Here is a 56,171-nt window from a genome sequence, read left to right on the forward strand (position 1 = left end):
CGCGACGCGGTAGTCGATGAGTACGTTTCTGGCACGGCCGCCCGATCAGCGACCCCTTGGCCGGGCCCCCCCCCCCGGGGGGGGGGCCCCCCCCCCCCCCCCGGGGCCCCCCCCCCCCCCGCGGCCCTTCCCCGCTCCTCGTCGTCTTCATCCCCGGGGGACCTCATGGACCTGAACGGACCCATAGCCCAGCGCTTTCCGCTCATCTACCGATTCCGACCCGCGTGCCTGCCTTTGCCCCGGCGGGTGCACGGTTTGGCCGAACTCGCCGACGCCGCAGCCGCAAAGGCTGACCAGGGCCTCGCCTCGGCCGTCTACAACCAGGCCGCCCTCATCGCCTCCGACCTAGGGCTGCCCGACCTCGCGCGGAAGATGTGCCACCAGCACGCCGCTGCCTATCTCCGCGCCACCCCCCTGCCCGGCATGAGCACGATCCGAGCACTCGAACCCGTGGTGAACCTGGCACGTCTCCAGATCCGCGCGGGCGCCGCCGACGACGGGCGCCAGCGTCTGCTGCACCTCTTCGACGCCGTCACCAACGGCACCAGCGCTCAGTACGAGGGAGTCCACGTCCCGGCCGACCTCACCCTCACCGACACCGACCGCCACGAGGTGCGCACCTGGCTGTGGAAGGTAGTCCTGGCCGACGGCACCCGCACCCTGACCACGGCCGGTCGCTGGGCGGAAGCTCTGGCCCACATCGAGGAACACCGGGGCATCGGGCAGCGCATGCTGGACGGCCGCCAAGTCGCCGTCCTGGCCGCCCTCAGCCACACCCCCACCGACGCCGCCGCGCTCATCACCATGACCACACCCGGAGAACGCTGGGAGAACGCCGTCACCGGCTGCCTCGACGTTATGTGCAAAGAGGCCCTTCGCGGCCCGGCCGTACCCCTCCTCGACACGCTGGTCGAGGACTACGTCGAGCACCAACCTGACCAGGGCATGACCGTCTTCGACACGCGCCTCGGCCTGACGATCCTGGACCTGCTGGAGCCGCACCAGGAAGATGCAGCGCACCGGATGATTGCGGAGCTCCACCGCAGGGCCGCCGCGGCGACCGACGGCTACGCCGCCCGTGAATGTCTGGCTGACCACCGGTTCACCAGTCTCGCCGAGCCGCGCCAGGTCGAGGCGGCCCAACGGCTTGTCCGTGCATGCGCGCTGGGGAGCGGCAGCCTCCCCGAGCCCTGGCTCGCAAGGATGACAGAGGCGCTGCGGGGCAGCGACGAGGTGATCCGTGCCAGCGTCGGGCGATCCCACCCTCAGCAGGAAGGGACTGGTGCACAGGTTTGAGGCGTAGCGCTTGGGCAGCCAGAGCAGCCCTTCCTGCACGGCGTCGAGCACCAGGGGAGCCAGGGGCGCGTGGCAACGCTCATCGTCGGTGGAGGGCTCTCTGAGCGCCGAACTGAACAGGCAGGGGAGAGGCCAGACACAGCACGTCCCGCGAGTTGGCTCGCCCATCACCTCAACCTCTCTACGCTGGAGCACCATGAGGAAGGTCGCCATCGTCGGCTGCGGAGGCAGTGGCAAGTCCCACGTGGCCCGCGAGCTGGGCAGGGTCCTCGACGCCCCGGTGACGCACCTCGACGCCGCGTTCTACGACGACGAGTGGAACGCGTTGCCCAGGAACAAGTTCACCGACGTGCAGCGCGAGCTGGTCTCGCAGCCGCGGTGGGTGATCGACGGCAACTACAACTCGACGCTGCAGGTAAGGCTCGAAGCCTGCGACACGGTGGTCCTTATGGACGTGTCGACCGTGGCGGCCCTGTACGGGATCTTCTCCCGGCAGCTCCGGCACGGGGCCGGGCACAAGGGCAACGGAGTGCACAACCGCATCCACTGGGGCGTGATCAAGTACGTCGCCACGTACCGGCGCAAGATGCGACCCCGCGTGATGGCGAAGATCGAGGAGTTCGGCGCCGGCGCTGACGTGGTGTTGCTGGCCAACCGGCGCCAAACGCGCCGCTGGATGCGGAAGGTGGCCGTCGAGCAGTCCTGACCGGCTCGCGCCCCTGTCTGGGGGCGCGGGATGAACGAGCCCAATCCGGTTGTCGCGGACGATGGCATAGCGGTGGGGACTCCAGAAGATTTGGCGCGAGCCAGCATCCTGCTCGCCCCGAGGCAGAAACATGACTTCCGAGCGCACGGCGAGCAGACGGTCTGCTGAGGGCTTGGCGAGCGGCTACACCAGGACTGGGAGCGACGCGAGCCCGCGAACGAGACGGGTGTGCCGCCACGCCAGTCGATCAGACGGAACGGCAAGTCGAACCTCGGGGAACCGCGTCAGGATCATCCGAAGGGCGATCTCAGCCTCGGCCTTGGCGAGAGGAGCGCCGACGCAGCGGTGGATGCCGTGGCCGAAGCTGAGATGGGCAGCGGTGTCTCGCTCCAGGTCGAGAATGTCCGGCGCGGGGAACCGTTTCGGGTCCCGGTTGGCTGCTCCGAGAGCGACCAGCACCGGTACACCGGCCGGGATGTCCGTGCCGCCGAGCCTGACCGCTTCGGTGGTGAAGCGGAATGTGGCTGTACTGACAGGGGACTCGAACCGAAGCAGCTCGTCGAGCACAGCAGGGACATCGTCTGGATTCTCCCGAAGACGATGCAGCTGTGCCGGGTGCTGAAGCAGGGCCAGGACGGCGTTGCCGAGGAAGTTGGTGGTGGTCTCGTGTCCGGCTACGAGCAGCAGCACCGCGAGAGAGACCAGTTCTTCCTCGCTCAGGTGATCGTCTCCGTCGCGAGCCGAGATGAGCCGGTCAAGCAAAGAGGTACCGGGGGACAGGCGCTTGGCGGCGATAAGGCTGGTCATGTAATCGGCCATCGAATGCGAGGCCGCGTCGACGACGTCAGGTCTTCCCGCCGCGAACAGTTCTGCTGACCACCGCTGGATGTCGGACCGGTCTCCCTCCGGTACTCCGAGTAGCTCGCAGATCACCAGGACCGGTAGGGGGACCGCGAGGCCGGCCACGAAGTCGAACTGCTCGCCGACGGGCCACTGATCCAGCAGCTCCTCGGTGACCTGGGCAATGAAGGGACGGAGCTTCGTGACGGCTCCGGTCGTGAACGCCTTGGTTACCAGCTTGCGCAGCCGGGTGTGCTGCGGTGGGTCGCTGGCGAGCATGGTGTGAGCCACAGCAGGGTGTAGCCGACGCTGTGTGCCCTTACCGGCGAAGAATGCGGCTGTGTCCTTCGACAGCCGAGCGTCGCCGAGGGCTTTCCGGGCTTCCGCGTAGCCGGTGACGAGGTAACTGGTACGCCCGCCGGAGCCCGCGGGCACGGGCTGTACCGGACACGTGGACCGCATAGCCGCGTACGTGGGGTAGGGGTCCTGGGTGAAGCGGGGGTCCTGCGTCGGGTCGGTCATGCTCTCAGGCTCCAACCAGTTCTGGTCGGCCATCGTCTCTGACACGCCCGACACGGTTGACGTAAGCGTCAGCTACCAGAAGGAGCCACTCCGTGGCTGCCCGCAGATCCTTCCGGGAGGCGGCACCCGCGGCTGGCGGGGCGACGTCGTCGGCGACGCGGCCTGTCTTCAAGCCGGCCAGCGCCGCCTTCACGACAGCCGCCTCGACTGCCGCAGCACGTTCCTCTGTCCCAGTGCCGAAAGCGTCCTGGGCCGCCTCCTGTACTGCACGGGGTCGGAACGCCCGAAGGGCGAGGCTGCCGTCGCTGATCTCTATGACCCGCCGCTGGAGCAGGAAGTCCGAGTCATTCGAAGAGTCCTGGGCATCGTCTGCGGCGGTCAGGACGATCTCGGGCATCGCAGCTGAGAGGTCCTGCCAGAGGGAGCCAAGCGCCTCGAAAGACTGCGCCTCCCATCGGCGGCGGCGGGCCTGGCTGAGCGGATAGACCACAGCGGGCAAGGTGAGGCCGAGGCAGATCAGAAGGACGGCGAGTGCCGGCGAGGTCACGCTGAAGACGCATGGCATGGTCACGAGCGACGAGCATTCCGGGTGGTCGGGTATGAGGTGGAGACCCAGATCGACGAGCCGCGTTAGCTTGTACGCCGTGTAGACGAGCGCGAATCCGCAGCCAACCGCTGCCAACCGGAGTCCGATTCGTACGCTGCTGCGGCGCGTTGACTTCGACTGGCGCACGGCTTGCACCAAGAAGTCGACGACGGCGAAGCTCAGGTAGGAGATGTACAGGAGCAGGTAGAGCGCGTACGCCTGCGGAGAGCGGTGGGCCATCTGCTCGTAGGCGAACAGGATGGTCATGCCGAAGCCCGACCCGGCGAGGAGAAAGAGGCGCAGTCGGATCCGACGCTGGGCCTCGGCGGGCTCGAGGTTGAGCTGGAAAGAGACGGCCAGGACTGCCGTGGCAGCTGCCACCGAGGCGCAGTTGCTCAGCAACCGGGCGACGTGCGGTACTACCGCCTCGGCAGCGTCCTCGAACAGCGGCGCGTAGGAGGCGAAGGCCAAGGCGAACGACGCGAGGAGCGCACCCATGGCCCACGTGCCGGTCGGACGTGGCGTGCCTCGCCCGAGCACCCAGTAGCCGGAAGCCGCAGCGAGCAAGCATGCCGTGCCGAGGAAGACGGTGTTCATCGTGAGCGGGACCGCCCCTTCCTGATGGGTTGGGCAAAGAGTGCGTCCCAGCTGTCCGGCCCCTTCTTCGGCCGCAGAGAGGGAGATTCACGCTCGCGGTAGATGCGCTGGCGGATAACCGTCGCCATCATCTCCGCTTCCCGTTCGTCGGCCGTCGAGTAGCTCGTACGCCCGGACATGCGCGTCACCAGCGTGGGGTTCACACCGAGGATGCGGGCCATGTCCGTGTCGACCTCCAGACTCCCCGGGTGGTCGTAGTACACGTGGCACAGCTCGTGGGTCAGGATGTGTCTCTGGTGGTGGATAGACGTACCTTCCTCGTAGTAAAGGAGGTCGACCGTCGGGGTCTCGATCCTTATCCCACATGGCGCGTCGACTGCGCCGAGCGTATTCAGCGGCGCCATGACGATCGGCTTGCCGCGGAGATCTGCTATCGCGTCACGCAAATCACGCGTGCTGAAGCGGTGTGGCAGGGACAGTAGATCAACCTGCTCCTCACATGATGTGCGAAGTCGGCTCTCGTCGATTTCTGGCAAAGGCACGCAAGTCCCCCTCCTCGGTTTCGGCGGTGCGCCAACTCGCTAGTGAGTAACAGCGATGAGGATGCCAAGCGGAAGGCGGAACTCACACTTCCGGGAACCGAGAGTTCCGGTTACGAAGGGTGATCGTGAGGAGCGCTGGAGCTGTGGATGGCGAGTTTCCCGAGCGTGGTCCGAGCGAGCTTGTGCTCGCTATCTCGGGGTGGAGGGTGCGACGTCCCGAGTAATTGAAGGATCGACTACCCGTTATGTCTGACTACGCTGAATGACTGACTCATGATCATTCGGCAGGCATTTCATGCAGGTTGTGGTGTACGTCACTCAATAGCGGCCCCTAGTCTCGCGTTATGGATTCTCGGGGCGGGCGGGGTGAAGGTGGTGAACCCGTCGGCGAGTCCCTGCCTGAGCTGTTACGGGCGTGGCGTAGACGGGCGAATCCTCGACGAATCCCGGGCTTGGTGTCTACAGGGCGCCGAGGTGACGGGCTCACGCAGCGTGACGTGGCCCGCCTGACGGGAGTCAGTGAGCGTTGGTATCGCGAGCTGGAGCGCGGCAATGAAGCCCAGTACTCGTCCGAATTCCTCGATCGGATCTCATCGGTGCTCGGGCTGAGCCCCGCTGAGCGTCGCGCGCTGTACTTGAGAGCCGTCGGCCGCCCTCCAGCGCTTGCTCTCGTGCCGGAGGCGGACAGGGCTGCGGAAGTGGACGAGTTTCTACTCCAGCGGTTTTTGGACGGTCAGACTCCCAATCCGGCCTTCGCGACGGACCTCGCGTGGAACGTGATCGGCTATAACGGTCCGCTGGTGGATTGGTTCCCATGGGTCACTTACCGGGCCAATCAGATGAGATGGGCACTTCTGGACCCGGAGGCCCGCGAGCAACTCGTGAACTGGGAGCAGGACTGGGCGCGCCCATTTCTTGGGCAGATTCGATATGAGCGCGCGCATCACCCGGAGAACAAGGCGCTGCGGCAACTGGAGCGCGACATTCTCATGGAATCTCCGGCCGCACGGGAGATGTGGGAGCTTCGCGAGATGGTCGAGCATTCCCACGGTGACTTCCGCCGGCTCAGGCTTCCGTACCACCAGGGGCGGGAGGTCGCGATCCGCATCGTCGCATTGCGGCCGATGCGTAGTGATCACCTTCGGGTGGTCGTGCTGATGGAAGTCGACGAAGGCGGCGTCGGCTCCTGAGTGCCAGGAGGGGGCATGCTCCGGAATGAAACCCAGATGTCCTCACTCGTCGTCGAGCAGCCCTGATTCGTCCGCCTCGTCCGGCATGCCCTCAAGTCGACGGGCTTGGTCGATCACGGTGTTCAGCATGTTCAGGCTGGACGCGCTTAGTCCGTTAGCGCGCAACGCGACCCGGCGCACCCCCTGGTCGAGCATGGCGGCAACCACCTGGATCTCCGCGCGCTGCCGCTCGGCCTCCGCCTCGTCGAAGAAGTAGCCCGCACTCACCCCGAAGAACCCGGCCAGAGCCCGGATGGTCTGCATCTTCGGGTTCGTGTTGGTCCCGGTTCGAAGTTGCTGGATGGCGCTTGCGGAGATGGTCACGCCTGATGTGTCGCGGATGCCCTGGGACACCTCCGCGTACGTGTACGGGCTGCGCCCCTTCGGGTGCACCTCCCGGAACAAGTAGTCGAGCAGCTCCGCAAAGGTGCGCTCGTTCCTCTCGGTCATCTCCAGCCCTTCGTCATGCCCACCATCGTATCCACTTCAGTGGTGATCATGACCAGGGCGCTATGTGTATCGACATTGCAGTTGACGGAAGTGCGCAACTGCGGTGTACGTTGACGCTTGGAGTCGTCCAGTGCAGTGTTCCGTGCCTGGTCAGGGCATGTGGAGAGGCTGGACTTGTGTCAGGGCTCGCCATATGGTCCTGCTCCGCGCAAGGGAAACCGGTCGGGTGAGCCAGGAGGGGTGATGTACGCACACGGGCCATGGGCCCGCAGGGGCGAAGGAGACCGGCGCCCGGGAGCTACCAACTCCCGAGGCGTCGGGCCGACAACCCCGAGGGGCATCGATTCACATCTCGCGGGCGGCGGGGCTTTTGCACGAGAACCGCCGCACCGCGTTCCTACGAACAACGGAGTATCACATGCTCGCCACGCCGAGCGTCAACCCGGCCTGCCCGGATACCCAACGACAGCACCGTCTCGCTGCTCAGCTCGCAGAGATGATCCCGGGCGCGACCACGATCCGAGTCAGCCTCACCGACCCGAGCCGGGCATGGCCACACCCGAGTGCCGCTATCCGGGACGAGGGCGGGAAGGCCCTCGAGGTGAGTCGGACGACGGCGACGGTCGCCGCCCGCTGGATCCTGCGGGTCTGGCCGGAGGTGGACTGGACCCGGCCGCACACCTTCGACATCCAGCGCGCCGCCCTCACAAGCAGCGACCTGGTCGCTGCTGGTCGGAGCCGCTGACATGGCCCGGATACGCACCATCAAGCCGGAGGCGTTCTTCTCCGAGTCGCTCGCCGAAGTGAGCGTCGAGGCCGAGCGGACCTTCTTCGGCCTCCTCACCCAGGCCGACGACCACGGACGGCACCGCGACAACGCCGCGATCGTCGCTGGGCTCCTGTGGCCCCTGCGCGCCGAGCACACCTCGGTCCACGTCGAGGACGATCTCCACCAGCTCGCGAGCGCCGGCCTGATCTGCCGGTACACCGGCTGCGATGGCCGCCGCTACCTCCACATCGTGACCTGGTCCGAGCACCAGAAGATCGACAAACCGAGTCAGTCCCGCCTGTCCTCGTGCCCGCAGCACCAGGCTGCCGGCCGGTGCGGCCCCTGCAAGGGCAACTGCACAAAGCAGACCGAGGGATCGCCCACCACTCCCGGAGGACTCGCCGAGACTTCGCCGAACGCTCTCCGATCCCTCGATCTGCCCGCCCAGGCCACCTCGACGTCTTCCGGGTACGTGATCGTGTCTCCGGCCGACCGGCAGGCAGCCACCGATCATTTGGTCGACGTCCCTGGCCGCTCCGGAGCGGAAACCCCAGGTCAGGAGGCACTCCCCGAGGACTCCTCGAACCTTCCCCGAAGCCTGCCCGAAGGGTCGGCGCCTGGATCTAGGATCTTGGATCCTGGATCTTCTCTCCCTACGGGGCGCACAGCGCCCGCAGTCGGCATCTCCGCCAAGGACCTCGTCGGGGAGTACGTCGCCGGGTGCGACCAGCGCCCCCCGAACGACGTGATCGGGCACCTCGGACGGATCATCAAGAAGCTCCTGGACGAGGGCATCGCACCGACGCACATCCGAGCCGGGCTGGCGAATTTCACAGCCAACCCCAAGCACCCGAGCGTACTGACCAGCATGGTCAACGAGGCGATGAACGCTCGCCCCGGCGGTTTGGCGCGGCCGGGAATCCGGCCTAACGTGCCCGCCCACCAGGCGTGGACCAACCCGGCCAACGCTTCCGCCGCCTACGCCGAGGAGCTGTGATGCACACCCGTCGCCGCGAACCGCAGCTCCTCGGCAACGAAGGCACCCTGGAGCGCATGGCCCGGATCCTGGCCGCCCGCAACATCGACCCGTCCGACGCCGCCGCGCTCCCGGACGACCACGAGCCGTTCTCCCCGCTCGACGCCCTCCTAGCCGGGATGCCCCCGCGCTACCAGTCGGCGGTCGCCGACCACCTGATGGTCCTGGACTGGGTCCGTAAGGTCACCGAGGCGGCCGTCGCCCCCAGCCGGGGAGCCCGGCGGCAGGTCACCACCGGGCCCAGCCTCCTGATGGCCGGAGTCGTCGGCGCGGGCAAGACACACCAGGCGTACGGCGCGGTCCGAGCGCTCGTGGAGAGCGGGGTCGGCGTGCGCTGGCGCGCGACCACCGCCGCCGATCTCTACGCCGATCTCCGCCCCCGGCCCGGGGTCGACAGCGAGCGGGAGCTGGCGGCCGTCAGCCGGTGCCCGCTGCTGATCATTGACGACCTCGGCGCGGCCAAGGCCAGCGAGTGGGTCGAGGAAGTGACGTACCGGCTGATCAACCGGCGGTACAACTACGAACTCCCCACGCTGATCACGACCAACCTGGCGATCAAGGACCTGCGCTCGTACCTCGGCGATCGCGTCGCCAGCAGGCTCGCGCAGATGACCGCCCGAGTCGAGTTCGAGGCCGTCGACCGCAGACGCCACAGCGCCGCCGCCTGACTCCCCACAGGCCACCCCGCCGGACCGCGCCCCCGCAGCGCCGTCCGAGGGGGCCTACCGCCAGCGCACCTCTCCGCCGACGCCCCTGCGCGCGGAGAGCGATCGGAGCACCCCGCATGACCAGCACGATGAACGGCCCCGCCCACCACCGTCAGCTCGGCGACCAGACCTGGCAGGCCGATGCCATCTGCCAGAGCACCGAGTACAACCCGGTGGACCCCGAAGTCTTCTTCCCCGAACCCGACGAGACCGCCAAGATTGCCACGGCCAAGGCCCTGTGCGGCCAGTGCCCGGTCCGCCGCACCTGCCTGGACTCCGCTCTCGAAGGGGGTGACACCGACGGGATCCGTGGCGGCCTGACGGAAGAGGAACGCGGGCCGCTGCACGACAAGCTCGCCAGCCGCCTCGACTACAGCCGCGTCAACGCCACCATCGCCGGGCGCGACGTGCACCTCACACATACGGAGCGCCGCGCGGTCGAGTATGCGGCCTACCGCCACGGGGTGAGCGAGCAGCGCCTGGCCTGGCTTCTGAAGGTCACCGAGGAGCACGCCAAGAAGCGATACCGCGAGATCCGCCGGGCCGAGCGCAACCGAACCCTGAACCAGCCCAAGACGAACACCCCACCCACCGAGACCAGCGGCGAGCGCCTGATCCGCGACGACTTCGGGACGGCGGCATGAACATCGCGAGCGCGCCGAAGACGGCGCACATATCCGGGTGGGACCGCGCGGCTGTCGTGGCCCTCGGGGGCGCGGGATGCGCCCTGTCGTACGACGCCCTGCAGCAGATGGCCGTCGCCATCCACATCCGAGGCTTCCTCACCTACCTGTTCCCCCTGGTGATCGACGGCTTCATCGCCTACGGCATCCGAGCCCTCCTGGTCCTGCGGGACGCACCGCTGCGCGCCCGGCTCTACGTCTGGGCCCTCTTCGGCACGGCCACCGCCGCCAGCATCTGGGCGAACGCGCTCCACGCGGTCCGCATCAACCAGGACACGGTCGCCGGCACCGGCCTCCGGCTCGGCGACGCGGTGGTCGCGGTGCTCTCCACCGTCGCCCCGCTGGCCTTGGCCGGAGCGGTCCACCTCTACATCCTCATCGCCCGGGGCCCGGTCACGGACGCTGACCGACAGAACCTCGGTGAGCCCGGTCACCTCGGTCAGACTGACCGGGGCGAAGCCATCGAGGTCACCCGGACCGACCGGGCCGGTCAGCAGCGGTCAGCGGTCGGTCAGGTCGAGCCCGGTCAGTCGGTCACCGCTCTGACCGACCGGCTGCCGCTGTCCCCGACCAACGAGGACACCGCCACCCGGTCAGTGACCGGAGACTCGACCCCGGCGGCCAGCGGCCAGTCGGTCACCGACCACCCCAACCGGAGCCACGGTGCCCCTGACCTGCCGGGACAGGCGGACAAGGGGCGGACGGGTGCTGACCGCCCCGACGGCGCTGCCCCGGTCGGTGACGGCCAGAGCAGCCCGGCGACGGTCAGTGCCCCGCCGGTCACCTCGCCGCCGGTCACTGACCGGGCTGCTCAGCCGACTGGTGACCGGCGTCCTGACCCGGACACCGAGGAGCTGCTGAAGATCGCCCGGTCGGCGGTCAGGGCCGAGGACAAACTCACCCGCAAGGTGGTTGCCCAGGCGATCCGAGGTCAACAGATCCCGCTGTCCAGCGACACCCTGACCGCCCTGATGGCCCAGCTGCGCGAGCAGCACCGCCAGCCGGTCACCTCCTCCCGGCCCTGACCGAACCTCCACGGAGTGGGTGACCGAGTCGGTCACCCGCTCCGCACGTCTCCGAGACATCCCGCCACAGCAGAAGCGGAGAGCACCCGATGCGCACTCACCCGGCCACGCCCGCCGAAGTCGACTCCTGGCTGACCGTCCTGCACCAGCACGGACACTTCCACCGCGCCCAGTCCGGCCCCGACACCACCTGGATCGTGCAACGCGAGCAGCACGACCGGCCCTGGACCCTGCACCACCTCGTCCTGGCCATGGACTGGATCGAGGAACTCGTCCGCGAAATCCAGCAGCAGGACCCGGAGACGAGCCGATGAACACCAACGACCCGGTGGCCACTTCCGCTGGACAGCAGCGTGACCCCACCACGGCTCCTGGCGGAGCAAGCTATCGCGTACGACGGTCCTACGGCCCGACGTACGCACTTGCCCCCGCCCAGGAGGGCGGGGGAAGCCCGGCTGGTCCCCGAGCGAGGGCGCACGGGGACCAGCCGGGCAACCGGCACCAGGGGGCGCCGGTCACCGGGGGAGAAGCCGACCGCGACGACCACCGCGAGCAGCCGAGCCCGAGCACGCCCGCCTACCCCGACCGCAAACCGCGCCGCCGCACCCGCAACCCCAGCGAGCGCACCCGCAAGACGACCACCCGCCTCTCCGACACCGAGAAGACCGAGATCGCCGAGGCCGCCACCAAGCGCGGCGTCACCGTCGCCCGCTTCCTCGCCGTCTCCGGCCTGAGCGCCGCCCGCGGATGCGCCGCCGTGCACAGCAACGACCAGCTCGACACCGCCATCGATGAACTCGCCGCTCTGCGCACCGCGCTGGCCCGCATCGGCAACAACATCAACCAGATCGCTTTCGTCCTCAACAGCGGTGGCCAGCCGCGCGCCGGTGAACTCGAACACGCGCTGAGCGCGCTGACCGGACTTCTCGCCCGCGTTGATGACGCGGCGAACGACCTGGTGACCCGGCGGCTGTGATGGTTCCCGACATCGGACGCGGCTCCCGGACCCACGGCCTGCTCGTCTACTTGTACGGCCCCGGACGGCGCGAGGAGCACACCGACGCACACCTCGTCGGCTCCTGGGACGGCTTCGCCCCCGACCCCGGCCGCGACACCGGCCTCGACTCCGACCCGAAGGTCACCCTCGCCCGGCTCACCGCCGCCCTGGACCTGCGGGTCAAGCAGGCCGGCGACCGCGCACCCGCCAAGCACGTCTGGCACTGCTCGGTCCGCACCGCCCCCGGGGACCGGCGGCTGGACGACGAAGAGTGGAACGCGGTCGCCCAGCGCATCGTCCACGCCACCCGCATCGCCCCGGACGGTGATCCCGACGGCTGCCGGTGGATCGCCGTCCGCCACGCGGAAGACCACATCCACATCGTCGCCACCCTCGTACGCGGCGACCTGCGCAACCCGCGTCTGAACTACGACTTCAACAAGGCCCAGGCTGAATGCCGCCGCATCGAGAAGGAGATGGGCCTGCGGCGCCTGAACGCGGGCGACGGAACCGCAGCGAAGAATCCCAGCAGCGCCGAGAAGTTCAAGGCCGAGCGAACCGGCCGCCCGGAGACCTCGCGCGAGACGCTCCGCGAGGCCGTTCGTCGAGCCGTGGCGGGAGCGGATTCGGAAGAGGAGTTCTTCACGCGGCTCCGAGAAGCGGGGGTACGGGTGAAGCTGCGGCACGCACCGTCCGGTGACGCGTTTGGCTACAACGTGGCCCTGCCCGGCGACCGCAACCGCGACGGAGCCCCGGTCTGGTACCCCGGCTCCAAACTGGCCCCCGACCTCTCCCTTCCGAAGATCCGCCTTCGTCTCACCGACGGGGCCGTCGAGCCGAGCGCTCCCGCGGTCGGCGCTGACCGGACTAACTGGTCACCGCCCGCCCGTCAACGACGCAACGCCACCGTCATCGCAGAGCGCTCAGCCACGCTCCTGGAACGCGACGAGGATGGCGAGGCCGCCCCCCAGCTCGTCGGCGTCGGAGAACTCCTTGACGCAGTGGCCCAGACCTCACCGGCCACCACCCGCACCGAGCTGGCCGCCGCAGCTCGCGCCTTCGAACGGGCGACCCGCAGTCATGTCCGCGCCGAACGCGCCGACACCCGAGCCCTCCGCTCAGCCGCCCGAGGCATTGTCCAGGCCGGCGGAGCGCTCGGCCGAGGCGAGGACGGCGGCACCACCGCCATGCTCGTCTCCACCCTCGTCCTCGTCACCCTCGCCGCCGCCCGCTGGCACTCCGCCCGCGGACACGCCCAGCAGGCCCACGCCTCCCGACAAGCCGCCGCGCACCTACGCACCGCCTACCGCCAGGCCGCCGCCACCCCGATGCGCATGCTGCACGACCAAGGCCGCGCCCTTCCTGACGCCCAGCGCCTCATGCACGAGGCCACCCTTCGCGCCGTCCTGCCCGAGAACGTCGTACGGGCGGGAGGCACGGAAGCGAGGACCGACGCCTTGGTCGCCACTCTCGCCCAGGCCGAGCGGGCAGGCCATGACTCCGAAGCCCTCCTGCGCCAGGCCATCGACATGCGCGAACTCGACAGCGCCGATGACGTGAACGACGTCCTGGTCTGGCGTCTGCGGCGCATCGCCCAGCTCCCGGCACACCCGGGTGACGGTGCCCGTCGTCCGCAGGCCGCCACCCGCCAGGCCACTACGCCGAGCAGCCGCACCAGTGAACGAAACGCGACGGCAGCCGTACCGCTCGGAACTGCTCAAGACCCCAACCGCCGCTCGCCACGTCGCTGACCACGTCGAACCGGACGGAGACCACCGGCCGAGCGGACGCTGCGAAATGTATGGACAGCCGGTTCCACCGGCTGTTACGGATGAAGACAGGACCGACAACCGGGAGATGACGCTCGTGCTCAGAACCACCACCCGCACCACGGAGCCGGCACCCGTCCTGCCCGTCGTCCCCACTGGTACCGACCCCCTGCTGCAGCTCCAGGCCGAGACGCGGTCGGCCGACGGCCCCGGGGCAATTCGCTGCGTCGGCCACTCACGCGAACTCGCTCTCGGCGGCATGCCCGTGATGTGCTCTGCCTGCCGTGCCCGACGCGACTGGCTGCTCATCAACCACGGGCGCAACGTCTGGGTCCGCTGCCGGTGCGGCAACCAGTGGCTCGAGCCCGAGATCAGGCGCGCCGACTTCGATGCCCTGGTCGGCGGCCCGCACGGGACGACCTACCCGAGTGTCGAGGCGGGCTTGACCGCGCTCGGGTTCGACGGCGTATTCGCCGGCATCTACCTGGAGTAGGCGAGTACCAGACGGAACGCCGAGGGCGTCACCGGTGATGGGGGCTCTTTGCAATCGGGCCTAGCCGCCTTTGCGAGTGTGGCGCCATGACTTCAGCGGTCCACAGACCTTGACTATTGCTCCGACCGCCCACATAGCGCACAGGCCACGGCAGTCTCCACGCAGGTCTTCCCGGCGCGGAAGTCACTGCCAACGAACATCTCCGGAGAGCCCGGCACGCAGTCATAGAACGTGCTCATGAACGCGTGCGCCTGCTGCTCGGCGCTCTTGGCCGTGGCCTTGTCGGGCAGAGCGTCGGAGAAATGGGCCTGGATCAGCGTGTGTTGCCAGCGATTGGCATCCCCGATGTGCCGGGTGAGGCGTTCCCACGGAGCGCTGCTGTACCCGATCTTGATGCGGGGTGTGTGTCCTGCGATCTCCAGGACGTAGAGCCGATGTTCACGGTACCCGTGCTCGCGAAGGAAGTCCTTGGCGGTGGCGCGGGCGCGGTCCTGGATGCGCAGGGCGAGAACGGGTAGCGGCCCGCTACCGACCTCCTGCATGAGCCGTCGGGCCAGGCTGCGGGGCTTCTTGATGATGACGCTCCGCTGCGACGGTGGGGGAGGAGGGATCGGTGCCAGCATGCAGGGATTTTCGCCCAACAACCTTGCGCGGTGGGCGGGTTTGCCGGAACTGCATGCAAACGAACCCACTCGTCACCTGTAGACGCCCGCCTTAGTCGTCGTTCGGCAGGTACCACCCGTGCTCGCGATGCCTTGGCTCTGGTGGGTTCGGGTTCTCGCGGGCATAGGCCTCGTTTGCACGGCGAGTCATCTCTGCGTCGTAGCGGTGCAGCTCGTCGTACAGTCTATTCGCTTCGTTGATATCGCCAGCGGATACGTAACGCTCTCGCAGGGCGCGCCCTCGTCTGCGAGTTCCGCATCGGACAGCAGGCGGAGGCTACCGAGGCCACGCGCGATGGAGTTGAAGATGCCCATGCGTTGATGTTGTCACGCTGGGGCTACCGCTGCGCTGTTGTCCGCCAACACCGCCTCGAAGGTGCGCGAAAATGCCCGGCTAGCCAGCTGCTGAGATCACCCCGTTGAAAGGTCCCATCCGCAGCGCTTGACTGTTTCTCCGCGAGCACCAGGGCTGGATCTGGATCGGCGATGGCGTAACCGCGCTGGGCTCGTATGGGGTGGTGGCCACTTTCCAGTCCGACGACAACTTTGGGCGCATCCTCGCCGTGTACGGCGGGATCTGTGTGGCCGGGTCGATCACCTGGGTGGCATGGTCGCCGATGGCTACCGGCCTGACGCGGGGACGTGATCGGCGCCCAGGTGTGCCTCGCGGGGATGGCCGTGATCATGTACGCGACGCGTAGCCTCTGGTGGTCGGCCACGGTGTTCTCCCTTCGGCAGGTCGAGCGGACGCAACGAACGGGTGGACGCACGACGAGGCCGCCCTTGTCTGAGCGGCGTAGGGCGGCCTTCGGCGGTACTCGGTCAGACTCCGGAGAGCCGGTTGGAGAGGTCGAGGGCGTCGGTCGCGAAAGAGAGGGCGGCGCACAGGCCGGTCACCTCGTACAGGGTCGGACGGACCAGGCGCGGCCAGTCGTCCGGGGAGGCGGGCCAGGAACCGAGGAGCACCTCGGCAGTGGTCAGCCCCAGGTACGTCGTGACGTCCCAGCCGCTGCGCGATGCGGGCTCCCAGCGCAGTCGAATGCGCCCGAGGGGGAGTTCGGAAGTCTCGGCGAGCCAGGTGATGTCGAGGGGACCGTCGGGGCGGGTGGAGATGCGCTGGAGAAGCGCGCTGTGCACGCCGGTCGGCATGGGGAGCGCCGCGACAGTGTGCAGTGCGAGGCGGGATGCGGGGTGCGAGAGTGACGAGATGGAAGCCTCCGTGGTGGTAGGGAAGCGATCAGGCCCAGGTGAGGGCGTCGCGCGCTCCCACCGGGAGGTAGTTCTCCTGGCCGTCGTCGGCGATGTACGCCGTGCCGTCGCGGACGACGACCTCGGCCCCCACGAAGTGAGCGAAGGGGAAGTCGGGGTTGACGGCGAGACGGACCGGCAGGTTGGGGTCGAGTTCCTGGAACTGGCGGAGCAGGTGGCCGACGGTCAGGTACTGGGGCAAGGGATTCTCCGTGAACGGCGGACGTTGAGGGGCTGGTCGACCCGACGGGGAGTCGTCGAGCCGTCGGTGGATGTATGAGCGGAGCCTGATCAGCAGTCAGCACGAGGAGTGGGTGACGAGGGCGGCAAGGAATCCGGCGACGGCCTCGGAAGGGGCGTGGACACCGAACTCCTGGACCCATACCTCGCCGTCGGCGGGCAGCACCTGGACGCGCCAGACGATCTCGCGCGCCCAGGCGGAGGGGTCTTCGGGTAGCCAGCCGACGTAGACGCCGCCTTCCGGGCTAGTCATGTGAATGTTGGCCTCCGGGGTCTCGGCGATCGTCCAGCCGAGAGCGTCCAAGAGGTCGAGCACCGGAGCGGCGCAGTGGTCGGAGGAGAGCCAGTGACGGTCTTCCACGGCGGGGCGGACGACGGCGGGCAGGAGGGTGGCAGAGGCGTTCACGGTTGGACGATCCCTTCGTTGACCTGCGGTTTTCCCGACACCCGTACGTTGGCATGCAGCATGCCGAAGTGCGTAGTCGTTTCCCGGGGATGCCGTCTGCCGTGGGCGAACTGGCAACCACCAGCGAGCGGTCGGCGGGACGGGAATGGACCTGCGACCGCAGTTGTCGTACCTGGGTTGCGGTGAGGGACCGCACGTTGGTGAAGGGGGAGCAGGGGATGGCCGAGGCGAGCAGACACTGGGACGGCGCCGGACTGGAACGAAAGATCCGCGCCGCCGGACGGCCCTGGACCGTGGGCGACATCGCGATGGTCGCCGATGGCCAGTGGGGAGTCGGCGCACAGCCCGACCAGTGGCCGGATGAGGAGATGGTGGAGCGCCGGGTTGCCGAAGGCCGGCGAGTGGAGCTGACGGTGGAGGAGCTGGCCCGCGCGGTGGGCCCCCGGGCCGAAGAGGGCCACCGCGACGAGAATCGGAGCTAAGCCTTCAACGCCGGGGCCCCGTTGTGGGCGCTGACGGCCCTACGACCGCCGCCGGAGAGGACGGTTCGGGCGCGGCCCCGGGGCGTGCCGCGTCTGCCCGGAGCGGGCGACAGCAGCCTGAGCCAGCCGAACCGCCGGTGCCTCAACCTCGGGTGCGGCGGCCTCCCGAGCCTCCACCACGCGCCGGATCGCCTGGAGGTACGCACGGCTCTCCGCGTGGGCGACGCGGAGGCTGACCGCCGTTTCGGTGATCCGGTCGAGTTCGTAGAAGTCAGGCACGTACCCATGCAGGGACAGGGCGTAAAGACGGTTCTGGTGAACGGTTACCGCGCTGTCCGTGATGGCCAGGGCCGCGCGGGTGTGCATGGCGCAGCGCAGGAGCGGGTCCTCGCTGGGCGGCGGACCCCTAGGACCTCAAGAGCTTCGATGGGCTGGCCCCAGGCGTTCTCGATCATGGCCGTGGCCTGGTCGAGCATGGTGGTGGTGGGCATGGTGGAACTCCTGTTGGGCGGGGACGGTCGCGAGTGGAGTGCGGCCTGGGGCGGGAGTCAGCGTCCGCGCCGGGGCGTCGGCGAGCTGGCCGGCAGCCGGGCAGAGGTCGCGGGCGCGGGGTGTCCCGTCCGTTTCTGCGCCGCCCCCGTGGAGCGGCTCTGCGCGGCCATCACCCGGAGGTCGGCTGCTGTGCGTGGTGCCCGCGCGGCACGGTGTACGGCCTGGGTGACCGCGGTGCGGCGTACGTCCAGCGGAGTCGGAGCGCGCAAAACCTGAGCCTCGGCGATCGGCGTGGCCGAAGCGACAGGGGTCATCGTGACAAGGTGTTGCATCCGCCGGTCGACTTGGTGGCGTTCACGGACCACCGGGGTCGACTTCGCCATCACAGCGGCGGTTGCGGCGATCAAGTGGGACGGGGTGCGGGCCGTGAACGTCGCTTCGGCACGAGTGCCCCAGCCCGGCGGGCCAGCCCACAGCTCGACGGTCGTGCGGTCGGAGCCGTAGCCGCGCCGATCGATGAGGATGCCCGCTTGGTCGTCAGGAGCGATGATCTCGACGGTGCCGAGTTCAGCAGCTCCGTCAAGGTTCCAGCCGGCATCGGTCAGCGGCCGGACGGTGTCCCTCCAGGGGACGGTTGGTCCTGTCAAGAAGCGGCCGGGGGTGTCGGAGGCGATGGCTTCGTCGTAGTCCTGGACCAGTGCGGCGGTGAGGCCGGCGACCATCTCGGCCGGGGTGACGTGGTTGCACGTTGCCGTCCAGCGAGGCGCCGAGAAGGCGTCCTCGGCTGCGCTGATCTTCCACAGTTCGAAGTCGTCGCCGAACCAGCCGATCCGAATCCGTTGGTCGGGAGAGGTCACGAGGAGCTGGCAGGGGCCCTCATCGAGGTGCTGATGGGGCCAGTGGGCGACGGGCGCGAAGCCAGCCTCACCGGTCCCGTTGGAACCAGCCAGATACATGGGGCTGACCAGTACCTCTTGGTACCGGGTCGGGTCATCAGGGGCGTACATGGTCGAGTCTCCGGAAGCGAAGGAGGAGAACGGATCCGCGTATGCAGCGGCGGGAGCCGCCGGAGCGCACGCGGATGCCGTAGTGGCGGCGAGTGGCCTCTCGTTCTCACCCCCGTCACCGGCCCCGGCCCGGTACCGACTGAGCGGTCACGGCCGCTGGCACCCGCGGTTCCGGCTGAGGCGCGTGGCTGAACATGACGTTCGACGCGGCGGCGCTCCGTCGTAGGGCCGCCGCGGTCCGGGCGCTGTCGGCTCCCGCCCCCAGCGGAATGCTGACGTGGGTGCGCGTGGCTGCCGCTGCCGGAAGCGGTGCCGCTGTTCCACCTCGCAGCGCGAAGGGCTGGCTCCAGTGCTCGACACTCGCGTAGACGGCCCCCAACGCCTGGCCGGCATCGGTGAGCACGTACAGGTCTCCGTGCCGGGAGCCCGTCCGCGTGACCAGGCCATCGGCCTGAAGCCTGACAAGTCGCTGCCGTGCGAGGCCGTTGTCCAGACCGGCCGCCTCGGCGATGTGAACGAACCGCATCTGGCCGTCAGCCGAATCGAGGGCCTGAATCACGGCAGTTGAGTGCCGAAGATGCAGGCGGCGCAGCGCGTCCTCGACACGCTCGGCTTCGGCTATCGGTTCTTGTGTCAGGTGGGTGCGGGACCAGTCCGAGACCGTGCGGAGGACGGGGGCCAGAGACGTGCCGAGCGCGCTGAGCCGGTACGGCGCACCCCGCCGGTCGTCATCGCGGATCACCAATCCGTCAGCGTGCATCGTGGCCAGCCGTTTGCCGACGAACTGCTCACCGACGAAGGGGAGCTGCGCAGCAACGTCGCGGACGCGCACGGGGCCGTTCACCTGGGCCAGGGTCATCGCGGTCCAGGTGGTCCACTTGGGCCCGATCCGGGCGAGAGCCTCCTCGACCCGCTGGGCGTCGATGGAAGCGATGGAGAAGGTGGGAGGCAGGCCGGGGGTAGCCATGGTGGGGTCCTTATCGGGATGAGGTCAGCGTGAGCGGGGGTCGCGAGGGAGGCCCTGGCGACAGGCACGGCGGCCGGGTCGGAGAGCGCGCCTGACGTGGTCCGCGTGGTGGTGCGGCCGAGGGCGGCGGACACCCGGGAGGTCGTCGCGCGACCATCACGCAGGGCGGCTTCCCCCTGCGCAGTGAGCGAGAGGAGCTGGCCGGGCCGGTACACGTTCTCGGTGATGTCCTGATGCAGTAGCCCGTCGGCGACCAGCCGCTGCACGGTCTGCGGGAAGACCGCCGAGTCCTGCCACTGGGCCTTCTCCCGCGAGATGTACGGGTCCTCGCCGATCGCGTTGCGGCGAAAGCGAACACCTCCGGCCGCAACCGCTTCGAGGGCTACCAGCCCGCGCTCCCCGGCGACGGCCCAGTCGTCGTCCCGGTGGGTCCTCGTCTTCTGGCCCTGCCCGTGGCTCTTGTTGCTCGCGTGTTGAGCAGGCTCGGGCGAGGAAAGAAGCCGGCGGTAGGCGGACAGGGACTCGACGAGCTGGCTGTATGCCCGGTCCTGCTGGGCCAGGCCGTCTCCGAGGTCCGGGAGAGCTGTGCGCAGCAGCGCGTATGAGACCTGGGCTCGGCCGACTTCACCCCGACCAGTGCCTTCGAGCAGCCGCTGAGCGCGCTGGACCGCGTCGAGCACGCTCTCGTGTCGCTCGTCCAGCGCCGCTGCGGCTTCGATGACGCGTGTAGCGGCCTGGTGCAGCGGCTCCTCCGGACCATGTGCGAGGGCGTGCACGCTGACATCCCCGACACCGAGCACTTCGACGACGAGATAAGGCCCAGGGTGTGTGTCTGCGTCGTACGGGTTCACTCCGTCGTCTCCATCCGGGCGAGCAGGGAGCGGACCAGAGCGGGCAGGCTCCCGGGATCGTTGTCGAGCCGAGGGCGGTCGCTCACTTCGCTGAGGAGATCGGCGTCATCGAGCAGGCCGCTGGAGATCTCCATGCAGGCGTCGGTGATCCGGGCGGCGGCGAGCAGCGACTGGGAGAGAACCTCGACGTAGTCGTCCGGCGCGAGGCCGGCGGCCTCGGCTGCGTTGCGGACCGCCTCCAACTCAAGTGCGTTGGAGACGAAGTCGAACTCGTCGTCCCGCTCCGTACCACCGGGCGCGGCGACGATCGGGGCGCGTGGCTCCGTGGGTATGCCCACGCGGGTACAGATTTCATCGACCGAGGAGGTCAGCTCGGCGAACGACTCGGTGAGCCACCCCAGCGCGGAGGCGTAGGAGGCCAGAGCGAACAGGCCCGCCGAACCAGCAGGGCGTGGCTCGATGGCCACGAAGCCCTCGAACCGGTCGTTCAGCTCGGTGATCACGCGGGGCCCAGCGGCCAGCGGACCCAAGACGGGATGCAGGTAAGAGCGGGCGGCGGCCATCGGGTACTCGGCGGCAGGGATGCCGCCGACGTTCTGAGCGGCCTCGGTGAGGAGATCCGCCAGCTCCGAACGGGTGCGCGCAGTACGGTCGTTGGTCATCGCTGGGCAACCTTTCGAGAAGCAGTGGCCGAGGGCGGCGCTGGTGACGGGGCAGCCGCGCGGCCCGTTGTCGGCCGTTCGGTGGTGAGCGTTGAGCGAGACCGTGCGGCCTGCACGCGGGCCTCCGTGGCGGAGTCCGGGCCGACCCCTTGCTGGGGCTCGGTCCGTAGGTGGGCCGCGCGGTAGACCGCGTAGTCCTTCCGGCTGCCAGCCGCCACGAGGTAGATCTCGCGCTTGTGGGTCGAGGTCGGTGGGGCCTGGCGGAACTGGATGACCAGCCGGTAAGAGACCTCCGGGTCGACGTACACCTTGTGGAAGCCGGCGAGGCGGCCCTTCAACGGCAAGCAGTCGTCGCTTCCGTGGACCAGGTTCTGCAGCTCCAGCAAGGCCAAATCCCGTATCTCAGGGGGGAGTTGCCGCAGGTCGGTGATGGCGTCAGGGTGCGCGGCGAAGGCGAAGCGGGCGCGGCTCACAGCAGCCTCCCCTGGACCGCGCGCTGGACCGGTACCGCCGCTGACGCGCGGGGCGCGTCGAGCCCGGTCTGCGGTGTCGGAGAGGTGCCGGCGGACCGGGAAAGGGCGATGCGGGCCCGGACGACAGCACCGTTGTGGTCGCTGTACTCCGGAGGCTCGGGCAGCGGTTCACTGCGCTCGTCCAGCCAGGTCTGGGCGACGCCGACGTCGGGGCAGGCGCCTTCGCGCATCGTGTACGTGCCGGCACCGTGGTTCCACTCCTCGTGGAAGAGGCGAACCGGTGCCTGGGTGGCCTGGGAGTCGTTGACGAGTGTCCACGCCTCGCTGGGGTTGTCGTCAGAGGTGTAGGTGTCGAGGACCTCGCAGCGGGTGCCCGACTTCTGGATCTGCTGTTCCACCTGGAGGGTGAGGTCGTCGGCGGGCTCGATGTAGTCGCCACCGTGCAGTGCGATCCGTTCGAGCGGGCAGCCGCGTTCTGCCAGCCAGTTCTGGGCGAAGGACGCCGTGGCGTGGTGACTCGTCTCGAACGTGAACGTGGACTGCCGCAGATCCCGAGCGACCGCGATCGCAACGAGCTGTGGCTCGCCGGGTATCCCCCAGGTGACCGATCGGTCGTGGGCGAGGACGAAGCTGTGCGAACCGTTGGGCGTGGTGTGGTGCTGGGACAGCACCGTCAAGTCGCCAGCCCAGAGAGCCTCCATCGCCTCCTCGGAGTCTTCGTCGACCGGCGATAGATCGGCGAGGCCGAAGTCGAGAATGTTGTTCACGCCGCCACCCCCGCCTGCTCGGGCGCCGGGGTGGCCAGCACCCGGTGATTGGGGCGAGTCGCGCTGGTCGTGCAGGCCGCGAACGGTCCGTCGGGCGCACGCAGGTGCGCCAGGGTTTGGTCCAGGTGGTCGCGGTGCCACGTCGAGGGGCCGGACAGGCCGGCCTCCGTGTCGGTGAACTGCTGCCAGGCGAGCCAGAGTGCGTGGAGCCGGGCGACGGCCTCGGGGTGTTCGTGCCAGCGCGCGCACCAGGGACGGCTCGTGCTGATCTCCCGGCCGTACACCGGCAGGAAGAGGTAGTTCACCCAGTCGCTGAGGGTAGCGAGTTCGACGGCGTACTCCTTGCCGCCCAGGGCGAGGATGAACACCGAGGCGGGGCCGTCGGGCTTCTTCCCGTCAGCCGCCTCGGCTTCCGGAGCGCCGTCCGGCGGCTGGATGGCGCCGGATTTGGGCTCGGAGCCGAGGCGGTCGAGGATGACGCCGTGCTGCCTGACCTCGGCCATGGTCTTGGCGAGGGTGCTGGCGAGGTCGTCGAGGTCTGCGTCGGGGACGCGGTACGGCTCGGGGCCGGGGGAGGTCGGGCTGGTGTCGGCCATGGGGGTGTGCTCCATCTGTGAGACGGCGACATGCCCGAGAGGATCCGGAGAATCAGCGGTTTGGTCCGGCCGGAAAATCGCGGTAGTGGAGCGCTATCGGTCGGCGCAGCGGGGAAAGGGTGGTGCCAGCAACCGCAACGCGTGCGAAGCCTGTTGTGGGACGACGCCGTTGCCGAGCCCGGTGAGCTGCGCCGGCCGTCCGAGCCCCGGAGTCGCGGTGACCCAGCCGGCGTCGAGGCCCTGCATCCACTCCACGAAGTCCGCGCGGAGCCGACCGGCGCCGTCCGTGGGGGCCGGGGCCGGGCGGGTGAGGCTCTCCCATCGGGTGATGGCGGATCCGTACGCTCCCCATCGCCGGTCCGCGTCCCCGCCTCCGGCGTCTCCTCCGCCCAGAGGGGCAGGACCACCGCCGACAAGGGAGGCCGCCATCCCTTCCCCGCGCGGCGGCCCTGGGTGCCCGTGTCGCTGGCCCTCGGCGTCGGCAACAACGACGCAGCCGCGCTGGGCAGGGTCATGTCGCCATTGCCGTGCCGCTGGTTCGGCGAGCCCTTGATTCCGTCCGACGCCTTCGGGGTCGGCAGCAGCAGCCACTCGACCTCGTCGGCCAGGTTCGGGCCGTGCCCCCCGCTCTTCCGCTTCGATGGATGCTGGCTGCCGCCGTTCTTCCCGATGTTGCTGGTCGGCGTCTTCAGCAGGGTGCCCGGCGGGCCATGCGGCGAGGAAGGTCCGCTCGCGGCGGTGCGGGGCCCCGACGTCGGAGGCGCGAAGCACGAGCCACTTCGCGTCGTACCCGAGGTCGGCCAGGGATCCGAGTACGGCACCGAGTGCCCGCAGAGCAGGCTGACCTGCGGTGTCTCCCAGACACCACGGGCAGGGTTCCACGTCGCCAGGGGAACCGGCGGGGGAGGTGAGGAGGCCGCGCACATTCTCGATCACAACCAGGCAGGGTCGGAGGGCTGCGACCGCACGGGCGACGTGCAGCCAGAGCCCGGAGCGGGTCTGGGCGTTGAGTCCGGCCCGGCGGCCGGCGACCGAGACGTCTTTGACAGGGGAAGCCGGCCGTCAGGACGCACACCCGGGGGACGGTGGACCAGTCGACGGCGGTGATATCGCCCAGGTTCGGGACGCCGGGCCAGTGGCGGGCCAGGATGCGTGAAGCGTTCGGGTCGACCTCGGCATGCCAGGCGAGCGTGCCACCGAGCGCGGACTGCACACCCAGGTCGAGGCCGCCGTACCCCGAGCAGAGAGACCCGATCAACGGGGTGGCGAGGCTCGGGGCCGTGACGCGTAGGTCCGGCGCGGCTGCGGAGATGGGATAGATCAAGACGAGTTCCAGGGGCAGAAGAGGCTGGTGGGGAGGGGGTCTCACGGGTGGCCGCGCGAGGGTGGTCGGGCCGTCGACAGCGTGGGGAGATGGCTGGCCGGGGCTGAGGGGGCAGCGCCTGGGCGGGGCGTGCTGCGGGCGCGGGCGGCCTTCACTCGGTCGGGCGGCGGCTCGGCCGCCGACGGAGCGGATGCCGTGGTCTTCGGAGCCGGACTGCTGTTCGCGGTGGCCCAGCGGGCACGTACCTCGTCGAGCGGACCGAGTTCGTGCAGGGCGTGGTTGATCAGCCGGCCGGGCCCCAGAACCTCGTCCTGGGCCAGGGCCCGGATGGCTCGCGCGGAGGAGGCGGCGGTGCGGGTGACGGAGGAGCGCATCACCCGCTGTCCGAACCAGTCAGCGCTTCCGGGGACCATGCCTTCGCAGACGGCGGTCAGCTGCTCGCTCGACACTGTGCCGTCGGCCAGCAGGCCGCGTCGCTGGGCCTCCCAGAGCAGGGTGATCCGGTCGATGGGTTCGCCCCGGTGGTGCAGCGCGCCCAGGCACCGGTAGAGCTGCCCGTGGGTCGGGTCGGCGAAGTCTCCCGGCCGCAGCCAGGCCACCACCTCGCCCATGGCCCCCGGCTGTTCGGCGAGGACGGCCAGGAGGAACCGCTCGTCCTCGGCGACTTGGCCACTCTGCGCCGGAGGCGGGATGTCCGTGGCGGCAGCGCGCCCAGCGGTGGGTGGGACCGGTCGAGGATCGGTTCCCCAGCGTCGTGCAAGGTCGGTGAGTACGCCGGTCAGGACGTCCGCCGTGCGCAAGGCTCCCTCGACCTCGCCCTGGACGGCGTCGGCCCGAGCCGCCTGGTGGAGACGGATCGCGTGCTGGGCGACGGTGCGGTGAATCGCCCCCTCCAGCACCATGCGGCCGTACACCGGGGCGTGCTCGGTTCGGGGACACGCCTGGATCAGGGTGTGGGCGTACGCCGCGGTCAGCCCGCGCACGTGCTGTCCGGCCTCCTCGACCGCGTCGGTCACCCACGACAGCGGCAACGGACCATCGGCCGAGAGCGCGGGATGCCCGTCGTTGCGCAGCTTGCGGAGGGCGGCGAACAGCGCCTGGTGGACGGGCCGATAGAAGTGGTCCGCAGCGAGCCACTCCAGGTGCGTGAGCTGCTCGGGGTCGAGGAGTGCGGCACCGAGGACCGCCTGCTCGGCACTCATCAGCGGGTTCACCGCCGGCCTCCGGGATCAACGCAGGACGCCTCGTCCTGCCGGACGAGGAGGTTGGCGACTGCCTGGTCGGCAGCGGCCATCGACAGCGCGAAGTCGTCCAGGACGGCGGTGAAGGCCGGATCGGAGGCGGGAACCGAGCCTGCCTCGCCGTCAAGCCACCACCGGCCACCGCGCAGGACGACCGGAGCGTGGGCCAACCGCCCCTGCTGTGGTGTGGGCGCGCTCATGCCGACAGTCCAAGATCGTCCTGGCCGATGCTCTTCGCGAGGGCACGCTCGGTGATGGCCTTCGTGGCGCGAGCGGAAGCCGGGCCGACCACCTTGGCGGAGGGCTCCTTGTACCAGGGCTTGAGGTTGAGCATGGCGACCCGGATGCCGGTGGCCAGCAGCAGAACCTTGCCCTTGGGTAGGGCGCGGATGGCGTCCGGCGGAAGGATCCGCTCCGTGCGCATGCTCACCGAGGTGGACTTGCCGCCCTCGCTGGTCGATACCGAGGTGGTCTGGACGTCGTGGTCGCCGACCTGACGGCTGAGCCGGTCGGCGAAGTCGGCGTCGTCGATGCCAGATCCGATGATCTTGATGGTGGCTGCGGAGTACAGGGCGTCCATACCGGCCTCGCCCCAGCACCGCTGGCCCTGACGGTAGGACTGCAGGATCGTCATCGGGATGACGCCTCGGCTGCCCAGGTGGCTGTAGAGATCAGGGAGGTCCGAGATGCGGCAGACGTTCGCCGCCTCGTCGAGGACGCACAGGGCGGGCGGGTCGAGTCGCCCGCCGGAGCGCTCGGCCACGATCACGGCCGCGCGCATCACGGCGTCGGCCGCTGCCGCGATGATCGCCGACGCGCTGCCGCCGCCGTCCTTGCTCAGCAGGTACAAGGTGTCGCGGGACGTGGCGAAGGCGAACGGCTGGAACTCGGGGAGGTCGTCGTTGGGGGTGACCCAGGCGGCGACGTCCGGATCGAGCAGGCAGCTCGCGTACTGCCTCGCGGTCTCATAGATGCCGTCGCGCGTTTCGGTCGCGCCGGAGACGGTGCCCTGGAGCTGGGCGGCGACGGCATGGTGGCCGGCATCGGTGAGCAGGTCCACCGGGGTGCGGTCGGCCGGCATCGCGAGCCAGGCCAGGACGTCGGTGATCGGCCGCCGGTGGGACGCGGCGGCGAGGAAGAGGGCGCCGAGGGTGTTGCTCGCGGCGGTGGACCAGAAGTCGGAGCCGCTGGACTCGTCCACGCTCGCGGTCACGAGGTGCCCCGCCAACCTCTTAGCCCCGGCGAGATCGCGGGCGTCAGCGAGGATGTCCCACCACATCTCGCGCGGGTGGTGGGCGATCTGCTGCGGATCGAGGGTCCAGATCGTGCCGACCTCGGCACGGGCGTCCACCGTGGTGGTGAAGGCGTCGTTCGCGGCTTTGTTACTGGTGAGCAGGACCGGGCCCGGTGCCGAGAGGATCGCGGGGATCGCCAGCCCGGACGTCTTGCCGGAACGCGGGGCCATGATCGCGACGATCACGTCCTCCCAGGACGCGCGGACCTCCGCACGACCGGGATCGAGGGTGCCGAGCAGGATGCCGCGGTCAGCGGGCAGGACCTCTTTTACTCTCCCGGCCGCCCAGGCTCGGGCGCAGGCTCTTCGCCTTGGCGACGATCTCCTTGTCCAGCAGCGGCGCCAGGTCCGCCTTGCGGGCGAGGCCGGACTTGAACCCGGCACGCCAGCGCATCCACAGCACGGCAGCGGTGACGACCAGGGCAACGGTGAACAGGGCGGGGACGACGCGGGCGCCGACCATCAGCATGCTGGTGCTCAAGGCCGGCCACAGCACCTCCGGGTGTAGCAGCGCTCCCGTGACGCGGAAGGGGGCCCATGTCCCGCTCCCGACGAAGGTGTTGGTGAGATTTCCGGTCAGCCAGGCCAGGGAGCCGAAGGCCATGGCGGCGCCGAGGATGCCGAACAGGAGGTAGAGGAGCGCGTCCGACCCGGTGGTGGTCGAGGGCGCGCTGGTGCGCGAGGAAGGCACGGCGGTTCCTTGGGTGTGCGAGCGGGCAGGGACGGGGCGCGCTCGGCTCTCGTGCAGATCATGGGGATACTCCTGGACGTCTGAGGCGGAACGTTTCAGCGGGATCGGCCTGCAGAACGAGGCGCGGGCGGAGGTGCTGCGGTGGCCGGCGGACTGCCGGTCGACGGCGATGTTCCGGCGCGCGGCGACGAGGCGCGGGCCGCCCGCTGCCGGTCTGAATCGACGCTCCGGGCAGCGGACGGCACAGGAACAGCCTCGGCACCGAGGACATCGTCGAGCAACTCCCGGCTGCGCAAGACGTTGACCATCTGGTGGTGCCGAGGATCCGTGCGCTCTGCGGGACAGGCAGCGAGACCGTCCTCGGCGACTTCCAACTGCTCACGGACGTCCTGGAGCATCCCGTACGCGGCTGCTAGTCGCGTCCACGTCTCGAAAGTCGGATGGTGATGCGGGTCGTCGAAGTCGAGACGGGCGCGAGTCCAGTCGGCGGCAGAGGCGACGAGTTCGGTCAGCTCGGGCAGAGCCCCGACCAGTGCGCCGTTGACCTCCTCGATGATGCCCGCCACCTCATCGGGCGAGGCATCCTCGTGGAGGCGGGAAATCATCCCGCGGACCGAGTAGGGATCGGCGGAAGCGCTGGGCAGGTGCCTGACCTGCAGCGGCTTGTCGGAGCCCGGTGCCGCGCTGGAATGGGCGAGCCGGATGTTGTGCTGCATGGCCGCACCGACGGCCTCGCCGATGCTGGAGTAGTACTCGGGCAAGTCTGCCTCTTCGGGTGAGTGGTCCTTGACGGGGGAGTCGAGCGGGGGCGCGCGACGTACTGGAGGCCGACGGCGGAGAGAGCGGCCGGGGTTACCGTCGGGGGGTTGAGGCGCGCGATGGGTGACCCGTCGCAGAGCAAGGCGCCGGCGCGGAACTGAACGCCGAGGAGACCTTGGCCTGGTTCGCCGCAGGAGAAGTGGCCAGAGCGGCACCACGGTGATAACGGACGGTCCGTGCTGCGGCGTAGCTCGTCGAAGCGGCGCCGACGCGGCGTAGCTCGGCCTCGGAATCGACGAGTTCGGCCTGGGCCGAGCTGACGAACTCCGAGGCGAAGCCGAACCGGTCGGCGAGCGCATACGCGTCGTCGTCCAGGTCGTTGACCTGTTCTCCCGCTGCTTCCAGCGCCTCCCGGACACGCTCCAGCGCACCGTGCTCGGGGTGAAGGAGGTGGTCAACTGCCCGCTGAAGGCTGGCTCCGTCTTCGGCCGCACGGATCTGGTCCGTGATGCTGAGGAGTTCAGCTCCGGCGGCGTAGGGCCCCAGCGCATGCACCGGAGGGCTCATCCGGGCCGTGTCGAGAGACGGCGGAAGGGTGACGTCATAGCGAGCGGCTCGAAGCATCTCGGCCGCATGGCTGGCGATGGCGACCTGGTCGGCGAGCGGAGTGGTGGTGGGCAGGCGATGGCGTCGGCCGTGCCAGTCGTCGATCTGCTTGAAACCAGCGTGACGGAGGAGCTGCGCGGAGAGGTCATCAGTAGCGCCCTTGGCAACGACGCTACCGCTGAACTCGGACGTGATGGTGATCGAGGTAGGCACGGAAGTCTCCTGGGCAGAGAGAGCGAAGGGTTCGTTGGAGGTGGGCCAGTGGGCAGAGCGTCCGGCAAATCCGGGGTTTGGTCCGGCCGAGAATCGCTGGTAGAGGCCGCACGGTGGCGGTCAGCCGGGTGCCCCGCCGCAGCAGGACACCCGGGCGGTCAGAAGAAGGGATTCTCTGTCGGCCGGTCGGCCCCGGTGGCGGCTCGGAGCAGTTCGGTTAGGTCTTCGGGCTCTGACAACCTCTGGTCTATCCACCACCCCGGCGCGGGTCACCGTACGAGCGCTCTCCTTGATCTCCGCCCACTCCGCTTCGCTGGTCGTTTGCACTTTCCTGTTGAATCAGCTTGTTGAAGTTGACCAAGAGGGTTTCTACGCGGTTGAGTTGGAGAGTGCTTCTGGGTCCCCCGAGACGTGGAACGTCTCGGGGCACCCAGGTCTTTGTTGGAGGGATGGGGTCCCGATTCCCGCTCATGAGCCAACCGCACTGGGCAGGTGAAAGGGTCTTGGCAGAGCAGCCTCCGCGGAGCTTGAGGATGTTGCCTCGGTGCTCCCCGGTTACCGGGGCAACAGCCAGGCCAGGATGGCCACCACCACCCCCACAACGGCGGCGACCGTAGCCGTGTACATCCAGCCGGAACGTGGCGCAGGAGCGGACGCGGGCATCGGGGGCGTGCTGGTCTGCGGTGGAGTGTGCCGGTTGACCAGCGCCACGATGACGAAGCCCGAGAACATCAGCGCGGCCAGCCCCCCGATCACACCGAGCGTCACGAGCGGGACGGTCTCAGAGGCGGCCTCGGAAGCCGCGACGATCCATGTGTTCATGCCGACCAGCGTCCCGACGCCCAAGTAAGCGATGTATCGGGAGAGTCAATTACTACCCGTGCAACGCTTATCTCATGAGCAGAGGCCACGGGCGCGTACAACGACAGCTTCTTGAGTCCCTTCGCGCCTTGAACAGCAAGCGCCCCGACGCATGGGTTCAGATGCGGGACCTTGCCGGAGGAGACGCTGCCACCCGATCCGACATGGAGAAAACTCGCCGTGCTCTCCTCGCCCTGGAACGAGAAGACCTGGTCCAGATAGGGCACATCGAGTGGCGGAACTCGGAGGTGATCGTCGCCCGGCTCAACGGGCCGGACAAGGAGATGCCCCTGGGCCCGCCGGAGAACCGGCCCCTCGTCGAGATCGAGGGAGGACTCGCCGCCCTCGCCGAGATCTACAACGACGCCCTCCATGAAGCAGGCTCGCTCGCCTACCTGAAGGTCCACTGGCACCCGGAACCAGTCCTCAAGGTCCCCATTCTCTCTCTGGAGGGACACCGCCGAACCGTCGTCGACTACGACCCCAGGACACGCCTGGCCATCAGGGCCGCCCAACTGGAAGACTGGCTCACCGCCCAACGCCGCGAAAGGCAACGGGGAAAGGCCGAAGCCGCCACTGCCCGACAGGCTCTCCACGCCGCAGGCGAGCGGGTGGAGGACGCGTTCCTGACCGCGCTTCTACGGTTCATCGAGGCCCCCCACGACACCGAGGACCGCGAGCGTCGCGGTCACCAGGTGATGACTCTCCTGAGGCTTATCAACCTCAGCAACTCGGCGAACAGCGACACCTCGCCCGATCCTGGCTGACCGGTCGCCTGCACAGACCAAAGGCCCAAACCGCTCCGCTAGCTGGTTCTCCATTCGGCCGGCGGCGCCGACATTCAGTCTGGCTTCGAGCGGGCCCGGCCGGGCCTCCACACTCTCGGCTGATGTGTTCGAGGAGCCGCCTAGGCATGGTCGGCCAATGCCTGGCTTGCTTCGGTGACGAACCGGTCCCGGATCTCGGCGAGCACGGACTCCATGCGCTGCGCAGTCCGTCCGGGAGCGACGGCTTCACGGGTGGCGCGTTCCAGCGCAAACCTGTGTGTAATGTCGAGGAACGAGCACTCCATCAGGGTGCTTCTTGCCTGCTCTGCGAGACGTTCTCGGTCGTCCGAAGCAGATCCGCGAGCGCGGAAGAACGCTGTGAGAGCAGAGTTGGCTGCTTGAGCGGCGGCCACGTGCTCAGAGGATGCTGTGCGGTTTCTCGTCGGCAGCATCAGGGCCCTTCGCGCCTTGTTGAAACCGTCCCGTCCGCTGCGGGTGTAGACGATGTTCTGGGCCGCTTCGTTGATCTCGCGGGCTATCTCCACGATGTTTGCCGGACCTGCCAGCTCCAGCAGCGCGAAGTGCCGCAGCAGTTCATTCATTTGCTGGCGAGTGGGAGGCAGGTGGTCATCGTGCCGCGTGCCGCCGGGCGTACGACGGATCTCGTCAACGGCAAGGAGGTAGGCGGCCCATATCTCCCGGCGGACATCCCACTGCCGGTGCGCGCGGGCCTCGCGGGACTGGGCCTGGATGCCGTCGAGGGCTGCCTGATAGACGGCCTCGGCGTTTCGTCGTCCAGCTTCGGCGGTGGCATCTGCGGTTGCCTGTGCCGCCTTGACCTGTCGCCATCCGATGACCATGGAGGCGGGTATCGCGAGGAGGGCTGCTGTGCCCGCGACGAGGGCGGCGATGTCGCTGGGGCTCACGGGGTGGTCCCTTCGGTGTCAAGTCGGCTGGCGGTGCCGTGCATGGTTCCTTCTCCTGGATCGGTAACGCTAAGCGGTGTCTGAACCTCCAGCCGTTCCTGGTTCTGACCGACATCTCCAGGCACCTCAGGCTGAAAGGTTGCCAGCACTGGCCGACACTCCTTCGTCGTTTTCACATATGCAGCCACCTACCACCCAGGCAGCAGATCTCAACACGCTGACGTGACAGGGAGACCTTCGGTGACCAGTGCGGTGTAGGCGTTGGTCAGGATCGGGTGACGACAGCGCACCCCCAGGGAACGGCCCTCTCGGTCCCCTCCAGGGGAGGCATCCGGTACTGCTCGGACCAGGCTTTGGACGCGGTCTGCTCCTCGGCGCGCTTCGCCTTGAGTCAGGCAGCCTTGTCCTGCTCGTCGCCTTCGTTCGAGGCACGCCAGCAGTCGGTGCACTCCTGCCTGGCGAGCCATTCGGCGAAGCCGGCGCGGCGGCCGGCCGGGCGGTCGGACAAGTCGCGGTCGGCATCGTGACCGCAGGTGTGGTCGATAGGCCAGATCGTCGTCACGGCCATGGAAGGGCCTCCTATTGGATCAGCGATCGCGGGAGTACGCGATGCGCGGGTCAACCGGTCGGACCGCCGCTGTAGTGACGGCGGAGGCGGGGACCGGCGCCCTGCCCGGGATACCGGCACGGGCCGGGCTGGCGGCGAGCGCGGCGGCGCTCAACGGAGACGCGCGAGCGGGACCACGGCCTCGCTCACGGCCGGCGGCCGGAGTGGCAGCAGAGCGGGGCCGGGCCGTCACCTCTTGAGCGAGGCGGGGCTGCACTGCGACTTGGAGCCCCGAACGGTGCAGGGCCACCGTGGCGTCGGCGACTTTCCCCAGCGCCTCGACGCGATCGGTGGTCGCGGGGAGCGTGTAGATTTCCAGGCGCGAGTTGTGCTGCCAGCCGTCCTCCACCAGCGCGAGCCCGCTGAGGCCGGAGACACGGTCGTCGAGGGCTGCGACGATGCCGAGCTGCGGGTGATCGGCGAAGGCGACGTCTGGTTCGCCAAGCGGGCCGCGGTCGCGTGCCTGTGCCGTGTCGGGCACCAGTGCCGGGTCAAGTGCGGCGTCGACATCGACCTGGTAGCCGGCCTTGCACAGCAGCTCGATGGCCCGGCTCGTACGGCCGTGTCCGTCACGGTTCTGGTCGGCCAGCGCGTACAACGTCGGCTGGTCGGGGACGGGATGGAAGTCGAATCCCCTGAGCATCCAGGTGCTGGCCGCGAGGTTCTTCGGGTTCGCGGCGACGATGCCGTGGACGGGGTGGTGGCCGAAGGCCAGGTCGGGCAGCACGTCGTAGTGGCTGGGCATGGCAGATCCATCCGAGGCGGGTGCGGATACAGGTGCGGGCGGCGGACGGATCAGTTCTGGGGGTGCGGTGCACGGAGGACTCCTGAGGCGCGGTGGTCAGAGCCGGGGAGCGGATGAGGGACGAGCCGACGACGGCGCGGCCCGCGCGGAAGACTCCGTCGGCGGACCAGTCGGGAGCACGCGCTGGCCGATCGACGGTGAAGGGGCGAGAGCGACACTCACCCGGGAGGGAGTGGAGCCGGGCGGGAGCACGGTGGCGGCGCGCTCCTTGCCAGATCGTTCCTGCTCCTGGCGAGGCGGTACGCCAAGCTGGTCCAGGCGGGCGTCGACGGCGGCGAGGAGATCCGGCACGCTGCCTCCGTAGCGCGCATGCGGGCCGTCCGGCTCGGAGTCGTAAACCACCTCGTAGACGGCAGGCTCGACGGACCGGTGGCGGATGACCATCCAGCTTTCCGGCGACTCGGGGTGCTCGGAGGACGGCTCCTGCGGGGGCGAGATGATCAGCGAACCTCCGTCAGGAAGCTCGGCGTGGACGATGTAGTCGCTGAGGCCGTACTCGACGGTGCACTCCAGGCCGCGCTGCCCGAGCGCGGAACAGAGGGCGGCCTGAAGGCGACGCGGATCGGACGCGGCGGTCGGGGGCGGGGTTTTGTGGTGCATGGAGTTCTCCGTTGCGAACGCCCCGCCGCACGGCGATAGCCGCCGGGGCGTGGAGCTTGAAGGAGTGCGGGGTCTATGAGGATCCGGTGATCGGGCAGTTTGGCGCTGCCGTGACTGCGTGCTAGGGATCACCGCGAGCGACCGGGAGCCGGCGGATGCGATGCCGGCGGGACCTGGGGCGAAGCAGGTGACACGGCAGGGGTGTTGTGCGTCGAGCGGGTCAGGGCGACGCGAGCCCGCTCGGTCTGCGCCGGCCGTTCGGTGTCCGCTCGGTGAGCTAGGTATTCGCCGACGCTCACCAACGCCGGTCCCTTAGAACTGAGTTCGTGTGAGTAGTGCCAGCCTTCGGTGTTGCGGTGCTCCTCGGCACGCTCCTTGTAGAGGTGGAGCACGCTCGGCTGCGAACCGTCCATAAGGGCCATGACGCCGTCCCATTCGTGTCGCAGCTCCTGCGCCCGGAGCAGGATGGTGTCGATCCCGCGTATCCGACGGAGGTCGTCACTGATCGGCCCCTCGACGTAGTCGGGGCCGTCGGCGGCGGCGCGGACCCCGGCCAGCACCTCGGGTCCGTGGTCGAGGAACACCTCGGCGTGCTTCCACGCTTCGGCGTCCCGCTTGACCTTGCCGTCCCCGTAGACCTTGTCGTCCAGCGGCCAGCCGTCCGCGTCGCAGAGCGAGTCCGAAACCGCGTCCCAGGCGTCGCACGCCTCGTTGATCCCGGCGGCGGCCGAGGCCAGTGCCGGGAGGTGTCGTCGCCACGCCAAAGGGTCGGTGGCCTGCGACAGCTGGTTGTCACCGGAGGAAGGAGTGGAAGAAGCAGACATGATCGATTCCCGTTGCTGTGCTGGTCGTTGGGCTAGGCGGCCATGCGGGCGTCTGTGTCGAACAGCTCCCGCTCGGCCGGGTGGAGGATGTGCTGGGTGATGAACGAGCGGCCTGCGACCTTCCACAGACCTCGGCCCTTGGTCAGGGCGGACACCGCCTGGGTCTCGACGCCGGTCAGGCCGAGCAGAGAGGCAGCGGCGGCGAGCTGGTCGGGCTCCTGTCGGTAGATGATGCGCGTGCTGCAGTCCGCGAGGAGCCCCTCGGCAAGGACTCGGCCGCGTGAACCGGCGTCGCCCGCCGAGAGCAAGTCACTGAGCCGGTGGATCACCATGAGGTTCGCGATGCCCAGCCCTCGGGAGAGCTTCCACTGGCTCTGCATCCGCTCCAGCAACCCGACGTGCCGCATCAGCCGCCACGCCTCGTCGTAGATCACCCAGCGCCGACCACCATCGGGATCACTGAGGGCTGACTCCATCCACGCGCTCGCGCACGTCATCGCGAGCACCAGTGCCGTGTCGTCACCGGAGCCGCCGAGACGGGAGAGATCGATGGACAGCATCGGTGTGGTCGGGTCGAACGACACGGTGCTCGGCGCGTCGAACATGCCGCTCAAGTCGCCGTGCACGAGCCGTCGCAAGGCATGGGCGAGGTCCTGGGCGGCTGAACCTAGGTGCTCCGCCTGGTGGCCGAGGGCCTGGTCGAGGCGTTCGGGGGAGCCGAGTACGTGCGCGATCTCGCCGAGCAGCGGCACCGTGCCCCGGGCGGCGGCGTCGGCGACGACCAGATCCAGGGCCAGGTCGAGGGCCGTGTGCTCCATCGGCAGCAGGTCGCGCTTCAGCACGGTGCGGGCGAGGCTGGCCAGCAGCAGCAGACGGCGCTTGCGAACCTCCGTGAACCAGTCCTCCTCGCTCACGGAGGCGGGACGGGCCGGGGCGTCCAGCGGGTTCAACCGGCCGGGGAGCCCCGGGCCCAGGGCGATGCTGTAGCCGCCGAGGGCCTGCGAGACGCCGGTCCACTCCCCCTTGGGATCGCAGGGGATGTAGATCCGGTAGCCGTGGGCGATCGACCGGGTGGCGATCGACTTCGCCAGCGCCGACTTGCCCATGCCGATGATCCCGGCCAGGACCGCGTTGGGGTTGGTGAAGCCCTCCACCCTGCCGCTGTTGTAGAGCGAGAACGGGTCGAAGCAGAAGGCCGCCTCCGCGTGCACATCGCGGCCGATGAACACCCCTTCGGCGCCCAGGCCGCCCTCGGCCACGAACGGGTACGCGCCGCTGGCTGTGGCGGTGGTCATCCGGTGGGCGGGCAGGGCGAGCTTGCCGCCGCGGGCGGAGGTCGGACCGGGGCGACCGGCGGGCGGGTAGGTGGGCCGCAGATCCGGGTCGAGGGTTTGCTCGGCGCGGTGCTTGGGCGGGTTTCCGGCGAGGCGTGCCTGGCGGCGGGCTTCGGTGAAACCGGCTCGGGCGGCTCGCTGTTCGGCGCGTGTCGTCTTACGGGGCACGAACAGGGGGGAGGCGCTGGCGCGGGTACGGGGCATGAGCGTTTCTCCAGGTGAGGGGTGGGTCAGCGGCGGACGAGGCCGGTGAACGGTGCGTGCAGGTCGGCCGGGGTGGTGCGTCGCCGGACGAGATGAGCGGTGCGCTGGTGGCGCTGGCAGATGGTCAGTTCCGGTGCTCCCTCCGGAAGGCCGGCCTGGCACGCTTCCGGTGCGGGGATCTCGCCGGAGTCCGGCCGGGGCGCCGCGTGGTAGGCGGCGTGGAGGTGCTCGGCGGCCTGCCAGATGCGGGTGCGGGCGGTACGGAGCTGGTCGCCCTCGATCGCGACGAGTTGCCCGGTGCGACCGGTGTGGGCGTCGAGCAGCCCGTACAGCGAAACGAGGTGGGCGTGCAGGGCGTCCAGCTCGGCCCGGGTGGTGACCAGCGGGCCGCCCGGGATGTTGAGCGCCCGGTGGAAGTCGAGCGCGGCGGTGGCGAAGGGCACGAAGTCCTGCGCGGTCGGGCTGGCGGTGCGGGACATGAGGGTGCTCTTTCGAAGGGAAGGGTCAGGCAGCGAGCGCGAGCGGCAGGGCGGCGGCGGTGAACGCCTCGGCCTGCTGCCAGGTCAGCGGCCGGAGATCGAGCTGGGCGCCGACAGCGGCGGTCTCCACGACGGCGCAGGCGGTGCGCAGCTCGTCCTCGGTGTCGGCCGAGACGGTCAGCAGACCGGTCAGGGCGACGTCGGCGTGCCCGGCGATGAGCTGGCGTTCGCGGGACTTGATGTCCTGGTACTCGATCGAGTCCGCCTCGGAGTCGACCTGGCCGCGCCGGGCCCGTTCGGCGGCGTCGGCGATCACGCTGGACTTTTTGCGCTGCACGTCGCGCAGGGCGGCGTCGAGGTTCTTCGGCTCGTAGGAGAGCGACAGCGTGCGCCGCACCCCGCCGGTGAACAGGAGCTGGTGCAGGAAGCCGGCGCTGGTCTCGGTGCGCGGCCAGTTCTCCACCCAGTAGGTGGCGTGCACGGCGGAGTCGGTGGCGATGTGGTCCGCCTTTTCGACGACCACGACGGGTCCGGCGGCGGCGGGCTCGGCCTCGGGGCGACCGGCCGTGGACCAGCGGTCGAGTGTCGCCAGCGCCTTCGGGTCGTAGGAGGTGCGCACCACGGCGGCGATCTCGCGGGCGGTGAGCCAGCCCGTCGGGGTGAGACCGGCGGTCCGCGCCGCCTGGTCGAACGTGGAGGTGAGCTGGGCGAGGACGCTGAAGGCACCGGTGAGACCGCCGCCGGCCTGGTTGATCAGCCGACGGGCCGCCTTGGTGTCCAGGGACATCGCGACGTACGCCTCGTGCGGGGCGGCTGCGGGACCGGCGCTCTGGATCAGCTCGTTGTAGATCGCGCCGGCCATCGGGGTGTCGGGGCGGCCGTGCTCTTCCCAGTAGCGGCGCAGCGCGTCGCCGGAGTCGGGGATGGTGCGCTCGATCACCTGGATGCGGGCGATCTGCCCGGTACGGGCGAGAGCTGCCAGCGCGCGTCCCCAGCCGCCGACGTTGGCCTGCTGGGTGCCGGGGTCGAGCAGGGCGTAGGCGCGGGAGGAGACCTTGACCACCGCGGTCAGCGTCCCGGTGTGCGGGTTGTGGACGGCGCCGTACTTGCCGTCGGGAGCAGTGGTCACGCGCAGGCTGGCAGCGGTGCCGGGAAGGTGGAGCAGTCCCTCGCGGGTCGGCCGGCGGGAGGGCCGGGTGAGCCAGACGAGCTGGCCTCGCATCCGGCGCAGCGCGTACCGGACGACGATCGGGGCCCAGTCCGCCAGAGCACGGCCTCGGTGGCGGACGAAGACGAGCAGGGCGATCACGGCCCACAGCGGGATGAGCTGGAGGGCGCCGACCACACCGCGGGCGAGGATCACGGCGAGAAGGAGAAGGCCGGTGAGCCCGGCGACGACCAACTGCGGGACGGACAGGCCGAGCAGGACGCCGCGCCTGCTGCGGTGCGGGAACTTCACGGTGGGCGTGGAGGACTGGTGCTTGCCGGACATGGTGGTTCCAGACGGTGGGAGCGGGCGGAGGACGGGGCGCGCGGCGCTCTTCTGGACGTCATGGCGAAACCTTCCTGCTGGTGGGAGGCGGGGGCGGGCCGTGGAGTGCGGCCCGCCCCCGGGGATGTGGGTCAGGAACCCGACGGCGGCTGGGTGGGATACACCCAGTTCGTCGGCGTCGCGGAGCCGGTGGCCGACGGACCGGACCCGGACGCCGGAGTGCCCGAGGCCGAAGGTCCGGGGTCGGCCGGCGGCATGGAGGTCATGTCGCCGCCCGGAGCCGATGCGGCTGCGAGGTGACCGGAGCCGCCCGCAACGCCTTGGGCAGCCGATTCGGACCCTTCCGGTTCGTCCTCACCAGGACGTGTGATCAGCGGCGGGATCCCGGGGCGCTGGATCAGAGCCCGGCCCTTGTCGCCGCTCGCGTCCGGGTCTTCGCCGTACCGGAAGCGGGACTGCTGCTTGGGCGGCCCGGCGTCGATGCCCTCCTTGCTGAGGTTGCCGCCGGAGGGGTTGATGCCGGAGGCGACGCCATCGGTCCCCGCGCCGGGGACCTGGTTCGGACCCTGCGGAGCGGGGGCGCCGGTACCGGCCCGCAGCGCGAGGCTGCCTGCAGTCTTCGCGGCTCCTGCGGCGACCGCCATGCCGGCGACACCGGTGCGGTGCATGTCGTCGTGGCCGCCGCCGTCGCTGGCCCAGTGGACGAACTTGTACGTCGCGTAGGGGCAGAGCAACACCAGGACCATCACGACGATGCCGGCCATCGCGTCGGACAGGGCCGCCATTCCGTCGCTGGCGTCGGTCTTGCCCATGGCGGAGACGCCGATCAGGAAGACCACGGTCATCAACAGCTTGGAGACGATCAGGGTGCCGGTGGCCTCGATCCAGCCGCGCCGCCACCGTTTGGCGACTTCCCAGCCGCCGCCCGCCCCGGCGAACACCGCGAGCGCGACCATGATCAGGACGCCGACCTTGCGGGCCACCATCACGCCCCAGTAGAGGAAGGCACCGATCGCGCACCCGAAGGCCACCAGCGCGGGCACACCCCAGCCGAGGCCGTACATGGCCCCCATCTGATCAACCTTGATCACACGACGGATCGCGTCGTCGATCGAGGTGTTGGCGGCTTTGAAGAGGCCGTCGGACAGTGCGTCCACCACGGTGATGGCGACGGTCGTGAAGGCGATGGCGGAGAAGCTGAAGAGGACTCCGGTCATAGTGCCGAACGCCGCCTTGGCGAGGGCACGTTCGTCTCGGCGCCAGGCCGCGGTCATGAGCTGGATGCAGAAGATGCCGACGGTCAGGGCGAGGCCGATGGGCAGCAGCAGCTCGTAGTTGTCGCGGAACCACCCGGCGTTGAGGTCGATGGCCGTCGTCTTGTTGACGGCCTTGGCGGCAAGGTCGGCCGCGCTGGACGCCAGCTCGCCCGCCGACTTCGCGATCCACGCGCCGAGACCGTCGGTGACGGTGCCGGCGGGGTTGGTGGCGAAGTCGACAGCGCCGCACACCTTGTCCATCAGCGGGAAGTCGCAGACTCCCATGGGTCGTACCTCCGTTCTGGGGCGAGGGTCAGGGCGCGACGGACGGCATGACGCCGACCAGTGCGCAGGGGTGGTTGGGCCGGCACTGGACCGCGAGGGTGGTGGAGCGGCTCTCCGCGCCGCCGGCGGCCGAGCCCTTCCAGCGAATCGACTGCTTGCCGGAGACCGTGACGGCGTAGACGTACGCCTGGGTGATCGCCCCGGGGTCGTCCTGGAGGGCCTGAGTGAAGGCGTGCGGGAAGTGCCCCTCGTTGATCTTGGCAGTGGCGACCTGCTTGTTGGCCGCCATCTCCTTCCACAGCACGGCCGAGGGGACCGCCTGGTCGACGGAGGCCGGGTCGGCGTACTTCGACTCCGTGGTCAGCCAGCCGCGCAGCGCCTTGCGCAGCTCGGGCTGCGAGTACGCACGGGTGTCGTACGACCACAGCGCTGCGGCGGCGGCCTTCCCGTACGTGATCGGGTCGTGGGTTTTCGGCGGAACGGGCAGAGCGCGGGGCCTGGTGTGCGGCCCGGACGGCGCCGCGGTCGACGAGGATGCCGTGGGCGAACTCGGCGGTGGGGAAGCGGTATCGGAGGGGCTTCGGCCCTCGCGGGTGAGGTAGGCGGCCAGGCCGGCGAGGGCGACGAGCACCGCCAGGACAGCAGTGCCGAGCAGCGCCCGGCGGCGCACGCGAGATGCGCCGCCGGGGTGGGTGGAGTGCTGAGCCATCAGTGGACCTGCGTCCCGAGCGTCGAGAAGAACGCCACTACACCGTTGGCCGCACCGAGAAGAAGGGCCGCGCCCGCGCTGACCAGCACGCCCTTCTTCCCGTTCGCCTCGGCCTGGTGACCACCGGAGTGGTGCCCCCAGGCCCACACGCCTGCACTGACGGCGAGGGCTCCGACCACGGCGATGAGTCCGAACAAGTTGATCGAGCCCATCACCTGCTTGAGGACGTTGAGGCCAGGGAGCCCGCCCTCGTTGGGCTTGATTCCGGGGTCGTAGGCGAGCTGTATGACCTGTTCAGCGAGATACATGGGAACTCCAGTACGAATGAGCGCGCGCCAAAGCCCGGTGGGGCGAACCAGCGGTGCGAGGGGAGGTGAGGAGGGGGAGGAGCGCCGGTCAGACGACTCGGCGGGCCGCGAGAATCCGCGATTTCCAGGACGCGACGGTGGTGATCCGTACGACGTCACCGGTGCGCGGGGCGTGGACGATCAGGCCCTGCCCGATCGCCATCCCGACGTGTTCCGGTACGGCGGCTGTCCCCTCGGTGAAGAGGAGGTCGCCCGGCTTGAGGGCATCGACCGAGACGGCCTTGCCGTTCTTGACCTGCGTGTACGTGGTCCGCGTCAGGCTGACCCCGGCGGCCTTGTACGCGCCCTGCATCAGGGAGGAGCAGTCGCAGCGGCCCATCGGGTTTTTGCCGTGGGAGTCGGTGCACGTTCCGCCCCACTGATACGGGGTGCCGAGCTGGCCGAGCGCCCACCGGATCGCCGTCTGTACCTTCGGCGGCGCGGAGGCGGGAATCTTGTACTCCTTCGGCAGTGCACCCGCTGGGATGGTGCCGAAGTCCGTCCCGTCACCGTCCGCCGCACAACCCCCCGCAGAATCGGGAGAGGGGCTGCCGGTGTCGGCAGAGCCGGACGGCGACGGGCTCGGCGATGCGCCGCCGGCCTTCTGCAGCAGGGGCTCGATGGCCTTCTGCAGGGCGGTGGCCAGCGACTCCCATTTGGCGTACGCCTCCGGGAAGCCTGACTTCTGTACCGCCTGGGCGGCCTGGGTGACAGAGAGGGACTGCCAGCCGGAGACCTTCTTGAGCCCCTCGTAGAACTTCGTCGAGGCGTGCACCGGGTCGAGGATCTGGCTGGCCGTACCCCAGCCCATCGACGGCCGCTGCTGGAAGAGACCCAGCGAATCGCGGTCGCCGTAGGTCAGGTTCCGCAGGCCGCTCTCCTGCAGCGCGGTCGCCAGGGCGACGACCTGCCCTCGGGCGGGGATGTTCATCGCGACGCCCGTGGCCTGGATCGTCTTGGCGTTGGGCACCTGGTCGGCAGGCGCGTCCAGCCCCGGCACGGAGACCGAGCCCTTGTCGCCGCCGTCCAGGATGGCCTTCACCTGCTTGGCGACGGCGGAGGCGTCCACACCCTGTGCACCGTCGGTCGAGCACGAAGCCGAGGCGGTCCCGGCCCCGATGCCAAGGATCGGCAGTGCCAGCAGGAGCGGTCCGGTGGCGCACAGACCGACGAGGGCTCCCGTCGTCTTCTTCACGGCCGCCGCCGTTCAGCGCGACGGCGGCGCGGACCGGTCGAGGGAGGTGGGTCGGGGCGCGGGTGTGTCAGGGCATGCTGCATCGCAGCGGCTCCTCGGTGTTCGAAGGAGACGCGGTGCCGACTTCTCGTGCAAAGCCGTCGGCACCGCGCCGATGTGCATCCGCCTCTCGGCGGGCCCAGGTCAGAGGAGTTGGTAGCTCCAGGACGCCGGTTTCAGGTCACGCGCGGCAGCCAGCCGCGCTCGTAATCTCAGGCAGTGCACAGGGGCCTCCTCACGGCGCTCGCGGGCAGATGGGCAACACGCCTCCGACACCGCCCGATAAGACGAGACAGCACGGATAAGCACAGCTCAACGGGGGTGGAGCAGCGCCCCTTCCCGGTGGCACGGCGAGACAGTAGACCGGGATTCCGGCCGCGCCAAACGACTGCCATCCAGGGGCCCGAAGCAGGGAGCCACCTCGTTAGGCGCGGCCGGAATTCGCCGTTAACCTCCGCTGCAACCTCGCACCGGATGCACGCCGTTGAGCGCTGCCCGGAGCAGGTCCAGACTCCGCCGCGCCCGAAAAGAGGCCCCCACGCATGAGCTACACGCTGCACCGAGGCGACGCCCTGACCGTCCTGAAGTCCCTCCCGGACGAGAGCGTCCAGGCGGTGATCACCGATCCGCCGTACAACTCCGGGGGCCGCACCAGCTCCGACCGGACCGGCCGTACCGCACGTGCCAAGTACGTCACGAGCAACTCGGCGCACGACCTCGCCAACTTCCCGGGTGAGAACCGTGACCAGCGCTCCTACCGCTCCTGGCTCACCGAACTGCTCACCGAGGCGTACCGGGCCTCGACCGAGCACGCGGTCGCGATGGTCTTCACCGACTGGCGGCAGGAGCCGACCACCTCCGACGCCCTGCAGATGGCGGGATGGACCTGGAGCGGCACGATTCCGTGGATCAAGCCGTCCAGCCGGCCCCGCAAGGGCGGGCCGAAGCAGGACTCGGAGTTCATCATCTGGGGCGTCAAGGGCTCCCTCGACAACACCCGCGATCTCTACCTGCCGGGGCACTACATCGCCTCCCAGCCCCGCAAGGGCCGGGTTCACATCACCCAGAAGCCGGTCGAGGTCATGCAGCAGCTCGTCCAGGTCTGCCCCGAGGGCGGCACCGTCCTTGACCCGTTCACCGGCAGCGGCTCCACCGGGGTCGCGGCCCTGCGCGAGGGACGCCGCTTCGTGGGCGTCGAGCTGTCCGCGCACTACGCCGACGTCGCGGACGAGCGGCTGCGGGCCGAACTGACGAAGGACGACTTCGAGCTGGCCGGACCGGAGGCATGACCGTGAGAGCGAAGAGAGGCCAGGGCCGGCGGCCCACAGACGACAGAGGGACGGCTGGAGCATCGACCAACCGATGCACCAGCCGCCCCTCCTGTTACGTCAGGCCGCCTCGAACGCCCGCCGGATCAGCGGCGCCGCCTTCTCCAAGTCGGCTGCCGAGACGACGCGGACCTCCAGGTCGCCGGTCCCGAGGTGTCCGATACCGCGCATGTCCCGGGTGAAGCCCTCCTCCAACTCGACCGTGTCCGGGTCGAGTCTGAGGTACACCAGGATCGCCTCGTGCTTCGGACGGAAGATCACCGACGCCACGTTCACCAACCGCCGGTAGGCGATGTAGTGCCGCAGGGACGCGACCTCCACCTCGCCCCATGCCGTGAGCGCCTCGTCCAGTTCTGCGTACAGGTCCCGCAGGCACTCCGGCACCGCTCCTCCACCCGAAGGCGGAGAGACCGTCGAAGCCGTCGGCACGCTGTCTGCCACGGGTGCCCGCTCCCGGCCCCGGCGAGACGAGGCAGCGCTCGGGAAGCCGGTCGCGGAGTCCACGAGCAGCAGCCCCAGCAGGCCACCGTCGAAGATCCGGTAGCGCACCAGGTCGATCCGTTCGGGCAACCGCTGCACCGCCACCCGGTCGTGGTGCGAGAAGCCCGCCGCGATGCAGATCATCCGCGGACGACGCCAGTCGACGGACTCGGCCACCTCCGCCCCCAGCACCTTCCGCACGAGCGCCTCGAACTCGTGGTGCGCCGAGTCCAGCCAGGACAGGTAGGAGACCGCCTGGGACATCACCCCGCTGTCCGAGCCCTTCTTGAACTCGATCACCACCGGGCTGCCGTTCTCATCGAGCCCCAGGGTGTCGATCCGCCCCCGGTGCCAAGGCCCGGTCGGATACTCCGAGGCCAGGAAACGGATGCCCAGCATCTGCTCCAGGCCAGCCTCGACCCGCCGCTGCAGCTCTACCTCCAGCGCAACCGTCGAGCCGGCCAGCTCGACGTCCCGTCCGTTCGCGTCCTGCCGGAACATCATCAGCTCGGCCACCAGCGCCCCCTCCCGCGATCACTACAGGAGAAGCAATCGAAACAGGCCCGCGGGTATTCCGGCCTCGGCTGAGACCGCGGCGGCCATCGGCTGTGGCCGCATTGCTGGCACGGCTCGCGAGCCTGCTGTTATGGCGTGAGCGGCACGCCATCGTCCGGGCGGACGAAGACCGCCATATGCCGGGCTCTTGTGATGGCAACCCGCAGGAGGCGCCGGTTGCCACGGACGCGCTCCTCGTCCCAGTCGTTGTCAAGGAGACGGCTGTTGAAAGCTCCTTCGACGATGACAACCCCGTCGAACTCTTTCCCCTTGGAACGGTGCATGCTCATCAGGCTCACAGCTTTGGTCTGCTGCTCCGCGACGGAAAGTGAATCGCTGGCCAGAACGCGGCGCACAGCTGCAGCGGCATCGGTGTAGGCATTGGTGCCGTTCCACGCCTCCGTCAACGCCAGCGCCAGCGCATCGGTGGCCTGGAACAGGCGCAGCAAACGCACCTGCTTGAACAGTTCATCGAGTTCAGCCGAGCCGCGCACAACTCCCCGGGCAATCTGCCAGTCCGCCACGGGTTGGCCTGTGAGAGTAAGGCCCTCCTCCCAGGCACTGATGAGGATTTTCGGTGACTTGGACTTGATCTTGGTGTCGGCGTTGAACGCGGTGATGGCGTTCTCGATGACCCGGATCTTGTCGCGCGCACCGGTCGTTCCGCCGGCGAGCTTGCGGCGGTAGAAGTTGGCCATCGCCCGCAGCGTTTTCGGCAGGGCCTCCTCGCGGGCCAGGCTGGGCCATTCCAGCAGCGACGCAACGACGAAGCCAGCTGCAGCGGCCAGCTCCGGATCCCAATGCAGGTCATGCTCTACTGGCGGCAAAATCGTGCCTTGTACGGTTACGCTCTGCGTAGATATCGTCTCGGAGACGCGACCGACGAGGGCGTTGGTCGTGGCCAAGACCGCCAGGGTGGGCACGCGCTTCAGCTCGGCCTCCAGGTACTGGCGTAGGGCGACGATCGCGAAAAGGGTGCGCACCTCGACAGAGTCGGCTCCCCAAGTGCGGGTTGCGTAGATGACGTTCCTGACGCTGTCCGGCAGCGGATGGACGGTGTTGCGCAACACGGCATTGGCGTAGCTGAGCAGGCCCCCTTCGGGGCTGCGGTAGTTGTCTTGGGACAGGTCGAAGGTGGCGGGGGCGAGGTGGGCGACCGCATGCGCGATCCGCTCCTCGTCGACGCCGGGGATGTGCCCGAATATGCGCTGGTCGGGATCGGCCAGGCAGATCACCGTGGATTCTGCAGCGAGCGCTTTGACGGCGCGCCACTGATCGGTATTGGTGTCCTGGAACTCGTCCACGATGACGAGCGGGTAGATGCTGCTGTAGAGGGCACGTAGGGCGGAGCTTGATTCCAAGAGCGTCGCAGCAGTCTCGGCCAGCAGGTCGAAGACGTAACGGCCCTCTACGGTGGCCATCCGTTGGCATTCCTTGAGCCAGTCCTCCTTGCTCCCGCCGAAGTCGGCGCGCAACTGGTGCTCATGGTCAGGGGCGATGAACGACGCGGGCTTCCCGGTCAGGAGCCGACTGTGGCTGCGGACGATGTCCATGAAGAAGGAGTGGAATGTCCGCACCTGCAGTTTGCTGCGTGAGGCACGGTTGAGCAGCCCGCCCATTCGGTCGGTGATCTGTCGTACGGCAGCGCGGGAGAAGCTCAAGAAGAGCACCTGCTGTTCGTCTTCCAGACTCTCCAGAGCCTGGCGGGCCTTGAGCAGGGCGATGGTGGTCTTGCCGCAACCGGGACCGCCCTCGATCAGGACGTGCCCAGCGCTGTCCAGGATCGCTTGTCGGGGCCCGTCAATATCCATCGGGCTCATCTCCGACCCCAGCGGCGTCGGTGGAAGCTCCGGCGCCCGGGGCGTCCGTCGGAGGGCGCAGGTCGCGGTCGACTTGGAGCAGGAACTCCGCGAAAGAATCGGGAAGTTCGGCCCTGCTCGTGCACGTGGCGATAAGCAGGGCTCCGTAGCCGTCGCCCTTGCGGCCTTTGAGGACATCCCAGGCCAGCTTGCGCACAGCCTGCTCGTCCATGCCATCGCGCAGGCTGCCGCACTTGGTCGGGTAGTCAGGTCGCTGGGCGACGGAGACCAGGAAGCGGCGCAGGACAGCGGGTGCAATTTCCTGGGTGAGCAGGTCCTCGACGCCGCCGTAGGGGATGACCTTGTAACGAGTGAAGTCCGCCGTCTTGGCCGCTACGTCGTCCGTAAACGCCCGCACCGGGTCGTCGTGGATGCCGTATACGGGCTTGCCCAGGACCTTGAAAACCGGGGCGTACTTCGGCACAGAACTGTCACCCTCGGCGTCGAAGAAGGTCACACCGGCGAGGTCGGGATGCACGTAGTCCACGGACGGGTCCTGCTCCAGTACGTCAGCGACTGCCGGCATCACGTCAGCCTCTGTCGCCCCCTCCACGACCACCACGGCGCGGGCCAGGACCGCCTCAGCGAACTGCCGCTGGCGTGCCCGGTACTGCTTGGCCTTGAAGTCGTCTGGCAGGACGACCGTGGAACTGGTCAACGCGCCCGCTGTGTCACGGTCGAGAACCACGATGTGGTCGGGCTCGAACCTTTCGATGACGTAGGGCGAGTGCGAGGTGACGATCGTCTGGCCCATGTGCCGTACGGCGAAGTCGACTAGCCGACGCTGTGCGTGCGGAGGGAGAGCGATCTCCGGCTCCTCCATCGCAAAGATCACCGAGTGGTCGCCCTTGAGTTCGGCGATATACATCAGCAGGGCAAACACGAGAAGGTTCAGCGAGCCCGTACTCAACCGGTTAAAGGGCACCGGATGCTCACCCGGCTGAGTGGCGATAAACAGGCGCAGAACCTCCCGGAGGTGCTCTCGTGTGAGCTCGGACACCCTCACGTCCACCGGATCGGAGTCGCCCGCCAGGCTGAGGAAGCGCTCCACTCGCCGGCGTACTTCGCTGCGGATCTTGGCGAAGCCAGAGTCGTCGCTGGCGAGGGCGACCGCTGCTACATCGGCCAGGGCCTTCTCCCACAGGGGCCCCGCCTGCTCCGCCTCCAGCCTCACGATGGTGTCCAGCAGTGAGCCCCGCTGGAAGGTCAGAGCACGGCTGCCGGTCCGGTTGGGTCGCAGATACAAGAACCCGCAGTGGCGCTTGTCCTCCCGCTTGAACGGCGTCAGCCTCGACCCAAGCTCGGACGTCTCCTCGGTGAAGTCGTCGCTGACTGACTCGGGATGTGCGAAGAACGTGGCACCGAAGAAGTCGTCTTCCTGAGGGTCGAAGCGGCCAATGAAGACGACGGGCAGGCACCACTCCCCAGCATCAGGATCGGCCGCCCCACCCTCGGCCAGGTCAGCGAACTCACGGTGCTCCTCGGACCAGCGCCGAATGTGACTGGCGAAGCGCCGTTCGGCGGCCGGCGACAAGTCCGTCAAGACGGCCTCCACCCGGATCTCCGGTAGATCGCCGTCCGTCTCCTGGTAGCGCGATCCGTAGAAGTCGTGCTCGTCGACCACCGGACGGCGGAACATCCGCTCGGGCCCCAAGACGAGTTCAAGCGCTTCGCAGACTGTTGACTTGCCGACGCTATTCGACCCGACCAGCAGCGAGTGACCTGTCAGATAGACCGTGCCCGCGCGCACTCCACGGAAGTTCTGCAAGGTCAACCGTCGTACCTTCACCGTGCCGCCCCTCGTCGCCGCACCTCAGCCCGCAGCCACTGAGCGAATGCTCGAACGCCACGCAGACAGTGACCGCTCGTGAAAGGAGCAGGGACGTGCCAGCCAGACGAACGGCCGTAGGATCAGATTGTAATACTGTGACCCGTGACACCTGTGTCGCTCCACGCGATGCCCTTCAGATCGAAGGCCGAAGGTCCAGTGGGGTGCCCGGGGGTCTGCGACGCTCTGTCTCGTCGATCGGTAGCTAGTCTCAGCGTGTGATGTGCTGCTCGGTCGGCCCGACCCGACCGGCGGTCCGGCGAATGGGAAGTTGTGAAACTCCCACAACTACTTCTCGTGGGCTAGTTGAATCGTAGGCAACCACTCGGGCAAGTCGGTGGCAGGCTGCCGAGCGCCTCGGTGGCAGGTCCGCCGGTGGACAGCCGGTGGGCAGACGCCTTTGGACGAGTCAGTACGAGGCCGCACGGGGAAGACTGGCGCACATGGTCTGATCTGGGAAAACGTCATCAGGGAGCATGGCGCGGCACCACTCGGCACGATCACTCTCGGTCTCGTAATGCGTAGGTCTCGGGTTCGAATCCCGAAGGCGGCTCAGAAGAACCCCAGGTCAGGCTCCTGACCTGGGGTTTTTGTATTCGTGAGTCTTGAAAGCCGGGCTAATCGCACACCTGTGACCTACGCATTGCATGCCTAGGTCACAGGTGGAGCTGCCCTGGCCCTACGCGTGTGGCGATCCTCTGACCTGGCCTTTTCGTGCCTGGGAATAGTGAGTCGGGGGCGTGCAGTGGGGCGCGGTGGACAATCGGTGGACAGGCGTGCCTGATGCCCCGTCAGGGGATTCTGCTGTCGTCCTGGTGAAGGTGGTGTGAGACCTTCTCCGATGTTGGACGATCGGCAGAATCGAGACTGTTGAGTCCTCACAAACCTGTAGGGATCCGCTTCGGAGGCAGTGAGACAGGGTCGCTGGTTTGACAGCCCCTCACGAACCGGCGTGATCAGGATGCCGAGCGGTGTGGCGTTCCTCAGCGTCGTGTATCGGCTGGGGGCACGGTGAAGGTGGCGGGGCCTGGCGTCGGCTTCGCGGCGTTGATCTGTGTGTAGGTGTCGATCCATGGGGCTCGGTCGCCGTCGGTGGCGGTGTCTTCGGCCGGGTGGTCCAGGGGCAGATGGAGGCGGGCGTTGCTGATCTGGATCTTTTGCTTGGAGGGGGTGTCGAGCCAGTCGCCGGTTCGTACCGAGCCGATTTCCACGGCGAGGCGGTGGCCGGCTCGCAGGGTCCAGTCGGTCGACTTCAGGCTGATGTTCAGGTGGTCCTGGTCCAGGCGGGAGACTCGCTCGTCGAATGCGACGGCGTTTCCGTCGGGGCCTACGTCGTGCAGCTTGACCATGACGTTGCCTTCACCCCTGGCCGTCAGGGTGATCCTGGGTGTGCCGGTGACTCGGGTGGCTGCCTTGAGAGGTTCGGACCAGATGAAGAAGCTTCCGGCATTACGACCGGTTTCCTCTTCCGGTGGTGTGGGCTGTGAGCCTGCTCCGCTGTCCAGGTACGAGCCGTTGCCGAGTCGGAGGTTCGCGGAGCGGTTCGCTGTGGGCCAGGACTTCTCGGCGCGCCAGTTGCCGAGGTTGTCCTGGACGGCGTAGTTCGGGTATGTGACCTTGGGATCTATGTCCTTGAGGTGTTCGTCGAAGAAGGACATTGTCTCCTTGAACCAGGTCGCGCGGCCCATCGCGAACTTCCCTTCCTGCGTGCGGTCGTTGCCGCGTACGTGGTCCCAGGGGCCGATCCAGGCGCGCTGCGGGCCGCGGTGGTTGTGGAGGAACTCCTCCATTCCCACGGGGAGGGTGTTGGTTTCGGTGGTGCCCTGGGTGAACAGGAGCGGGGTGTCGGTGTCCTTCGCCTTCGTGGCTGGGCTGCGGTCTTTCCAGTACGGGTCTTCCGGGTCGCCGATGGTGGGGCCGAAGGAGTTGAGTGCCAGGCACTCGGGGTGCTTCGTCTCGTACGCGGCGTTGGTCCGGTATCGCTTGTCCTCGTCCGGCAACTGGGCCAGGCTGGCGATGCGGTTGTAGCTGGTGGGTAGTTGCACGCTGTTCGGGCGGGGTACACCGTTGGAGTGCAGGTGCTCATACAGGTCCCAGATGGGCTCCTGGGCGACGACTGCTTTCAGCGCGTCGTTCTTCGCGTTGTTGCCGAGGAGGCCGGTGTAGGCGTCGAAGGACTTGCCGTACATTCCCACCGCTCCGGTGGACCAGGGCTGTTTCGAGCTCCAGTCGATCGCGGCCTTGACGTCGGCCTGGTCCCCGGGGCCGCCGAGGTCGAGGCATCCAGTGGAGCCGCCGAAGCCGCGGGTGTCCACCATGACAAAGGCGTACCCCTTGTCGAGCAGGGCGGTGCCTTCCAGCAGGTCCTGGAAGCGCCCCGAGGGGCCGGCGTGCTCTTCCTTCACCTCCATCTGCCCGGAGTGGCCGAAGTACGCGCCGGCCGACATGACGACGGGCACCTTCGTGCCCTCGGGAAGGTTTTCGGGAAGCAGCACATCAGCATGCAGCTCGGTCCCGGAGCCGTCCGAGGAGGGGAAGTAGTGCTGGGTCCAGCGCGCCCCCTCCGGCACCCGTTCATTCTCCTCATGGGTCACCGAACGGGTGGCCGTGGCAACAACTGTTTTCTCTGCTCGGTTGCCGTCGGTCACCCGGCCCGGCGTGGCGACGGCTGCCCCCGTGAGGGCGCCGGTCACGGCGCAGGCCGTGATCAGTGCTGCGGCGGTTGCGGCTGATCGTTTCCTCATGAAGTACTCCTGGCTTCTGGTGCGGGCAGACGCGGAAGGGCGGCACTCACACGCGTAGGTCACCCCTGCAAGGAATCGGCCGACCACCATCCTGTCACTTAGTGACAATGTCACTAAGTGACGAGTGTGGCAAGTGGGTCCCGCCATCCTGGCTCGCCGCGTGGCCGCGTGGCCACGCGGCGAGGGGCTCGGTCGACTTCGGGTCCGCGGCAGTGTGCTGTGAAGTCGTTCGGGCGCACTTCCCGGGGTGCGGTCGTCGCACCTGACCGGTTTCGCGGCGAGATCCACCTGTCGGTCCACTCGGGCTGCGAATCGGGGCCGGGCAATGCTGGAGCTGTGCCGCGAGAGACTGGCGAAAAACGTCACTTAGTGCCAATGTGGCGCAAGGTGAAAATTATGGGAACGGGTGGTGAAGAGATGGCCGAGGAAGAGGCCACGGCCAGGCGCGGCCGCGGTGGGATGAGCGAGCAGCGTCGTCGTCGTGTACGTCTGGAGATCTCGCGGGAGGCTGCACGTCTGTTCTGGGCGCAGGGCGTCGACGGGACGAGCGGTGACCAGATCGCTGAGGCGGTGGGCTTGTCGACCCGCACCATCTGGCGCCATTTTCGCAGCAAGGAGAGCTGTGCAGAGCCGATCATCGCGCAGAGCGTGGAGTGGGAACTGGCCACTCTGCGCAGTTGGCCGCTGCACCGCTCGCTGGAGGAGCACTTTGCCACGGAGGCGAAGCGGCTGGTCAGCGAGATCGACACGCAGGAGCAGGCCGATGCCGGGCTGGGCGTGAAGATGATGCGACTGGGTGATACCGAGCCGGCCCTGCGTACGGCCTGGCTGATGGCATGCGATCAAGTCGAACACGAACTGGCCGCAGTCATCGCGACCCGGCTCGGACGTGAGCACGACGACCTGCAGGTACGTCTGCACGCCGCGGCTGCTTCTGCCGCCCTACGAGTCCTCAACGAGTACGTGGGAGCAGGCCTTCTGGACGGCACTGATCCCCGGAAGCTCGGTGACGAGAATTTCGCCTTCATCGCCGATGCCGTCCGCACGGCCACCGGTGGCGCCGTGGGTGACCCGGTCCACGTCGCCGAGGTACCCGCCGAGTCGGCGCCCGAAGGTGTCGCCGTGCAGCGTACTGAGGGCGGGGTGGAGGTCTGCGAACTCACCCAGAAGGAGCTGTAGAGCGTGGACGGCGTCGAGCCCCCCTCGCCGAGGGCGCCGGGCCGGAGGGAGGGGAGTTGGGCAAGGAGTCGTCCGTGTGGTCCGTCGATCTCGAGGGGGGGCGAGGTGTACCGGACCCACGTCAGCAGCCTCCGACGCACCCCGCCCCTCCTGGCTGGCCGATCCTTGCAACTGCCCACCCACAGGTGTGGAGGGCTGAGGGCGAACGGGGGGCATGAGCCGTGTGCTCCTGGGTGGCGAGCGGACGCGGCCCGGCCTCTTGGTGATGCCACGTCAGCCTCGAACGGATACCGACAGGCTGCGTGATCGTTCATGCTCCGGAGGTGCAGCCCCGAGCCTGTTCATAACCCAGTTCCAGCAGGGCGGCACGCAGCTTTACCGCTGCTCCGGTCAGCGCCGACGGGTCTTCCTCCTGCTTGGCCTTGCTGAAATCGAAGTCGGTCATGTCCCAGACCGGCGCGACGTGTATATGCAGATGCGGTACCTCGAAGCCCGCAACGACGAGCCCGGCGCGCGGAGCGTTCCAGGCCCGCTGCACCCCCTGCCCCACGGCTTGGGCCACCTCGAAGCAACGCGTCAGGAGGGGCCCGTCGATGTCCGTCCACCGATCGACCTCACGTCGTGGCACCACAAGGGTGTGGCCAGGCCGCAACGGAGCTATGGAGAGGAAAGCGACGATTTCCGGATCTTGCCAGACGAAGAGTCCGGGCAACTCCCCAGTGATGATGCGAGAGAACACAGTAGTCATACGTGCAATATTCCTCAGGAGCGTCAGGGTGTGGGCAGCGGGGCACGGATCAGGCAACGACGGCCGGGGCTCTTGGCCGTCGTTGCCTGACACGACCGCTCGACCAGCGTCACTGGCTTGACTCCATGGAACCGGACGCTCGACTAACCGAACGCCGGAGTGCGGAACAACGATGCTCGGCAAGGGCAGTACCTGTGACGCCGAACGCGCCGGCTCGTTCGCCGACTGGATGAAAGGGCCTGCGACGGTCGGTTGCTCGACGAAGCTCATCCGTTCAAGAGCATGGCAGATTAGTGCAGTGCGCAGCGCCCGTGCTGCGAGCCGGGCAGGCAGGACCACGACGTGATCGAGTCCGCTGAGTAGCTCCTCCGTCCGGAACCGTGGCGGCGACCTCGAGGGGCCGGTCCGATGAACGAGCGCCACGCGGGCGGCTCGATCCATAGCAAGCGCGGGTCGTCGTCGGCTGCGGCGTGCGGACCCTTCGTCGCAGTCACTCGGCCTGGGTTCTCCGTTCAGCCGGACATCAGCAGGCGACGTCGTAGGTGGGTTGCCGACGGCGCGCGCCAGCTTGCGCTGTCTGTCTCCCCTGGTCGCTGCCCCTCATCGCCGTCCGTAGCGCGCGCACGACCCCTCGGGCCTAGGCTCCCACCGAACCGCGCGAGCACTGCCATCGAGGCCTCGCGCCCTCTCCAGGCGGGCGACGGCGAGCAGCCGTGCGCACCCGGCGGCCAGCCCTGATGACGAGCGACTCACTGTGCGAGATCTCGCGGGGTTGTGGCGTGGGTTACATCAGGCAGGGTGGCGACGACTGGCGTTTAATGGCAATGTGTCACTTAGTGACGTCAACGCAAGCTGCTGACGCTTAAATTGACCCAGAGGTGTGGATCGCTATGCAGGACACGAGTTCCCGGGAGGCGGCTGTCGCGCGGGAGGCAGGTCGGGGGAAAGAGACGGTGCTCGAACAGGCGGGCGGAGTCAAAGGTGTCGTCTACTCGGCGCTGCCCGCTTTGGTGTTCGTCGTCGCCAACGGCGTCGGCGGACTCAAGGTCGGCATCCTGGCCGCTCTCCTGGTCGCCGGCGGCATCGCGGCGCAGCGGCTGGTGCGCAGGGAGTCGATCCAGCCGGCGCTGGGCGGCGTGTTCGGCGTAGCCGTCGCAGCCGGCGTCTCCTGGTATACGGGGTCCGCCAAGGACTTCTTCCTCATCGGCATCTGGGCGAGCCTGGCCGGCGCCGTCGCCTTTGTTGTCTCTGTGGTGGTGCGCTGGCCTCTGGCGGGACTGATCTGGAACGCGACGACCGGTAAGGGTGTTGTCTGGCGTGCGGACGGGCGTTCGCGGCTCTATTACGACATCGCCACCCTGGTGCTGGCTGTCATCTTCGGTGCTCGATTCGCCGTTCAGCAGTACCTCTACCAGGCCGACGAGGTCGGCTCGCTGGGTTTCGCCAAGATCGCCATGGGCTACCCGCTCCTCGCCCTCGGAGTCCTGGTCGTCGCCTGGGCCGCCCGGGCTTCCGACAAGCGGCTGAAGGTGGCGGGACTGCTGCCTGCCAAGCGCACCTGACTCGGCACTTCCGATCTCCATCCGCTCCGGACGGGCTGCGCGCAGCCCGTCCGGAGGCGTGTGTACTCGCATCGGTCACGGCGACGTCCGATTCGGCGGACGCGCTTTCTATGGGCCGGTGCTTCATGCCGTCGCTGCGATCATGTGCGGCCACGCACTGCATGCGCCCGCACGGCCTGGCTGAGGGGCTGCGGTCAGGGGGGAAGGCGAATTGGTCGAGTGTTTACCGGCCGCCTTGACCCGCCTGCCGGCGGCATCAGGGTGCGGGTGCACCCGCGGCCGCCTCGGCGCCTTACAGGAGGTCGACCATGAGGAAATCAGCGAGGGCCCGATTGCCCGGGTGGGTGCGCTGGCCGGACCGATGGCAGGGGCCCTCGGTGGCGATGAGACGGAGGTCATGCGGGAGTGGGAACCTTGCCAGGAACTGCTCGCGCCTGGGGTGTGTGAAGGCTGCGACAGTCGGCTTCTTGGCCTGGAATGCGGCCGGGCTGACCGGATTCGCGGCCCTGGGTGCGGCCCTGTTCGGCGCACAGCATGCTTGGCTGCCGGTCGTCGCATGGTCGGCCGTCGCCCTCTTTGCCCCGTCCGACCCGGACGGGCTCGCCGGCTGGCCCCTGGCCCCGCCCGACGCTGCGCCCGCCAGTTGCCCCGCTGTATTGATGGCCGTCGGCATGCATCACCGCCCATGCGCTGGTCGGCCCTCGGAGATGACCTGTCGCCGCCCGTGTGGCACCCGGGCGAACTCGGCCCGATCTCTGGGTGCCGGCTGCCACCGTCCACCGGATCCTGGCCCGGGACGACCTGAACCTCCGGCCCGACCGGCCCGCCGGAGAGTCGATACGGCATCCATGCCGTGCAGGCTCACCGTCTCCCGGTATCTGGCCGACTGTCCGCAGCGACAGTTGACACAACCTGTCACTTAGTGACACTGTCACTAAGTGACAGCTGTGGCTGCGGGAAGGCGGCGACTCAAGGTTGCGTACCCGCTCAGGTTCCTTGCCACCGCCGGGGTTCTGCCGTTGCTGTCCGGCGTAACAACGGGAAGGACTGATATGGCATTGCCGACGATCATCAGCGTTGAGGAGTTCTTCGCGCCTCCAAGGCGTTCGAGGGCCTCTATCTCGCCGGATGGCACAAAGATTGCTTATCTGGCTCCTTGGGAGAACCGTCTGAACCTGTGGGTCGGGAGTGTCGAAGCGCCGGAGGAGGCGCGGCGGGTCACCTCTGAGGACCGCAACCTGCTGAGCTATCACTGGACGGATGATCCGCGGTGGCTGCTCTATACCCGGGATCAGGGCGGCGACGAGAACAGTCACCTGTACCGAGTCGATCTCGACGTCCCGGACGCAGCGGCTGTCGACCTGACGCCGTTTCCCGGTGCGCGCATCACAGATCTGAAGCTTCCTACCTCTCGGCCGGGGAAGGCGGTGTTCTCCTCCAACAGCCGGAATCCCGCTGTGTTCGACCTCTTCGAGTTGGATATCGCCACCGGTGACCTGCGGATGCTCGCGGAGAACACCGCGGGCGCGGCCGTCACTCTCTTCTACGGCGGCAGTGCGGGCCCCCTCACCAGCGAGGTCAGCGAACGAGGCGACCTACGGCTCTCACGGTGGGACGAGTCCACGCAGACCTCGTGCCACCTGGCGTGGTTCGAGGGTGGGGACTATCCGCTGGGCGTCTATCCGTTGGAGGTCACTCCTGACGGAAGTGGTGTGCTCCATGGCTCGTACCAGGACTCGGACAGGCTTCGTGTGGTCCGGCTGGACACGGTGACTGGTGAAGAGACTGTGGTTGACTCTCACCCGCGCTACGACCTGGACACTCGGGCCCGCGTGTTTCCCTCGCTGCCCTCCCCTCTGATCTTCAGTCGGCGTACCGGTGAACTCATCGGGGTTCGATATCTCGGGGAACGACAGGTGATCAAGGCGCT

57 protein-coding genes and 2 pseudogenes (1 of these 59 running past the window's edge) are annotated in these 56,171 nt (G+C 68.6%); 19 read left to right on the forward strand and 40 right to left on the reverse strand.

Translation table 11 applies throughout. The features are described from left to right. Positions 1-165: 165 nt before the first annotated feature. Both ABZ172_RS05895 and ABZ172_RS05900 read left to right on the forward strand, forming a co-directional pair. Positions 166-1,296 (forward strand): hypothetical protein, encoded by a 1,131-nt coding sequence (locus tag ABZ172_RS05895; protein WP_129856955.1) that lies wholly within the window; start codon positions 166-168, stop codon positions 1,294-1,296. Between the two features lie 196 nt (positions 1,297-1,492). Beyond that, positions 1,493-2,002 (forward strand): topology modulation protein, encoded by a 510-nt coding sequence (locus ABZ172_RS05900; protein ID WP_129856956.1) that lies wholly within the window; start codon positions 1,493-1,495, stop codon positions 2,000-2,002. Between the two features lie 183 nt (positions 2,003-2,185). Here ABZ172_RS05900 and ABZ172_RS05905 read toward each other — a convergent pair whose 3' ends face one another. From ABZ172_RS05905 to ABZ172_RS05915, 3 genes are read right to left on the reverse strand one after another with little or no spacing between them, the layout of a single operon-like run. Beyond that, the gene (locus ABZ172_RS05905; RefSeq protein WP_129856957.1) at positions 2,186-3,364 is read right to left on the reverse strand and encodes a cytochrome P450; all 1,179 of its coding nucleotides are present in this window, start codon (positions 3,362-3,364) and stop codon (positions 2,186-2,188) included. 4 nt (positions 3,365-3,368) lie between these two features. Next, positions 3,369-4,547 carry an MAB_1171c family putative transporter gene (locus tag ABZ172_RS05910; RefSeq protein ID WP_356880648.1) on the reverse strand — a complete coding sequence of 393 codons (1,179 nt, stop codon included), beginning with the start codon at positions 4,545-4,547 and terminating at the stop codon, positions 3,369-3,371. Then, positions 4,544-4,993 (reverse strand): regulator component, encoded by a 450-nt coding sequence (locus tag ABZ172_RS05915; protein ID WP_252938959.1) that lies wholly within the window; start codon positions 4,991-4,993, stop codon positions 4,544-4,546. The genes ABZ172_RS05910 and ABZ172_RS05915 overlap by 4 nt, the downstream gene beginning before the upstream one ends. Before the next feature lie 440 nt (positions 4,994-5,433). Between ABZ172_RS05915 and ABZ172_RS05920 the strand changes: the two genes are divergently transcribed. Then, complete coding sequence (locus ABZ172_RS05920; RefSeq protein WP_129856959.1) at positions 5,434-6,279, forward strand: helix-turn-helix domain-containing protein; 846 nt, start codon at positions 5,434-5,436, stop codon at positions 6,277-6,279. A gap of 42 nt (positions 6,280-6,321) precedes the next feature. On the opposite strand, the gene ABZ172_RS05925 is transcribed toward ABZ172_RS05920, so the two are convergent. Then, positions 6,322-6,768 (reverse strand): Secondary metabolite protein, encoded by a 447-nt coding sequence (locus tag ABZ172_RS05925; RefSeq protein ID WP_129856960.1) that lies wholly within the window; start codon positions 6,766-6,768, stop codon positions 6,322-6,324. A gap of 601 nt (positions 6,769-7,369) precedes the next feature. On the opposite strand from ABZ172_RS05925, the gene ABZ172_RS05930 reads away from it, so the two are divergent. The 9 genes from ABZ172_RS05930 (at position 7,370) to ABZ172_RS05970 (ending at position 14,247) form a co-directional block, all read left to right on the forward strand. Next, on the forward strand, positions 7,370-7,513 hold the full coding sequence (locus tag ABZ172_RS05930) for a hypothetical protein (protein ID WP_308295582.1): 144 nt from the start codon (positions 7,370-7,372) through the stop codon (positions 7,511-7,513). A gap of 1 nt (position 7,514) precedes the next feature. Continuing rightward, on the forward strand, positions 7,515-8,534 hold the full coding sequence (locus tag ABZ172_RS05935; RefSeq protein WP_129856962.1) for a hypothetical protein: 1,020 nt from the start codon (positions 7,515-7,517) through the stop codon (positions 8,532-8,534). Then, entirely contained in the window at positions 8,534-9,241 is a 708-nt protein-coding gene (locus ABZ172_RS05940; protein ID WP_356880651.1) for an ATP-binding protein, read from the forward strand. The genes ABZ172_RS05935 and ABZ172_RS05940 overlap by 1 nt, the downstream gene beginning before the upstream one ends. Positions 9,242-9,357: 116 nt before the next feature. Then, entirely contained in the window at positions 9,358-9,924 is a 567-nt protein-coding gene (locus ABZ172_RS05945; RefSeq protein WP_129856964.1) for a WhiB family transcriptional regulator, read from the forward strand. Further along, positions 9,921-10,988: a DUF2637 domain-containing protein gene (locus ABZ172_RS05950; RefSeq protein ID WP_129856965.1), complete on the forward strand. Its 1,068-nt coding sequence runs from the start codon at positions 9,921-9,923 to the stop codon at positions 10,986-10,988. Before ABZ172_RS05945 ends, ABZ172_RS05950 begins: the two co-directional genes overlap by 4 nt. Before the next feature lie 89 nt (positions 10,989-11,077). Then, the gene (locus tag ABZ172_RS05955; protein WP_129856966.1) at positions 11,078-11,302 is read left to right on the forward strand and encodes a hypothetical protein; all 225 of its coding nucleotides are present in this window, start codon (positions 11,078-11,080) and stop codon (positions 11,300-11,302) included. Beyond that, the gene (gene mobC, locus ABZ172_RS05960; protein ID WP_194546433.1) at positions 11,299-11,964 is read left to right on the forward strand and encodes a MobC family plasmid mobilization relaxosome protein; all 666 of its coding nucleotides are present in this window, start codon (positions 11,299-11,301) and stop codon (positions 11,962-11,964) included. The genes ABZ172_RS05955 and mobC overlap by 4 nt, the downstream gene beginning before the upstream one ends. Continuing rightward, positions 11,964-13,736 (forward strand): relaxase/mobilization nuclease domain-containing protein, encoded by a 1,773-nt coding sequence (locus tag ABZ172_RS05965; RefSeq protein WP_129856968.1) that lies wholly within the window; start codon positions 11,964-11,966, stop codon positions 13,734-13,736. Before mobC ends, ABZ172_RS05965 begins: the two co-directional genes overlap by 1 nt. Positions 13,737-13,842: 106 nt before the next feature. Further along, positions 13,843-14,247: a hypothetical protein gene (locus ABZ172_RS05970; protein ID WP_129856969.1), complete on the forward strand. Its 405-nt coding sequence runs from the start codon at positions 13,843-13,845 to the stop codon at positions 14,245-14,247. 113 nt (positions 14,248-14,360) lie between these two features. Here the strand turns inward: ABZ172_RS05970 and ABZ172_RS05975 are convergent, their stop codons facing one another. After that, positions 14,361-14,870 carry a hypothetical protein gene (locus ABZ172_RS05975; protein WP_129856970.1) on the reverse strand — a complete coding sequence of 170 codons (510 nt, stop codon included), beginning with the start codon at positions 14,868-14,870 and terminating at the stop codon, positions 14,361-14,363. Between the two features lie 491 nt (positions 14,871-15,361). On the opposite strand from ABZ172_RS05975, the pseudogene ABZ172_RS05980 reads away from it, so the two are divergent. Beyond that, a pseudogene (locus tag ABZ172_RS05980) lies at positions 15,362-15,608 on the forward strand (YnfA family protein); the annotation flags it as partial. 123 nt (positions 15,609-15,731) lie between these two features. On the opposite strand, the gene ABZ172_RS05985 reads toward ABZ172_RS05980, so the two are convergent. From ABZ172_RS05985 to ABZ172_RS05995, 3 genes are all read right to left on the reverse strand, one after another. Next, the gene (locus tag ABZ172_RS05985) at positions 15,732-16,046 is read right to left on the reverse strand and encodes an esterase (RefSeq protein ID WP_242534162.1); all 315 of its coding nucleotides are present in this window, start codon (positions 16,044-16,046) and stop codon (positions 15,732-15,734) included. A gap of 100 nt (positions 16,047-16,146) precedes the next feature. After that, a complete protein-coding gene (locus tag ABZ172_RS05990) occupies positions 16,147-16,359 on the reverse strand; it encodes a hypothetical protein (protein WP_129856971.1) in 213 nt (70 codons plus the stop codon). Between the two features lie 96 nt (positions 16,360-16,455). Further along, positions 16,456-16,803 carry a DUF317 domain-containing protein gene (locus tag ABZ172_RS05995; RefSeq protein WP_129856972.1) on the reverse strand — a complete coding sequence of 116 codons (348 nt, stop codon included), beginning with the start codon at positions 16,801-16,803 and terminating at the stop codon, positions 16,456-16,458. A 2-nt stretch (positions 16,804-16,805) separates the two neighbouring features. On the opposite strand from ABZ172_RS05995, the gene ABZ172_RS06000 reads away from it, so the two are divergent. Further along, on the forward strand, positions 16,806-17,285 hold the full coding sequence (locus tag ABZ172_RS06000) for a hypothetical protein (RefSeq protein ID WP_242534163.1): 480 nt from the start codon (positions 16,806-16,808) through the stop codon (positions 17,283-17,285). Between the two features lie 548 nt (positions 17,286-17,833). On the opposite strand, the gene ABZ172_RS06005 is transcribed toward ABZ172_RS06000, so the two are convergent. From ABZ172_RS06005 to ABZ172_RS06075, 15 genes and pseudogenes are all read right to left on the reverse strand, one after another. Then, complete coding sequence (locus ABZ172_RS06005) at positions 17,834-18,784, reverse strand: DUF317 domain-containing protein (protein ID WP_129856973.1); 951 nt, start codon at positions 18,782-18,784, stop codon at positions 17,834-17,836. Between the two features lie 115 nt (positions 18,785-18,899). Next, positions 18,900-19,751, reverse strand: a complete 852-nt coding sequence (locus tag ABZ172_RS06010) for a winged helix-turn-helix transcriptional regulator (protein WP_129856974.1) — start codon at positions 19,749-19,751, stop codon at positions 18,900-18,902. 847 nt (positions 19,752-20,598) lie between these two features. Continuing rightward, a complete protein-coding gene (locus tag ABZ172_RS06015) occupies positions 20,599-21,264 on the reverse strand; it encodes a hypothetical protein (protein ID WP_129856975.1) in 666 nt (221 codons plus the stop codon). Next, the gene (locus ABZ172_RS06020) at positions 21,261-21,737 is read right to left on the reverse strand and encodes a hypothetical protein (protein ID WP_129856976.1); all 477 of its coding nucleotides are present in this window, start codon (positions 21,735-21,737) and stop codon (positions 21,261-21,263) included. Before ABZ172_RS06020 ends, ABZ172_RS06015 begins: the two co-directional genes overlap by 4 nt. After that, entirely contained in the window at positions 21,734-22,504 is a 771-nt protein-coding gene (locus ABZ172_RS06025; RefSeq protein WP_356880657.1) for a glycosyl hydrolase, read from the reverse strand. The genes ABZ172_RS06020 and ABZ172_RS06025 overlap by 4 nt, the downstream gene beginning before the upstream one ends. Then, entirely contained in the window at positions 22,501-23,100 is a 600-nt protein-coding gene (locus ABZ172_RS06030) for a DUF4913 domain-containing protein (protein ID WP_129856978.1), read from the reverse strand. Before ABZ172_RS06030 ends, ABZ172_RS06025 begins: the two co-directional genes overlap by 4 nt. Positions 23,101-23,193: 93 nt before the next feature. Further along, the gene (locus ABZ172_RS06035; RefSeq protein WP_356880900.1) at positions 23,194-24,081 is read right to left on the reverse strand and encodes a DNA cytosine methyltransferase; all 888 of its coding nucleotides are present in this window, start codon (positions 24,079-24,081) and stop codon (positions 23,194-23,196) included. Between the two features lie 121 nt (positions 24,082-24,202). Continuing rightward, positions 24,203-24,469 (reverse strand): annotated as a pseudogene (locus tag ABZ172_RS06040) (hypothetical protein); the annotation flags it as partial. Further along, complete coding sequence (locus ABZ172_RS06045) at positions 24,466-25,638, reverse strand: DnaB-like helicase N-terminal domain-containing protein (RefSeq protein WP_207231622.1); 1,173 nt, start codon at positions 25,636-25,638, stop codon at positions 24,466-24,468. The pseudogene ABZ172_RS06040 and the gene ABZ172_RS06045, both read right to left, overlap by 4 nt. Beyond that, entirely contained in the window at positions 25,635-25,865 is a 231-nt protein-coding gene (locus ABZ172_RS06050) for a hypothetical protein (protein WP_129856980.1), read from the reverse strand. Before ABZ172_RS06050 ends, ABZ172_RS06045 begins: the two co-directional genes overlap by 4 nt. Further along, complete coding sequence (locus tag ABZ172_RS06055) at positions 25,862-27,130, reverse strand: type IV secretory system conjugative DNA transfer family protein (protein WP_242534164.1); 1,269 nt, start codon at positions 27,128-27,130, stop codon at positions 25,862-25,864. The genes ABZ172_RS06050 and ABZ172_RS06055 overlap by 4 nt, the downstream gene beginning before the upstream one ends. Before the next feature lie 79 nt (positions 27,131-27,209). Continuing rightward, complete coding sequence (locus ABZ172_RS06060) at positions 27,210-27,650, reverse strand: hypothetical protein (RefSeq protein WP_129856982.1); 441 nt, start codon at positions 27,648-27,650, stop codon at positions 27,210-27,212. Positions 27,651-27,745: 95 nt separating this feature from the next. After that, entirely contained in the window at positions 27,746-28,411 is a 666-nt protein-coding gene (locus ABZ172_RS06065) for a hypothetical protein (RefSeq protein ID WP_129856983.1), read from the reverse strand. A 91-nt stretch (positions 28,412-28,502) separates the two neighbouring features. Next, positions 28,503-29,228: a hypothetical protein gene (locus ABZ172_RS06070; protein WP_129856984.1), complete on the reverse strand. Its 726-nt coding sequence runs from the start codon at positions 29,226-29,228 to the stop codon at positions 28,503-28,505. Positions 29,229-29,783: 555 nt separating this feature from the next. Next, positions 29,784-30,050, reverse strand: coding sequence for a hypothetical protein (locus tag ABZ172_RS06075; RefSeq protein ID WP_129856985.1), 267 nt, complete (start codon positions 30,048-30,050; stop codon positions 29,784-29,786). 128 nt (positions 30,051-30,178) lie between these two features. Here ABZ172_RS06075 and ABZ172_RS06080 point away from each other — a divergent pair, with 128 nt between their 5' ends. Beyond that, positions 30,179-30,856: a hypothetical protein gene (locus ABZ172_RS06080; RefSeq protein ID WP_356880661.1), complete on the forward strand. Its 678-nt coding sequence runs from the start codon at positions 30,179-30,181 to the stop codon at positions 30,854-30,856. Positions 30,857-30,996: 140 nt separating this feature from the next. On the opposite strand, the gene ABZ172_RS06085 is transcribed toward ABZ172_RS06080, so the two are convergent. The 12 genes from ABZ172_RS06085 to ABZ172_RS06140 form a co-directional block, all read right to left on the reverse strand. Beyond that, entirely contained in the window at positions 30,997-31,782 is a 786-nt protein-coding gene (locus ABZ172_RS06085; RefSeq protein ID WP_129856987.1) for a hypothetical protein, read from the reverse strand. Between the two features lie 391 nt (positions 31,783-32,173). Beyond that, positions 32,174-32,350, reverse strand: a complete 177-nt coding sequence (locus tag ABZ172_RS06090; protein WP_165398548.1) for a hypothetical protein — start codon at positions 32,348-32,350, stop codon at positions 32,174-32,176. 19 nt (positions 32,351-32,369) lie between these two features. After that, positions 32,370-33,134, reverse strand: a complete 765-nt coding sequence (locus tag ABZ172_RS06095; RefSeq protein ID WP_129856988.1) for a hypothetical protein — start codon at positions 33,132-33,134, stop codon at positions 32,370-32,372. Positions 33,135-33,230: 96 nt separating this feature from the next. Further along, a complete protein-coding gene (locus tag ABZ172_RS06100) occupies positions 33,231-33,794 on the reverse strand; it encodes a hypothetical protein (protein ID WP_129856989.1) in 564 nt (187 codons plus the stop codon). Between the two features lie 128 nt (positions 33,795-33,922). Then, positions 33,923-34,618 (reverse strand): hypothetical protein, encoded by a 696-nt coding sequence (locus ABZ172_RS06105; protein ID WP_165398549.1) that lies wholly within the window; start codon positions 34,616-34,618, stop codon positions 33,923-33,925. 32 nt (positions 34,619-34,650) lie between these two features. Beyond that, entirely contained in the window at positions 34,651-36,156 is a 1,506-nt protein-coding gene (locus tag ABZ172_RS06110; protein ID WP_207231623.1) for an ATP-binding protein, read from the reverse strand. A 26-nt stretch (positions 36,157-36,182) separates the two neighbouring features. Beyond that, a complete protein-coding gene (locus ABZ172_RS06115) occupies positions 36,183-36,635 on the reverse strand; it encodes a DUF6238 family protein (RefSeq protein WP_129856990.1) in 453 nt (150 codons plus the stop codon). 25 nt (positions 36,636-36,660) lie between these two features. Next, positions 36,661-38,127, reverse strand: coding sequence for an SCO6880 family protein (locus ABZ172_RS06120; protein WP_129856991.1), 1,467 nt, complete (start codon positions 38,125-38,127; stop codon positions 36,661-36,663). Between the two features lie 131 nt (positions 38,128-38,258). After that, a complete protein-coding gene (locus ABZ172_RS06125) occupies positions 38,259-39,668 on the reverse strand; it encodes an ATP-binding protein (protein ID WP_129856992.1) in 1,410 nt (469 codons plus the stop codon). A 28-nt stretch (positions 39,669-39,696) separates the two neighbouring features. Then, on the reverse strand, positions 39,697-40,377 hold the full coding sequence (locus ABZ172_RS06130; RefSeq protein WP_252938962.1) for a hypothetical protein: 681 nt from the start codon (positions 40,375-40,377) through the stop codon (positions 39,697-39,699). After that, entirely contained in the window at positions 40,377-40,685 is a 309-nt protein-coding gene (locus ABZ172_RS06135; protein ID WP_011029048.1) for a DUF6112 family protein, read from the reverse strand. Before ABZ172_RS06135 ends, ABZ172_RS06130 begins: the two co-directional genes overlap by 1 nt. Positions 40,686-40,773: 88 nt before the next feature. Continuing rightward, a complete protein-coding gene (locus ABZ172_RS06140) occupies positions 40,774-41,919 on the reverse strand; it encodes a C40 family peptidase (protein ID WP_129856994.1) in 1,146 nt (381 codons plus the stop codon). Positions 41,920-42,500: 581 nt separating this feature from the next. Here ABZ172_RS06140 and ABZ172_RS06145 point away from each other — a divergent pair. After that, positions 42,501-43,247, forward strand: a complete 747-nt coding sequence (locus tag ABZ172_RS06145) for a site-specific DNA-methyltransferase (protein WP_129856995.1) — start codon at positions 42,501-42,503, stop codon at positions 43,245-43,247. 99 nt (positions 43,248-43,346) lie between these two features. Here ABZ172_RS06145 and ABZ172_RS06150 read toward each other — a convergent pair whose 3' ends face one another. From ABZ172_RS06150 to ABZ172_RS06165, 4 genes are all read right to left on the reverse strand, one after another. Next, positions 43,347-44,282: a DUF5655 domain-containing protein gene (locus ABZ172_RS06150; RefSeq protein ID WP_165398550.1), complete on the reverse strand. Its 936-nt coding sequence runs from the start codon at positions 44,280-44,282 to the stop codon at positions 43,347-43,349. A 128-nt stretch (positions 44,283-44,410) separates the two neighbouring features. After that, entirely contained in the window at positions 44,411-46,132 is a 1,722-nt protein-coding gene (locus ABZ172_RS06155; protein ID WP_356880667.1) for an ATP-dependent helicase, read from the reverse strand. After that, positions 46,122-47,954: an ATP-binding protein gene (locus ABZ172_RS06160; protein WP_165398552.1), complete on the reverse strand. Its 1,833-nt coding sequence runs from the start codon at positions 47,952-47,954 to the stop codon at positions 46,122-46,124. The genes ABZ172_RS06155 and ABZ172_RS06160 overlap by 11 nt, the downstream gene beginning before the upstream one ends. A gap of 1,037 nt (positions 47,955-48,991) precedes the next feature. After that, positions 48,992-50,752: a CocE/NonD family hydrolase gene (locus ABZ172_RS06165; protein ID WP_030088356.1), complete on the reverse strand. Its 1,761-nt coding sequence runs from the start codon at positions 50,750-50,752 to the stop codon at positions 48,992-48,994. A 417-nt stretch (positions 50,753-51,169) separates the two neighbouring features. Between ABZ172_RS06165 and ABZ172_RS06170 the strand changes: the two genes are divergently transcribed. Continuing rightward, positions 51,170-51,931 (forward strand): TetR/AcrR family transcriptional regulator, encoded by a 762-nt coding sequence (locus tag ABZ172_RS06170; protein ID WP_049978650.1) that lies wholly within the window; start codon positions 51,170-51,172, stop codon positions 51,929-51,931. A gap of 310 nt (positions 51,932-52,241) precedes the next feature. On the opposite strand, the gene ABZ172_RS06175 is transcribed toward ABZ172_RS06170, so the two are convergent. Then, on the reverse strand, positions 52,242-52,679 hold the full coding sequence (locus ABZ172_RS06175; RefSeq protein WP_003949692.1) for an HIT family protein: 438 nt from the start codon (positions 52,677-52,679) through the stop codon (positions 52,242-52,244). An 890-nt stretch (positions 52,680-53,569) separates the two neighbouring features. On the opposite strand from ABZ172_RS06175, the gene ABZ172_RS06180 reads away from it, so the two are divergent. Beyond that, positions 53,570-54,241 (forward strand): DUF3159 domain-containing protein, encoded by a 672-nt coding sequence (locus ABZ172_RS06180; protein WP_008405917.1) that lies wholly within the window; start codon positions 53,570-53,572, stop codon positions 54,239-54,241. Between the two features lie 1,052 nt (positions 54,242-55,293). Then, a protein-coding gene (locus tag ABZ172_RS06185; protein WP_003949694.1) for a S9 family peptidase crosses the window boundary here: on the forward strand, positions 55,294-56,171 show its 5' portion. The gene runs 1,012 nt beyond the window's last position; only the first 878 of its 1,890 coding nucleotides appear in the window; its start codon is at positions 55,294-55,296; its stop codon lies beyond the right edge, outside the window.

The sequence above is a fragment of the Streptomyces sp. NPDC006296 genome (assembly GCF_040613235.1).
In the GTDB taxonomy this organism is placed as follows: Bacteria; Actinomycetota; Actinomycetes; order Streptomycetales; family Streptomycetaceae; genus Streptomyces.

Coding starts and splice junctions, on each gene's coding strand:
- ABZ172_RS06100 (WP_129856989.1), bottom strand. CDS start 33,794: ATGCACCACAAAACCCCGCCCCCGACCGCCGCGTCCGATCCGCGTCGC.
- mobC (WP_194546433.1), top strand. CDS start 11,299: ATGAACACCAACGACCCGGTGGCCACTTCCGCTGGACAGCAGCGTGAC.
- ABZ172_RS06005 (WP_129856973.1), bottom strand. CDS start 18,784: ATGTACGCCCCTGATGACCCGACCCGGTACCAAGAGGTACTGGTCAGC.
- ABZ172_RS06155 (WP_356880667.1), bottom strand. CDS start 46,132: ATGGATATTGACGGGCCCCGACAAGCGATCCTGGACAGCGCTGGGCAC.
- ABZ172_RS06110 (WP_207231623.1), bottom strand. CDS start 36,156: ATGCCCCGTACCCGCGCCAGCGCCTCCCCCCTGTTCGTGCCCCGTAAG.
- ABZ172_RS06015 (WP_129856975.1), bottom strand. CDS start 21,264: ATGACCAACGACCGTACTGCGCGCACCCGTTCGGAGCTGGCGGATCTC.
- ABZ172_RS06030 (WP_129856978.1), bottom strand. CDS start 23,100: ATGGCCGACACCAGCCCGACCTCCCCCGGCCCCGAGCCGTACCGCGTC.
- ABZ172_RS06050 (WP_129856980.1), bottom strand. CDS start 25,865: ATGAGCGCGCCCACACCACAGCAGGGGCGGTTGGCCCACGCTCCGGTC.
- ABZ172_RS06120 (WP_129856991.1), bottom strand. CDS start 38,127: ATGTCCGGCAAGCACCAGTCCTCCACGCCCACCGTGAAGTTCCCGCAC.
- ABZ172_RS05955 (WP_129856966.1), top strand. CDS start 11,078: ATGCGCACTCACCCGGCCACGCCCGCCGAAGTCGACTCCTGGCTGACC.
- ABZ172_RS06125 (WP_129856992.1), bottom strand. CDS start 39,668: ATGGGAGTCTGCGACTTCCCGCTGATGGACAAGGTGTGCGGCGCTGTC.
- ABZ172_RS05900 (WP_129856956.1), top strand. CDS start 1,493: ATGAGGAAGGTCGCCATCGTCGGCTGCGGAGGCAGTGGCAAGTCCCAC.
- ABZ172_RS05925 (WP_129856960.1), bottom strand. CDS start 6,768: ATGACCGAGAGGAACGAGCGCACCTTTGCGGAGCTGCTCGACTACTTG.
- ABZ172_RS06095 (WP_129856988.1), bottom strand. CDS start 33,134: ATGCCCAGCCACTACGACGTGCTGCCCGACCTGGCCTTCGGCCACCAC.
- ABZ172_RS05970 (WP_129856969.1), top strand. CDS start 13,843: ATGACGCTCGTGCTCAGAACCACCACCCGCACCACGGAGCCGGCACCC.
- ABZ172_RS05895 (WP_129856955.1), top strand. CDS start 166: ATGGACCTGAACGGACCCATAGCCCAGCGCTTTCCGCTCATCTACCGA.
- ABZ172_RS06135 (WP_011029048.1), bottom strand. CDS start 40,685: ATGTATCTCGCTGAACAGGTCATACAGCTCGCCTACGACCCCGGAATC.
- ABZ172_RS05975 (WP_129856970.1), bottom strand. CDS start 14,870: ATGCTGGCACCGATCCCTCCTCCCCCACCGTCGCAGCGGAGCGTCATC.
- ABZ172_RS05945 (WP_129856964.1), top strand. CDS start 9,358: ATGACCAGCACGATGAACGGCCCCGCCCACCACCGTCAGCTCGGCGAC.
- ABZ172_RS05905 (WP_129856957.1), bottom strand. CDS start 3,364: ATGACCGACCCGACGCAGGACCCCCGCTTCACCCAGGACCCCTACCCC.
- ABZ172_RS06105 (WP_165398549.1), bottom strand. CDS start 34,618: ATGTCTGCTTCTTCCACTCCTTCCTCCGGTGACAACCAGCTGTCGCAG.
- ABZ172_RS06145 (WP_129856995.1), top strand. CDS start 42,501: ATGAGCTACACGCTGCACCGAGGCGACGCCCTGACCGTCCTGAAGTCC.
- ABZ172_RS06175 (WP_003949692.1), bottom strand. CDS start 52,679: ATGACTACTGTGTTCTCTCGCATCATCACTGGGGAGTTGCCCGGACTC.
- ABZ172_RS06130 (WP_252938962.1), bottom strand. CDS start 40,377: ATGGCTCAGCACTCCACCCACCCCGGCGGCGCATCTCGCGTGCGCCGC.
- ABZ172_RS05950 (WP_129856965.1), top strand. CDS start 9,921: ATGAACATCGCGAGCGCGCCGAAGACGGCGCACATATCCGGGTGGGAC.
- ABZ172_RS05940 (WP_356880651.1), top strand. CDS start 8,534: ATGCACACCCGTCGCCGCGAACCGCAGCTCCTCGGCAACGAAGGCACC.
- ABZ172_RS05965 (WP_129856968.1), top strand. CDS start 11,964: ATGGTTCCCGACATCGGACGCGGCTCCCGGACCCACGGCCTGCTCGTC.
- ABZ172_RS06115 (WP_129856990.1), bottom strand. CDS start 36,635: ATGTCCCGCACCGCCAGCCCGACCGCGCAGGACTTCGTGCCCTTCGCC.
- ABZ172_RS06165 (WP_030088356.1), bottom strand. CDS start 50,752: ATGAGGAAACGATCAGCCGCAACCGCCGCAGCACTGATCACGGCCTGC.
- ABZ172_RS06055 (WP_242534164.1), bottom strand. CDS start 27,130: ATGGCCCCGCGTTCCGGCAAGACGTCCGGGCTGGCGATCCCCGCGATC.
- ABZ172_RS06075 (WP_129856985.1), bottom strand. CDS start 30,050: ATGAACACATGGATCGTCGCGGCTTCCGAGGCCGCCTCTGAGACCGTC.
- ABZ172_RS05920 (WP_129856959.1), top strand. CDS start 5,434: ATGGATTCTCGGGGCGGGCGGGGTGAAGGTGGTGAACCCGTCGGCGAG.
- ABZ172_RS06090 (WP_165398548.1), bottom strand. CDS start 32,350: ATGGCCGTGACGACGATCTGGCCTATCGACCACACCTGCGGTCACGAT.
- ABZ172_RS06170 (WP_049978650.1), top strand. CDS start 51,170: ATGGCCGAGGAAGAGGCCACGGCCAGGCGCGGCCGCGGTGGGATGAGC.
- ABZ172_RS05935 (WP_129856962.1), top strand. CDS start 7,515: ATGGCCCGGATACGCACCATCAAGCCGGAGGCGTTCTTCTCCGAGTCG.
- ABZ172_RS05910 (WP_356880648.1), bottom strand. CDS start 4,547: ATGAACACCGTCTTCCTCGGCACGGCATGCTTGCTCGCTGCGGCTTCC.
- ABZ172_RS06180 (WP_008405917.1), top strand. CDS start 53,570: ATGCAGGACACGAGTTCCCGGGAGGCGGCTGTCGCGCGGGAGGCAGGT.
- ABZ172_RS06010 (WP_129856974.1), bottom strand. CDS start 19,751: ATGGCTACCCCCGGCCTGCCTCCCACCTTCTCCATCGCTTCCATCGAC.